Origin of the sequence: Klebsiella sp. WP4-W18-ESBL-05 (genome assembly GCF_014169075.1) — a bacterium.
GTDB lineage: Bacteria > Pseudomonadota > Gammaproteobacteria > Enterobacterales > Enterobacteriaceae > Kluyvera > Kluyvera ascorbata_B.
Genome location: NZ_AP022057.1, coordinates 3657285 through 3714955 on the forward strand (window position 1 = coordinate 3657285; position 57671 = coordinate 3714955).

The 57671-nt window shown below is 56.2% G+C and carries 53 protein-coding genes, 5 tRNA genes and 1 pseudogene (2 of these 59 cut by a window edge); 22 read left to right on the forward strand and 37 right to left on the reverse strand.

Annotated features, from left to right (window positions below):
• Both H7R58_RS17410 and H7R58_RS17415 read left to right on the forward strand, forming a co-directional pair.
• On the forward strand, positions 1-1755 hold the 3' portion of the coding sequence (locus H7R58_RS17410) for a TonB-dependent receptor (protein ID WP_182930154.1). 378 nt of this gene lie to the left of the window's left edge; 1755 of the gene's 2133 nt are visible here — the last part of the coding sequence; its start codon lies off the left edge, out of view; its stop codon occupies positions 1753-1755.
• An 11-nt stretch (positions 1756-1766) separates the two neighbouring features.
• Complete coding sequence (locus tag H7R58_RS17415; protein WP_182930153.1) at positions 1767-2780, forward strand: ABC transporter substrate-binding protein; 1014 nt, start codon at positions 1767-1769, stop codon at positions 2778-2780.
• 35 nt (positions 2781-2815) lie between these two features.
• Here H7R58_RS17415 and H7R58_RS17420 read toward each other — a convergent pair whose 3' ends face one another.
• The 4 genes from H7R58_RS17420 to H7R58_RS17435 all read right to left on the reverse strand — a co-directional run bounded on the left by H7R58_RS17420 (position 2816) and on the right by H7R58_RS17435 (position 7765).
• Positions 2816-3922, reverse strand: coding sequence for a fimbrial protein (locus tag H7R58_RS17420; protein ID WP_182930152.1), 1107 nt, complete (start codon positions 3920-3922; stop codon positions 2816-2818).
• Between the two features lie 12 nt (positions 3923-3934).
• Complete coding sequence (locus tag H7R58_RS17425; protein WP_182930151.1) at positions 3935-6448, reverse strand: fimbria/pilus outer membrane usher protein; 2514 nt, start codon at positions 6446-6448, stop codon at positions 3935-3937.
• Positions 6449-6465: 17 nt separating this feature from the next.
• Entirely contained in the window at positions 6466-7131 is a 666-nt protein-coding gene (locus H7R58_RS17430; RefSeq protein WP_182930150.1) for a fimbrial biogenesis chaperone, read from the reverse strand.
• A 67-nt stretch (positions 7132-7198) separates the two neighbouring features.
• On the reverse strand, positions 7199-7765 hold the full coding sequence (locus tag H7R58_RS17435; RefSeq protein ID WP_106928354.1) for a fimbrial protein: 567 nt from the start codon (positions 7763-7765) through the stop codon (positions 7199-7201).
• Positions 7766-8329: 564 nt separating this feature from the next.
• Here H7R58_RS17435 and H7R58_RS17440 point away from each other — a divergent pair.
• From H7R58_RS17440 to H7R58_RS17460, 5 genes are all read left to right on the forward strand, one after another.
• Positions 8330-9361 (forward strand): IS630-like element ISEc33 family transposase, encoded by a 1032-nt coding sequence (locus tag H7R58_RS17440; RefSeq protein ID WP_001395480.1) that lies wholly within the window; start codon positions 8330-8332, stop codon positions 9359-9361.
• 170 nt (positions 9362-9531) lie between these two features.
• Positions 9532-9831, forward strand: a complete 300-nt coding sequence (locus tag H7R58_RS17445) for an ArsR/SmtB family transcription factor (protein WP_182930149.1) — start codon at positions 9532-9534, stop codon at positions 9829-9831.
• Between the two features lie 10 nt (positions 9832-9841).
• Positions 9842-10363: a rhodanese family protein gene (locus H7R58_RS17450; protein ID WP_182930148.1), complete on the forward strand. Its 522-nt coding sequence runs from the start codon at positions 9842-9844 to the stop codon at positions 10361-10363.
• Between the two features lie 53 nt (positions 10364-10416).
• A complete protein-coding gene (locus tag H7R58_RS17455; protein ID WP_106928348.1) occupies positions 10417-10596 on the forward strand; it encodes a hypothetical protein in 180 nt (59 codons plus the stop codon).
• A gap of 467 nt (positions 10597-11063) precedes the next feature.
• Positions 11064-11513, forward strand: a complete 450-nt coding sequence (locus H7R58_RS17460) for an L-alanine exporter AlaE (RefSeq protein ID WP_106928346.1) — start codon at positions 11064-11066, stop codon at positions 11511-11513.
• A 39-nt stretch (positions 11514-11552) separates the two neighbouring features.
• Here the strand turns inward: H7R58_RS17460 and H7R58_RS17465 are convergent, their stop codons facing one another.
• Positions 11553-11834, reverse strand: coding sequence for a YgaC family protein (locus tag H7R58_RS17465; RefSeq protein ID WP_227674984.1), 282 nt, complete (start codon positions 11832-11834; stop codon positions 11553-11555).
• Positions 11835-11836: 2 nt separating this feature from the next.
• Here H7R58_RS17465 and H7R58_RS17470 point away from each other — a divergent pair.
• A protein-coding gene (locus tag H7R58_RS17470; protein ID WP_182929052.1) for an IS1 family transposase occupies positions 11837-12534 on the forward strand; the annotation gives its coding sequence in 2 pieces (ribosomal slippage) (positions 11837-12086 and positions 12086-12534; 699 coding nt in all).
• 27 nt (positions 12535-12561) lie between these two features.
• Here the strand turns inward: H7R58_RS17470 and H7R58_RS17475 are convergent.
• A pseudogene (locus tag H7R58_RS17475) lies at positions 12562-12690 on the reverse strand (DUF2002 family protein); the annotation flags it as partial.
• 150 nt (positions 12691-12840) lie between these two features.
• Here H7R58_RS17475 and H7R58_RS17480 point away from each other — a divergent pair.
• On the forward strand, positions 12841-13167 hold the full coding sequence (locus H7R58_RS17480) for a DUF883 family protein (RefSeq protein ID WP_106928342.1): 327 nt from the start codon (positions 12841-12843) through the stop codon (positions 13165-13167).
• A 67-nt stretch (positions 13168-13234) separates the two neighbouring features.
• On the opposite strand, the gene H7R58_RS17485 is transcribed toward H7R58_RS17480, so the two are convergent.
• Positions 13235-14584 carry a MocR-like pyridoxine biosynthesis transcription factor PdxR gene (locus H7R58_RS17485; RefSeq protein ID WP_182934440.1) on the reverse strand — a complete coding sequence of 450 codons (1350 nt, stop codon included), beginning with the start codon at positions 14582-14584 and terminating at the stop codon, positions 13235-13237.
• An 86-nt stretch (positions 14585-14670) separates the two neighbouring features.
• On the opposite strand from H7R58_RS17485, the gene H7R58_RS17490 reads away from it, so the two are divergent.
• From H7R58_RS17490 to emrB, 8 genes are all read left to right on the forward strand, one after another.
• Complete coding sequence (locus H7R58_RS17490) at positions 14671-15102, forward strand: carboxymuconolactone decarboxylase family protein (RefSeq protein WP_182934441.1); 432 nt, start codon at positions 14671-14673, stop codon at positions 15100-15102.
• A gap of 411 nt (positions 15103-15513) precedes the next feature.
• On the forward strand, positions 15514-16719 hold the full coding sequence (gene proV / locus H7R58_RS17495) for a glycine betaine/L-proline ABC transporter ATP-binding protein ProV (RefSeq protein WP_106928336.1): 1206 nt from the start codon (positions 15514-15516) through the stop codon (positions 16717-16719).
• A complete protein-coding gene (gene proW / locus H7R58_RS17500; RefSeq protein ID WP_182930147.1) occupies positions 16712-17773 on the forward strand; it encodes a glycine betaine/L-proline ABC transporter permease ProW in 1062 nt (353 codons plus the stop codon). The genes proV and proW overlap by 8 nt, the downstream gene beginning before the upstream one ends.
• Positions 17774-17835: 62 nt before the next feature.
• Complete coding sequence (gene proX / locus H7R58_RS17505; RefSeq protein WP_106928332.1) at positions 17836-18831, forward strand: glycine betaine/L-proline ABC transporter substrate-binding protein ProX; 996 nt, start codon at positions 17836-17838, stop codon at positions 18829-18831.
• A gap of 266 nt (positions 18832-19097) precedes the next feature.
• A complete protein-coding gene (locus tag H7R58_RS17510) occupies positions 19098-20279 on the forward strand; it encodes an MFS transporter (protein WP_106928329.1) in 1182 nt (393 codons plus the stop codon).
• Positions 20280-20414: 135 nt separating this feature from the next.
• Positions 20415-20945, forward strand: a complete 531-nt coding sequence (gene mprA, locus H7R58_RS17515) for a transcriptional repressor MprA (RefSeq protein ID WP_106928327.1) — start codon at positions 20415-20417, stop codon at positions 20943-20945.
• 110 nt (positions 20946-21055) lie between these two features.
• A complete protein-coding gene (emrA, locus tag H7R58_RS17520) occupies positions 21056-22228 on the forward strand; it encodes a multidrug efflux MFS transporter periplasmic adaptor subunit EmrA (protein WP_106928325.1) in 1173 nt (390 codons plus the stop codon).
• A gap of 16 nt (positions 22229-22244) precedes the next feature.
• Entirely contained in the window at positions 22245-23783 is a 1539-nt protein-coding gene (gene emrB, locus H7R58_RS17525) for a multidrug efflux MFS transporter permease subunit EmrB (RefSeq protein WP_106928323.1), read from the forward strand.
• Positions 23784-23844: 61 nt separating this feature from the next.
• On the opposite strand, the gene H7R58_RS17530 is transcribed toward emrB, so the two are convergent.
• From H7R58_RS17530 to mltB, 20 genes are all read right to left on the reverse strand, one after another.
• Positions 23845-25209, reverse strand: coding sequence for a glycoside-pentoside-hexuronide (GPH):cation symporter (locus tag H7R58_RS17530; RefSeq protein ID WP_182930145.1), 1365 nt, complete (start codon positions 25207-25209; stop codon positions 23845-23847).
• A gap of 303 nt (positions 25210-25512) precedes the next feature.
• Complete coding sequence (gene luxS / locus H7R58_RS17535) at positions 25513-26028, reverse strand: S-ribosylhomocysteine lyase (protein WP_106928319.1); 516 nt, start codon at positions 26026-26028, stop codon at positions 25513-25515.
• Positions 26029-26286: 258 nt separating this feature from the next.
• The gene (gene gshA / locus H7R58_RS17540; RefSeq protein ID WP_106928317.1) at positions 26287-27831 is read right to left on the reverse strand and encodes a glutamate--cysteine ligase; all 1545 of its coding nucleotides are present in this window, start codon (positions 27829-27831) and stop codon (positions 26287-26289) included.
• 81 nt (positions 27832-27912) lie between these two features.
• Positions 27913-28341, reverse strand: coding sequence for a YqaA family protein (locus H7R58_RS17545; protein WP_106928315.1), 429 nt, complete (start codon positions 28339-28341; stop codon positions 27913-27915).
• A complete protein-coding gene (yqaB, locus tag H7R58_RS17550) occupies positions 28338-28904 on the reverse strand; it encodes a fructose-1-phosphate/6-phosphogluconate phosphatase (protein ID WP_106928313.1) in 567 nt (188 codons plus the stop codon). Before yqaB ends, H7R58_RS17545 begins: the two co-directional genes overlap by 4 nt.
• 121 nt (positions 28905-29025) lie before the next feature.
• A complete protein-coding gene (locus tag H7R58_RS17555) occupies positions 29026-29340 on the reverse strand; it encodes a BON domain-containing protein (protein ID WP_106928311.1) in 315 nt (104 codons plus the stop codon).
• Positions 29341-29481: 141 nt separating this feature from the next.
• Positions 29482-29558, reverse strand: a tRNA-Arg gene (locus H7R58_RS17560).
• Positions 29559-29590: 32 nt separating this feature from the next.
• Positions 29591-29667, reverse strand: a tRNA-Arg gene (locus H7R58_RS17565).
• Between the two features lie 194 nt (positions 29668-29861).
• Positions 29862-29938: transfer RNA gene (locus H7R58_RS17570), tRNA-Arg, on the reverse strand.
• A 91-nt stretch (positions 29939-30029) separates the two neighbouring features.
• Positions 30030-30106 (reverse strand) — tRNA-Arg (locus tag H7R58_RS17575).
• Between the two features lie 3 nt (positions 30107-30109).
• Positions 30110-30202, reverse strand: a tRNA-Ser gene (locus tag H7R58_RS17580).
• A 318-nt stretch (positions 30203-30520) separates the two neighbouring features.
• Positions 30521-30706, reverse strand: a complete 186-nt coding sequence (gene csrA, locus H7R58_RS17585) for a carbon storage regulator CsrA (protein ID WP_000906486.1) — start codon at positions 30704-30706, stop codon at positions 30521-30523.
• Between the two features lie 240 nt (positions 30707-30946).
• Positions 30947-33574, reverse strand: a complete 2628-nt coding sequence (alaS, locus tag H7R58_RS17590) for an alanine--tRNA ligase (protein WP_106928309.1) — start codon at positions 33572-33574, stop codon at positions 30947-30949.
• 255 nt (positions 33575-33829) lie between these two features.
• The gene (recX, locus tag H7R58_RS17595; protein ID WP_106928307.1) at positions 33830-34330 is read right to left on the reverse strand and encodes a recombination regulator RecX; all 501 of its coding nucleotides are present in this window, start codon (positions 34328-34330) and stop codon (positions 33830-33832) included.
• A 70-nt stretch (positions 34331-34400) separates the two neighbouring features.
• Entirely contained in the window at positions 34401-35459 is a 1059-nt protein-coding gene (gene recA, locus H7R58_RS17600; protein ID WP_182930144.1) for a recombinase RecA, read from the reverse strand.
• 80 nt (positions 35460-35539) lie between these two features.
• A complete protein-coding gene (pncC, locus tag H7R58_RS17605; protein ID WP_106928303.1) occupies positions 35540-36037 on the reverse strand; it encodes a nicotinamide-nucleotide amidase in 498 nt (165 codons plus the stop codon).
• Positions 36038-36176: 139 nt separating this feature from the next.
• Complete coding sequence (locus H7R58_RS17610) at positions 36177-37055, reverse strand: metal ABC transporter substrate-binding protein (protein WP_182930143.1); 879 nt, start codon at positions 37053-37055, stop codon at positions 36177-36179.
• 18 nt (positions 37056-37073) lie between these two features.
• On the reverse strand, positions 37074-37928 hold the full coding sequence (locus H7R58_RS17615; RefSeq protein WP_182930142.1) for a metal ABC transporter permease: 855 nt from the start codon (positions 37926-37928) through the stop codon (positions 37074-37076).
• Complete coding sequence (locus H7R58_RS17620) at positions 37925-38623, reverse strand: metal ABC transporter ATP-binding protein (RefSeq protein ID WP_413774301.1); 699 nt, start codon at positions 38621-38623, stop codon at positions 37925-37927. The genes H7R58_RS17615 and H7R58_RS17620 overlap by 4 nt, the downstream gene beginning before the upstream one ends.
• A gap of 207 nt (positions 38624-38830) precedes the next feature.
• Positions 38831-39901, reverse strand: a complete 1071-nt coding sequence (mltB, locus tag H7R58_RS17625; RefSeq protein ID WP_106928295.1) for a lytic murein transglycosylase B — start codon at positions 39899-39901, stop codon at positions 38831-38833.
• Positions 39902-40102: 201 nt separating this feature from the next.
• Between mltB and gutQ the strand changes: the two genes are divergently transcribed.
• Positions 40103-41068 (forward strand): arabinose-5-phosphate isomerase GutQ, encoded by a 966-nt coding sequence (gene gutQ / locus H7R58_RS17630; protein ID WP_106928293.1) that lies wholly within the window; start codon positions 40103-40105, stop codon positions 41066-41068.
• Here gutQ and norR read toward each other — a convergent pair.
• Positions 41065-42582, reverse strand: coding sequence for a nitric oxide reductase transcriptional regulator NorR (norR, locus tag H7R58_RS17635; protein WP_182930140.1), 1518 nt, complete (start codon positions 42580-42582; stop codon positions 41065-41067). The genes gutQ and norR overlap by 4 nt on opposite strands.
• Before the next feature lie 187 nt (positions 42583-42769).
• Here norR and norV point away from each other — a divergent pair, with 187 nt between their 5' ends.
• Both norV and norW read left to right on the forward strand, forming a co-directional pair.
• A complete protein-coding gene (gene norV / locus H7R58_RS17640; RefSeq protein ID WP_106928289.1) occupies positions 42770-44218 on the forward strand; it encodes an anaerobic nitric oxide reductase flavorubredoxin in 1449 nt (482 codons plus the stop codon).
• Complete coding sequence (gene norW / locus H7R58_RS17645) at positions 44215-45348, forward strand: NADH:flavorubredoxin reductase NorW (RefSeq protein WP_182930139.1); 1134 nt, start codon at positions 44215-44217, stop codon at positions 45346-45348. Before norV ends, norW begins: the two co-directional genes overlap by 4 nt.
• 44 nt (positions 45349-45392) lie before the next feature.
• Here norW and H7R58_RS17650 read toward each other — a convergent pair whose 3' ends face one another.
• The 5 genes from H7R58_RS17650 to H7R58_RS17670 form a co-directional block, all read right to left on the reverse strand.
• A complete protein-coding gene (locus H7R58_RS17650; protein ID WP_182930138.1) occupies positions 45393-46409 on the reverse strand; it encodes a HoxN/HupN/NixA family nickel/cobalt transporter in 1017 nt (338 codons plus the stop codon).
• A gap of 11 nt (positions 46410-46420) precedes the next feature.
• A complete protein-coding gene (gene hypF / locus H7R58_RS17655; protein WP_182930137.1) occupies positions 46421-48646 on the reverse strand; it encodes a carbamoyltransferase HypF in 2226 nt (741 codons plus the stop codon).
• Positions 48647-48652: 6 nt separating this feature from the next.
• On the reverse strand, positions 48653-50803 hold the full coding sequence (fdhF, locus tag H7R58_RS17660; protein WP_106928281.1) for a formate dehydrogenase subunit alpha: 2151 nt from the start codon (positions 50801-50803) through the stop codon (positions 48653-48655).
• Between the two features lie 37 nt (positions 50804-50840).
• Positions 50841-51386: an electron transport protein HydN gene (gene hydN / locus H7R58_RS17665; protein WP_106928279.1), complete on the reverse strand. Its 546-nt coding sequence runs from the start codon at positions 51384-51386 to the stop codon at positions 50841-50843.
• A 144-nt stretch (positions 51387-51530) separates the two neighbouring features.
• A complete protein-coding gene (locus H7R58_RS17670; protein WP_106928277.1) occupies positions 51531-52544 on the reverse strand; it encodes a LacI family DNA-binding transcriptional regulator in 1014 nt (337 codons plus the stop codon).
• A 262-nt stretch (positions 52545-52806) separates the two neighbouring features.
• On the opposite strand from H7R58_RS17670, the gene ascF reads away from it, so the two are divergent.
• Positions 52807-54258 (forward strand): PTS cellobiose/arbutin/salicin transporter subunit IIBC, encoded by a 1452-nt coding sequence (gene ascF / locus H7R58_RS17675; protein ID WP_106928276.1) that lies wholly within the window; start codon positions 52807-52809, stop codon positions 54256-54258.
• A gap of 21 nt (positions 54259-54279) precedes the next feature.
• Positions 54280-55704, forward strand: a complete 1425-nt coding sequence (locus tag H7R58_RS17680; protein ID WP_182930136.1) for a 6-phospho-beta-glucosidase — start codon at positions 54280-54282, stop codon at positions 55702-55704.
• A gap of 99 nt (positions 55705-55803) precedes the next feature.
• Here the strand turns inward: H7R58_RS17680 and hycI are convergent, their stop codons facing one another.
• The 4 genes in view from hycI to H7R58_RS17700 are tightly spaced (each overlapping or abutting the next) and all read right to left on the reverse strand, a layout consistent with a single transcriptional unit that may run on beyond the window.
• Positions 55804-56283: a hydrogenase maturation peptidase HycI gene (gene hycI, locus H7R58_RS17685; protein WP_182930135.1), complete on the reverse strand. Its 480-nt coding sequence runs from the start codon at positions 56281-56283 to the stop codon at positions 55804-55806.
• The gene (locus tag H7R58_RS17690; RefSeq protein ID WP_106928271.1) at positions 56276-56686 is read right to left on the reverse strand and encodes a formate hydrogenlyase maturation HycH family protein; all 411 of its coding nucleotides are present in this window, start codon (positions 56684-56686) and stop codon (positions 56276-56278) included. Before H7R58_RS17690 ends, hycI begins: the two co-directional genes overlap by 8 nt.
• Positions 56683-57450, reverse strand: coding sequence for an NADH-quinone oxidoreductase subunit B family protein (locus tag H7R58_RS17695; protein ID WP_106928269.1), 768 nt, complete (start codon positions 57448-57450; stop codon positions 56683-56685). The genes H7R58_RS17690 and H7R58_RS17695 overlap by 4 nt, the downstream gene beginning before the upstream one ends.
• Positions 57450-57671, reverse strand: partial view of a formate hydrogenlyase complex iron-sulfur subunit gene (locus H7R58_RS17700; RefSeq protein ID WP_106928267.1) — the 3' portion only. Its footprint extends 321 nt past the window's final position; the window shows 222 of its 543 coding nt (coding positions 322-543); its start codon lies off the right edge, out of view — the gene reads right to left on this strand; it ends in the stop codon at positions 57450-57452. Before H7R58_RS17700 ends, H7R58_RS17695 begins: the two co-directional genes overlap by 1 nt.

The following is a 57671-nucleotide window of genomic DNA, read 5'->3' on the forward strand; positions in this document are numbered from 1 at the left end:
TCCACCACAGAATACGCCGCTGAACAGTTCCAGAGCGTGGAGGTCCTGAGCGGTCTTGCGGGATCGCTTTATGGCCCAGCCAACCCTGCCGGGATGTTTAATCTGGTCTCCAAACGCCCCACCGACACTCCGCTGCACCGCGTCACTGTAGGTGCTAGCACCGGCAACGGCGCGTTAACCGCGCTGGATTTCAGCGGACCGATTGACGACGGTGACCGCGTCAAATATCGCCTCAACCTGCTCAATGACGAGGGCCATGGCTATACCAGCGGCAGCCATAAACGCCGCCAGCTGGCGAGCCTGGGCCTGGACTTCCAGCTGACCGATAAAACGGTACTGGAGAGCAACTTCAGCTACTACCACTATTATGAAAAAGGCATGGCCGGGTCGTTTGCATTGGCCAAAGGCGTACACTTCCCTTCCCCGCTTGACGCAACCAAAGCGAAATACGGTCAGCGCTACGCAGGTAATGACGATGAAACCAGCACCGCCAGCCTGCATCTGAAGCATGATTTCGACGGAAACTGGCTGCTGGACGTCGGCGTGCTGCGCCAGATAGCGGATCGGGAATCAACCACCGTGACCAACACGCTGACCGACAATCGCGGCAGTTACACCACCACCACCGCCAACTCGGCCGCCAGCCGCTTTACGATCAATAGCTATATGGCTAACCTGACCGGCAGCGTCGACACCGGCTGGTTAACGCACGATATCAGTACCGGCGTACGCGGCTTCGTGTGGAAAAACTATAATCCGGTAAACGGAGGGACCTTCACGCTCGGTCACTCCTCGCTGGATCAGCACCCAACCTATCCACGACCGCCGTACCCGGACTTTAACCGTCGCTATCAATCCGCCACCACGACTCAGCACGCTTTTCTGCTGAGCGACACGCTGCACTTTAGCCCGCAGTGGAGCCTGCTGCTTTCCGGCAGTGAAAATCTGTTCACGGTCAGTAACTACAATAAGTCCCGTCAGCAGACCAGCGATAAAAAGGATCGCGGGGCCAGCGGTTCAGCCAGCCTGATGTATAAGCCACTGGACAATATCACCCTGTACACCACCTGGGCTGATAGCATGCAGCAGGGTGATACCGCACCGGCAGGCGCCAGCAATGCCGGACAGATCCTCGACCCGTACCGTAGCCATCAAATTGAAGTGGGGGCCAAATATGCTCCGATTGACGATCTGATGCTCTCTGCCGCGTTATTCCAGGCGAAACGTCCGTTCGCCTACACCAATGAGAGCGGCGATTTTGCCGAAGACGGCACGCAGAAAAACCGAGGTCTGGAGCTGATGGCTGACGGGCACGTCACGCGTAACCTGCGCCTGTTCGGCGGTGCCACCTGGCTCGATCCGCGTCTGCACGACACGGCAAGCGCAAGCGCTAACGGCAAACAGGTCGTCGGCCTGCCGCGATTCACCGCTAGCATGCTGGCGGTATATAGCCTCGAGCAGTTGCCGGGCGTCGATGTTGACACCAATGTACGCTACGTCGGTCGCCGCGCGACCGATAATGCCAACGATAGCTGGGTCGGAAGCTATACGACCGTCGACGTAGGCGGGAGCTACGCGACCCGCATGTTCAATACGCCGGTCACCTTCCGTCTGGACGTCACCAACCTGACCAATCGCCGCTACTGGACCAACGTGGTCCCGGGCGCGCTGACCGGTTATACCGGTGCGGGCTACGCCAGCGCACAGTTGGGCGCACCGCGTCAGGCTGAGCTCTCCATGCAGATTGATTTTTAAGGAGCACGCATATGAAACGTCGCCATGCGTGGTTACTCTGCGCGTGGCTAGCCTTCCCCGCCCTGGCCTCGCGTCAGGTCGTGGATGATGCTGGTCATACCGTAACGGTACCCGATCGGGTTAGCGCAATTGCCGACGGCTGGTTTGCGCACCATTCGGTGCTGATGACCCTGGGTGCAGGCAGCCTGATTGTCGCCACCGTTAACCATCCCGAAAGCCAGCCGTGGATGTTTAAAATCACCCCGACGCTCCATCACGCCCTCCAGGTTCGCGGCACGGCCTTTAACCCGGAAAGCCTATTGGCAAAACGGGTGGATCTGGTCTTTACCGCCAGGGGTAACGATCGCGCAGAAAGCTACCGTCAGGCTGGCTTACCGACGCTCGAGATGGCATTTACCGATTATCCCTCATTGATGAAATCCGTCACTACCACCGCTGAAGCGCTGGGAACACAAACGGCACGTCAGCGTGCGGCGGATTACAACCAGTATCTACAATCGGTCCTCCAGAACGTGCAGCATAAAACGCAGGGGCTTACCGACGCGCAGCGTCCAACGGTGCTGCATATTCAATCGCTCAAGCCGTTGAAAGTAGACGGAAGCAAAACGCTGATCGACACCTGGATAACGCTGGCCGGCGGCAAAAATGCGGCGGCGGGTATAGAGGGAAATATGAGAGAAGTCTCGCCGGAACAGGTACTGGCCTGGCAACCCGATGTGATCATTCTGGGCGCGAACTGCGGTTCTCTGGCGAATTCTGCCTACGCCGGGCTGTTCGCCGGGCTGAAGGCGGTGAAAAACAATCGAGTGCAACAGAACCCTGCGGGCGTTTTCCCGTGGGATCGCTATGGCACCGAAAGCGCGCTACAAATTCAATGGGCGGCAGCCATGCTGCATCCAGACTTATTTCCGGACGTTAACATGGCAAGCGTGACGCAGGCGTTTTACCGCCGTTTCTTTGACTACCCGCTGAACGACGCAGAAGCGCTGCGCATTTTACAGGCGCTGCCGCCATCCGACGTTTAGCCGCGCCGGATGGCGCGGCATGGCAACGGCAAGCGTCAGTTATAAATCAGCGTAAATGTCGCCATGCTGTTGGCCGTGCCGGCACTCACGGTACTGCCCGTCTGTACGTACTGCGCAGTAAAGTTGATACGCTCGGCGCTGGAGACGCTGCTGGCCTTCACGTTCTTCAGCACCGGCAGATTCGCCGATTCGTTAAGCTTCACCGCGGTGCCAGCGGTCGGTGCCGGCGCGTCGTTACTGCCATAGCTGAGCTTAATACCCACGCCTTTAGCCGTACCCTCACCCTGGGTTAATGCCAGCGTATCCGGCAGGCTGGCATCGGCCTCCAGGCCGAAAAAGCCGATGCGTACGTCCGTTGGCTGCGAGCAGTACACCGGGATGGCAAAGTTTTGCGCGCTGCCGCCGGTGGTATTGACGCCTTTGAACGCGGATTTATTGACTGATCCCAGGCCAACATTGATGGTCGTTGTCGCGACCTCGCAGCTGCCGCTGGAGCCAATATCCACGTTCAGGGCCGACAAACTCAGGAACGTCGGCGACGAGGTGGCCGTGCCGTTTCCTGAAGCATCCTGCTGTTCCATATACAGCTTCCCGACCTGCGGCTGCGACTCCACGTTAGCGTGGTTACCGCTGACCAACTGCACATCGCCAATTTTATAGAAGGTGACATACGCCTTCACAATAATCTCACGCTCGGAAAGCAGTGAAGACAGATCGGCACTGTCGCACACGGTGACCGACTCTTTCCCTGCCGGAGAAGACGTGCCATCGATGTAGTGCACCGCCCCGCCGTTGCACTGAAAGCCCAGCGAATAGCCCAGCCCGCTGAGCTTACTGGCAAAAATGTGCACCCCGTTCACCGCGATAGCGGCACCGGAAGTATCTACCTGCTGGTAAATCAGCCTTTTCCAGGCGGAAGCCGGTGCCTGCAGGTCACAGGTAAAGTGAATACCGCTGCCGTTATCCGCCAGCGAATGCGACATATGCGAATTGACCGGCAGCGTCGGCAGGTACTGCACGTTCTGGGTGTTAATGGTCATGTCGCCAACGGTGGTGTTGCAGCTTTCCGCCCACACCCGTGGGCTGCTGATCCCCGCGACCAGCAATATCAGCCAGCCAAAAAGAGCATATCTTCGATTCATATTCGCGACCTTTTATAAACAGGTGACGCTGGCGGTTTTGACCGGCCGACGTTGCTGATTGTCAGGAAGATGGAAGTGGGCCACGCAGGTTTGCGTAGCGTTATGGTCATCCCAGCGCACCTCAAGGGTGCCTTCATCCGGCACGCCGCTCAGGTACACCTGCCCCTGCTCGGCGACGATACCGGTCGCCGCATCGTCATCGCCTTTAACCCTCGCGCTGGCGCCAAACGGCAGCGGCCCGCCGCGTCCGCGCAGGGTGAACAGCACCCGATTCCCCAAGTGCGTGGCATAATCCGCCTCGACGATAGCGCCGCCGCCAGGGATGACCGTTTGTCCCAGCAGCTCCACGTCGGCATCATCTGGAATGGTTTCGGTATTCAGGCTGATGTCGTTTTTACGGTAGGCGGTCAGCGTGGGCACAATCGCATAGCCGCGCCAGTCGGTGTGCACGTCCGTGCCATTCTCGATATCCACGTTGTCGGCGCCTGGCGCGCGAACCACGGCAAAGCTGTCGCCGGTGTACTGGCCGAAAGTGACGCCGTGAGGATGGGCTACGATGGAACCGGAAGCGCCCCAGGTTATCTGATTGCTGATTTTGTCATGCTGGTAACCCACCTGCGCTTCACCGTAGCCGCCGCGATAGTCCAGAGACACGCCGCTGTTGCTGCCCTGGCCGTTGTTACCGTACCCCTGCTGCACGCTGTAGAAGAGATTGTTTTTCTCCAGCGCCGAGCCGTAGAGTGAAGCCTGCTGCGAGGCGTGGCCTGCGTTATCGGTGGTGCTGCTGTAGCTGACAGAGCTGCCCGGCAGCATTTTGCCCAGCGGTACGTTCAGATTAAATGACCACGAGCGATCGGCTTTTTTATATTCTGACGATGCGGTGTAGTAGTAGCCCACGCCCCAGGAGACGCCTTTCCAGGCGCTATAAAAACCGACGTGCACTGTCTCATCATGGCCGCGAGCGTGCCAATAAGTCTGCATCCAGGCCGATGCGGACAGGCTGCCAAGGCTGCCCAGCATTTGTGAAAGCGAGAACTCTTCGCGCGTGCGTTTATTATCCGTGACGCCGTAGCGGCCTTCCAGCGCATTCGCCTCGCTGAAGTCATAGTAACCACTGGAGGAATAGCGATAGCTTGCCAGGCTGAGCGATGTGCCGCTGCTGGCAAACTCTTTCTGGTACTGCAGGCGCGCTGAGTTGCCGCTGTAGCGCCGATTTGACGGCGTGCGGGTCGTCGCGCGGGTGTAATCAAAGCCTAACGATCCCAGTTCGCCAAAACCGTGTCCCAGCCCGGCGGACCAGGCCTGATAATCGTCCGCCACCTGCGCGCCGCCGTAGAACGTGATATCGGCAGGCAGCCCGTAGAACAGCGTCGACTGCACAAACTGCGGCTCACGGGTCTGTGGCTGCGTGGAATAAAAGCGTCCGGCGCTGACGCTGTACTTCACCCGTCCCTGTCGCAGCATAAACGGCACGGCGGAAAACGGCTGGGTAAACTTTCGCTCAGAGCCGTCGCTTTCTTTAACCGTCACCTCCAGATCGCCGCTCTGCGAGGTCGGATAAAGATCGTTAATCGCGAACGCGCCGGGGGCGACGAAGGTTTCATAAATCACATAACCATGCTGGGAGACGGTTACTTTGGCATTGCTGTGGGCCATACCGCGAATAACCGGGGCGAATCCGCGCTGGCTGTCCGGCAGCATCTCTTCTTCCGACATCAGCTGCGCGCCGCGGAACTGCACGCTATCAAACACGTCGCCGCTGGTATAGGTATCACCAATGCGCAGCTGGCTCTTCAGCGCCCGCACATCGTGCTGCAGGTAGGTACTCTGTGAACGCCAGCGGTGGGTTTTGTCATACTGCATGGAGGCAATATTACGTAGCCGCCAGCCGCCGAGGTTAACGCCGCTGCGCAAATTGAGGTAGTTCGTTTGCGTTGTGCGTTCGTCTTCATGGGACTGGGCGCCGCTGAGGTTATAGTCAACAAACGCCGCCGGAATGCCGTCGTCCCAGCGTGACGGATCGACGTACCCGCGGCTTTTAAGGTTCAGCGCCGCCTGCGGAATGCTCAGATTCAGCCGCTGGCTGGCGAAATCAAAATGGCTGCTGGCATCGGGGATAAAGCGTTCAATATGGGTTAACGTTTCGCCATCATGTAACTGCTCGAACGCGGGGAAGGCGCTGATGTTGACGCCATAATCCGCCAGCTTCTCTGGCGTAAGCACCGGCAGCAGACCATCGCCGCCGTCGATAAATTCCACCGTCTCCTGTGCAACCTGCTGGTTGTTCACCCACACCGTTACGGGGTAGCTCCCCGGCTGCTGGCCGCCCGACCTGGCGAAGTAATGTAAATCGGCGGTTTTTTGCTGCGGGTCAGACAATTCAACGGCCGCCGGGTCAAAGTAATCGTCAGCCCAGACAGCAGGGTTGTAACACAAGACGAACAGTGCCGTCGGCACGCAGGCCAGCAGCACGGCGGTACCGAGTGTAGTATCGTCGTTCCGGGAGTCTGAGGTTGTCGTCTTCACGCTGGGGCCCGTAATAATTACCGTTGAGTAAAATCAGTCACACCGCCAAAATCATTTATCGCCCGCCATTTCACGGTACCTAAGCGGCTAATCGGCCACGTTTTGTCGCTGAACGGCGCAATCATGCCCGGAGACTCCAGCTCCTGACCGCCGACCGAAAGGGAGAAAAATGAAACAAAATAAGGGGTAGGATTATGAGCGGTCAGTTCTGAACCCACGGAATGGAACGTTAGCTGTTTCCAGGCTTCCGTCACATCACCGGCAAGATGATTTGGCCGATAGAAGATCTTAAATTTTGACTTAATATTGACCTGTAATTTATTGTCCTCCCCCTGTTTCGAGGGGGCGATACTTTTAACGTTTAACCAAAATACGGACTCACGGTCGTTGGGTAAATTTGCGCCAGTGTAGTTAATACGCAGTATATTTTTTTGTTCAGGGTCAAGGCGAAACAATGGCGGGGTCACAATAAAAGGCGGCTGACTTTTATCTGTGGCGGAAAAATTCTCCACCCACGACTGTACTAAATAGGGTGTAGACGTATCGGCATTACTTACCGAAATAGAGGCTTCTCGTTTTCCTTCTTGGTAAATTACGCGAGTTCCTCCCATGACAATACCGGCCTGAGCCGTCGTCGATAAAACAAATGCAGAAAGAGCTATGCTCGCGATAAATCGATTCATAGGAATGACCAGCGTTATTAGATAAAGCAAAAAATTGAGCAGAAGTTGCCTTCTGCTCACGGCTTAATTAGTTATAAACCATATTAAAATCGGCCACGCCATTCGCGGTACCGGTCGTTACCGTTGCGCCTGTAGAGGCGTAGTCAGCGTAGAAGGTCAGATCGGCAGAGCCGGCATCATCGCCTTCAACAACCGCGTGTTTTGCCGACACGACGCCAGGGATAACCTGTTTAGTCTGGTCATCTTCATACAGTTTGATGCCCACGCCGGTTGCGCCAGATTCAACGGCCAGCAGGGAAGAATTGATTTTATCTTTGTTACCGTCAAACAGTACGGAGACCTGCTCTACGGAATCCGGGCAGTCTTTGACCTTGATGTGGAAAGCGGTTTTGGTGGTTTCAGTGCCTACGCCGGTGAAATAGGATTTTGCCCATTTACCAAGGTCGACGGTCTGGTTAGCGGTGCTGCTATCAACGTTACAAGATGAATCGGTGATTGAACCGGTGAATTTTACCTGGCCGCCGGTGCCCTGTGTACCCGCATCGGAACCTGGGTTCGTCGATACGGACGCGATAGCTGCGCCAGATACGAGTGCGGCTACGACACATGCCATAATGCGGAGTTGTGATTTCATTCTTGGTCTCTTCTTAACTTAATATTTATGCAGGAATATCTGAGAATAAATATTATTCTCCAGCGTCCCGCCGTCATATCCTCCCTGTTTATATGGTTTTGTTCCGTCTGTAGAGTATAACGTATTCATTCGACTCAAATAATAACCAGTAAAGGCCGAATAATTATTATTCAGCAAGATCGGTTAATCATTAATGTATTAGGAATACGTAGCTAATAATATTCTTATTTAGATATGATGCAACCCGTGATTAAGTAAAATACCCGTGACAGTATTTAATTCAGATACAAAAGTTTCAACAAGCGTGACCACATGTTGTATTTGAAATTACATCACACAAAACTCCCAGCGAATCAGAGCTATTGAATTTAACACTTAATGAAATAATTTAACCGAGTTAACGTTGTTATGCATATTCTCGCCTGTCTTTTATGACAAAAAATGCGGTACTCAAATAAAACTAAATAGCTGCGCGGAATAGTAGATCACTGAAAGGGAACTCAGCCCGGATTGTGCGATCTGATCAATCGCCAAACCAACCAAAATCACCAACCGGACTGAGCGATGCCGATCATAGTACCAATACCCCGTGGCGAACGACGCCTGATGCAGAAAGCTATTCATAAAACGCGTGATAAAAATCATGCCCGCAGACTCACGGCCATGCTGATGCTTCATCGGGGTGAACGGGTCAGCGATGTTGCCAGAACTCTCTGTTGTGCCCGTTCATCCGTTGGTCGCTGGATTAACTGGTTTACGCACTCAGGTATTGAAGGCCTGAAATCCTTACCCGCAGGGCGCTCCCGACGCTGGCCTTTTGAACATATCTGCACCCTGTTACGTGAGCTGATAAAGCATTCTCCCGGCGATTTTGGTTATCAACGTTCACGCTGGAGCACCGAATTACTGGCAATAAAAATCAATGAGATAACCGGTTGCCAGTTACATGCAGGAACCGTTCGCCGCTGGTTGCCATCTGCGGGGCTTGTATGGCGCAGGGCCGCGCCAACTCTGCGTATCCGTGACCCACATAAAGATGAAAAGATGGCGGTAATCCACAAAGCGCTGGATGAATGCAGCGCAGAGCATCCGGTATTTTATGAAGATGAAGTGGATATCCACCTTAATCCTAAAATCGGTGCGGACTGGCAGTTGCGCGGACAGCAGAAACGGGTAGTGACGCCGGGGCAGAACGAAAAATACTATCTGGCCGGCGCACTGCACAGTGGCACGGGTAAAGTCAGCTACGTGGGCGGCAACAGCAAAAGTTCAGCGCTGTTTATCGCTCTGCTGAAGCACCTGAAAGCCACTTACCGGCGGGCGAAAACAATCACGCTGATCGTTGATAACTACATTATCCATAAAAGCCGCGAAACACAGCGCTGGTTGAAAGCAAATCCCAAGTTCAGGGTAATTTACCAGCCGGTTTACTCGCCGTGGGTGAATCATGTGGAACGGCTATGGCAGGCACTTCATGACACGATAACCCGTAATCATCAGTGCCGCTCAATGTGGCAGTTACTGAAAAAGGTCCGCCATTTTATGGAAACCGCCAGCCCATTCCCCGGAGGAAAACATGGTCAGGCAAAAGTGTAGCGGTATTAGGCGCAGCTATTTAGGAATATTCCCATTATTATTCCGTTTATTTATTTTCAACCCACTTAACCATTAGCATACTAATGAGTTTGCCGACTGCGCAAATATCTCTCGCAATGTATTCCCGATTAGTTTAGCATTTACTAAATTAAGTAAAATCTAAACTAACTATGACCCCAAATGAACTGCTTCAGTCCCGTGCCGGCGAGGCCGCCGCGCTACTCAAAGCGATGAGCAACCCTCGCCGGCTGCTGATCCTTTGTATGCTCTGCGACGCTCCGGGCACCAGCGCAGGCGATTTAGCCAAAGCCTGCGGGTTAAGCCCGTCCGCGACTTCACAGCACCTTGCGCGCATGCGGGAAGAGCGGCTGGTTGACTGTCGGCGCGAGGCACAGCGTCTTCACTATTTCATCAAAAACGAGGCGGTGCAGCAGATAGTCGCCACCTTAAAAACGCTCTACTGCCCCTGAGGAGCCCTGCATGACGACCGAAACGATTTCCCCGAAAGAAGCCTTCGCCCTGACCGAACAGGGTGCCCTGCTGATTGATATTCGCGACGCCGATGAATATGCCCGCGAACATATACCTGCCGCTCGCCTGCTTCCGCTCGGCGCCATTGAGCAAGGTGCAACCGTGCAGGCGTCCGCAGCGGACGTGGTGATTTTTCACTGCCAGTCCGGTAACCGTACCCGTAACAATCTCGCCCGCCTTGTCGCAGCGGCCGCGCCTGCACAGGTGAACATTGTTGAAGGTGGGATTGATGGCTGGCGTCAGGCCGGTCTGCTCACCGTTGAAGATAAATCACAGCCGCTACCCCTAATGCGCCAGGTACAGATTGCGGCTGGCGTGCTAATTTTACTGGGCGTTATCCTCGGCTATAGCGTTTCCAGCGCCTTCTTCCTGCTCAGCGCATTCGTTGGCGCGGGCTTAACCTTTGCCGGGGTGACGGGTTTTTGCGGCATGGCGCGGCTGTTAGTCGCGATGCCGTGGAACCGTCGTTGACGGCTGCCGCCGCGGCGACAAGATATCACCCTCTATAACAAAGGAGTTCGTGGATGTTTGCACCTGGCGATCTGGTTCAGTCCAAAATGGGCGGACCAAAACTCAAAGTCATTGAAGCGCATGAAGATAGCATCGTCGCCGTACAGGCAAGCGATGAGCACGGTAAACAATACACCCTGAAAAACGACGACGTTGCCCCGTACCATGAAGAGGGAGACTTTGGCGTCTGCTGAGTGCTTTCTGCGGTGAGCATCGCTCGCCGCTTCCTTCCCCCCTTCAGTTGCATGATTACCCAAATTTCACGCATATCTCAAAAATCTAACATCCAACATTTAATGCTAATAAAAAGCCCAAAATCTGGATAAAAAAACCAATAGCGATAGCGATCACAATAAAATCAGCATCGCACGCCGACGCGTGAATCATGCCGGCATTTACGCCCATCACACTCCGGCGAACTCATCACATAACACAATGATTTTAATCATTAAAATAACCTTCAAAAACAAAAATAGCGTAGCGCTCAAAAAACAATCGACGGCAGAGTATTTTATTGACAAAAACGCATTAAATAAAAATATTTCACTAGTTGTTTGTTTTATTGCAGATGGATAACCTATACGCGTCGCATAAACCAATCCAAAACGCCTAAAAAAACGTTTTCACTCCGTTATAACGTCCATTTTCGAGGAGCATACCGATGTTCTCTGCGCAGTCACGCCTGCGTCATGCGGCAGCAGACACTTTCGCCATGGTGGTCTACTGTTCCGTCGTGAACATGATGATTGAAATATTTCTCTCGGGAATGACCTTCGAGCAGTCACTTTCATCACGTCTGGTTGCTATTCCGGTCAACATTATTATTGCCTGGCCATACGGTCTGTATCGTGACTTTATTATGCGCCAGGCGGCGCGTATCAGCCCGGCAGGTTGGGTGAGAAGAGCGGCGGACCCGCTGGCGTACGTGACCTTCCAGTCGCCGGTGTACGTTATGATTCTGCTGAGCGTTGGCGCTGACTGGCACCAGATTGCCGCGGCGGTCAGCTCTAACGCGGCGATCTCGCTGGTGATGGGGGCGGCTTACGGCTACTTCCTCGATTTCTGCCGTCGCCTGTTCCGTGTGGAACAATATACCCAGGCAAAAGCCTGATAGACGCGCAATAAACGACTGGCGATGCCAGTCGTTTATTCATACGTTCTCGCCAAATAACCCATCTAAAAAGCGTTCTAACGCCATTCGTGAACTAAAACCGTGCGGAATGCCGTAGTGCTGTTCCACATCGCCGCCGAGATACAGCGGGAACTGTTCATAGTGATCGCAAGCTTTAATATCAGACGCCGGTTCGGCAAATTTATAGCTTCGGTCTTTAAGCCCCGGATGAATAATCAACGCAGTGCGCCCCATCCGCGCTTCGGTCATGTATTCAATCCGTTGATCACCCTGTAGAATGACTGATTTACGGGTGAGAATTTATGGCTCAGGTTGACGTGAAATGTCCCTTCTGTGGACGCATTGATGCGGTTAAAAAGCATGGTCTGGGCACTGCCGGGCACCAGCGCTATCGTTGTCAGTCATGTAGCCGAACTTTCCAGCTTGATTACGCTTATCGTGCCTGCCAGCACGGCATGAAAGAGCAAATTGTTGACCTTGCGATGAACAACTCGGGGATCCGCGATACTGCAAGAGCGCTACATATCAGCATTAATGCTGTTGTGCGCACCTTAAAAAACTCTCGCCGCGACGGGTAACTACGCTTCCACTGGACAACCTGCAAATCCAGCTGATTTGTGAAATTGATGAAATGTGGTCATTTGTGGGCAACAAGAAGCAGCAGCGTTGGTTGTGGTATGCATGGGAGCCTCGCCTCAAACGTATTATTGCCCATGCTTTTGGCCGTCGAAGCAAAAAGACTTTGCGTAAGTTATTGAAGCTGTTAGTGGGCTTTAATGTTGTCTTCTGGTGCACAGATAACTTCAGCGTTTACGACATGTTACCGAATGAAAAGCACATCACAGGCAAGCTTTATACACAACGGATAGAGCGTGAAAACCTGAACCTTCGCAACCGGCTAAAGCGGCTTAATCGTAAGACCCTCGGATACTCGAAATCAGTAGAAATGCATGACAAAATTATCGGTACATTCATTGAGCGTGAGCACTACTTGCAATGAGCCGATCTACACATTGAATACGTGACCCCGCGCTTCGCGGTTAACGTAGACGTAATTCTCACCGCGGCGATAGCCGTAGGCTTTGGGGGTTACCGCATCCATGGTAAAGCCCGCTTTTTCAAGCACGCGCGCTACCTCGTCAGGTCGTAAATACATATTTTTTCCTCGTTATCTTTTACTGCATCGCCACCTTACATGAATCAGTATTCGTCTCGCTTTCAGATAATTCCAGAAACTCATTAATTCCCGGCAATTTATAGCGTATGGCCTACACTTAACGCTCAATACAAATTCGAGGAGGCCGAGATGCCAAAGTTGTTTAATCGCAATGAAGCTGACGACGAAGTACAAGATATTCATAACGATGTCAGCCAATTAGCCGACAGTCTGGAAGATATTCTGAAGAGCTGGGCCAGTGAAAATAAAGATGAGGTAGATACCGCTCGTCGTAAGGCTAAAGCGTTACTCAGCGAAACCCGCGCACGTATTCACGGCCGTAGCCGCATACAGCAAAGCGCATGCGACGTTGCCGAAACGGCAGACAGCTATATTCGCGATAAACCGTGGCAAAGTGTGAGCGCGGCCGCGGCGGTAGGTATTTTTATTGGCGTATTATTGGGATCGCGCCGATAATATAACCACAATGATGTTGATAATAAAAACGCGTCTCCCCCGGAGTGTCTCTGATGCTCCGGGGTTTTTATTTTAGCGCCCGCCGTAGCGCCGCCACCTGCTCGTCAGCCATCGCCTGCGAAATAAGATTCGTAAAGCTCATTATCAGCCCGCCTCGTCCACCTGTCGCTATCCGCCAGTCGCTGATAGCCTGTACCGCCAGGCCAGCCTCACGGGCCCTGCGCGCCATCGCGCGATCGTCCCCCTCGACCGTCACCACCAGTTGAATGCCGCCGGATTGCGCCACAACCTGAAAACCCTGAGCCACGAGCGCGGTTTCCAGCCAGCGGCGACGCTGGGCATAGTGAATGCGCATTTTCTTCAGATGGCGCCAGAAGTGACCTTCGCGTAGAAAGTCTGCCAGCGTGTGCTGCCAGAGCAGCGGCACCGGGCAGGCCGCACGCTGAGCCTGACGACGAAACGCCGCCACCAGCGGCAGCGGAACCACCAGCCAGGCGGTCCGCAGCGCTGGAAACAACGATTTGCTGAACGTCCCTACATAAATCACCCGCTGTGGCGCATCCAGACTCTTCAACGGCGGCAGCGGCTTGCCGTGATAGCGAAACTCGCTGTCATAATCGTCTTCAATGACCCACGCCCGCTGGTGTGCCGCCCAGTCGAGCAGCTGTCGCCGACGCGGCAGCGACAGCGCCACGCCGGTCGGGCTCTGGTGAGCCGGAGTTAATAGCGCAAATCGCGCGTCGCCGGCATGCTGTAATGCCCAGTCAATATTCATCCCCTCGTCGTCAACCGGCACCGGGTGCAGGCTTACGCCCTCCTCTGCCAGCGTCGGGCGGATCAGCGGGAAGCCGGGATCTTCTACCCACATGCTCTCACCGCGCCCATCCAGCGCTTTAAGCGCCAAGCTCATAGCCGCCGCATAGCCCGAAGTGATAAACACCTGACCGGCATCGCACTCAATGCTCCGCGACAGCCGCAGGTACTCGACTATCGCCTGACGCAGCGCCAGTTCACCACACACATCGCCCAACGCGAGGTCAAAGCGGGTTTGCGTACGCAGCCTGCGCCCCATTACCCGAGCCCATAGCCCGCGCGGAAAGAGATCCAGCGCGGGCAAGCCAAGCTGGAACGGCAGCGGCTGAAACTGCTCGCCGCCAAAACCAAGCGGCTCCGCTGGCGTGGCTTCCAGCGTTAAGTGATGACTGACATACGTCCCTGCCTGCCCGCGTCGTTCAAGCCACCCCTGCGCCACCAGCTCCGCATAGGCGTTCTCCACCGTCACTCTGGAGACACCAAGCTCCTGAGCGTAGAGGCGACTGGACGGCAGACGCCTGCCCGCACTCAGTTCACCTTGTTCAATCGCCGCCTTCAGCTGACGAGCGATTTGCTGGTATCGCGGTACATGGCGCGTTTTCATGGTCTTATTTTTTACCCAGAATATGGCTATCTTTTTAGGGCCATTATAGTGCTATTTTTGTCTCATCTTGAACGAGGAGAAAGACAATGACTGCACTACGCCAACCCTATAGTGAACTGAGCCCAGCGGTCTATGCCGGGCTGGTACAGGCGAGCATCGCGCTGGAAAAGAGCACGCTGGAACGCCCGCTGCTTGAGCTGCTGTACCTGCGGGTATCACAAATTAACGGCTGCGCGTTTTGCCTGGAGATGCACAGCAACGCGCTGCGCAAAGCCGGTGTGGAACAGGTCAGGCTGGACGCGCTAGCTGGCTGGAGAGTGAGCGATCGCTTCAGCGATGCAGAACGCGCCGCGCTGGCCTGGGCGGAAGATCTGACGCACATCGCCGAAACACACGCCGAAGATGACGTCTACCAGCCGCTGCTGGCGCATTTTAGCGCGGAACAAATTAGCGATATGACCTTTGCTATCAGCCTGATGAACGCCTTTAACCGTCTGGCTGTCGGTATGCGGATGTAAGCCAGAATCGCCCGTGACTATTCATCATTCACGGGCGATTTGATGTTGTAAATAATGCCTCAATCCTCGCCAATATACGCCCACATTTTTCGCCGGGATATTTCTTATCAAACGGCCATGATCATACAAATAACTCACGCTAATTCACGGTGATTTTTCCGACAATATTCATGCCATTTTTCCGATCGCTTGCAAATTTTCCAGCTTAATTTACAAAAAAATCAACAGGCGCTAATTTGCGGCTCATCCCTTATATCATGGGAAATGAGCGCACGATCGCCCTGCCTGATATTTCTGATCAGAACAGGTTGAGGGTTGTCACATCATCTGAATGTGCTAGGGTATAAAAAGGTAATTATTCTCATCAGGTACCATATCGACATAAACTAAAAACAGGAAAACGCATATTGCATGGCAGTTAAATTAGAAGTTAAGAATCTTTATAAAATATTCGGCGAGCATCCACAGCGAGCATTTAAATATATCGAGAAGGGTTTCAGCAAAGAGCAAATTCTGGAAAAAACAGGGTTATCGCTTGGCGTCAAAGACGCCAGTCTGGCCATTGAAGAAGGCGAGATATTTGTCATCATGGGGTTATCCGGCTCCGGCAAATCCACCATGGTACGCCTTCTCAATCGTCTGATTGAACCCACCCGCGGTCAGGTGCTGATTGACGGTGTGGATATTGCCAAAATATCCGACGCCGAGCTCCGCGACGTGCGCCGCAAAAAAATCGCCATGGTATTCCAGTCGTTTGCGCTGATGCCGCACATGAGCGTGCTGGATAACACCGCATTCGGCATGGACCTTGCGGGTGTGCCGGTACAGGAGCGCCAGGAAAAAGCACTGGACGCCCTGCGTCAGGTGGGCCTCGAAAACTACGCGCACGCTTATCCGGATGAACTGTCCGGCGGGATGCGACAGCGCGTCGGTCTGGCGCGTGCTCTGGCCATCAACCCTGATATTCTATTAATGGATGAAGCCTTCTCGGCGCTCGATCCTTTAATTCGTACTGAGATGCAGGATGAGCTGGTAAAATTACAGGCGAAACATCAGCGTACCGTGGTATTTATTTCCCACGATCTCGATGAAGCAATGCGAATTGGCGATCGCATTGCCATTATGCAAAATGGCGAAGTCGTTCAGGTGGGTACTCCGGATGAAATTCTGAATAATCCGGCCAATGATTATGTCCGCACCTTCTTCCGCGGTGTGGATATTAGCCAGGTGTTTAGCGCCAAAGATATTGCACGTCGTAATCCCGATGGCTTAATCCGTAAAACGCCGGGCTTTGGCCCACGCTCCGCGCTGAAATTATTGCAGGATGATGACCGCGAATTTGGCTACGTCATTGAACGCGGAAATAAGTTTGTCGGTATTGTCTCCATCGACTCCCTGAAAGAGGCGTTAAAAGCTAACCAGGGAATCGACGCGGCGCTGATTGACGAGCCTCTGGCCGTTGATGCGCAGACGCCGCTCAGCGAATTGCTCTCTCATGTGGGCCACGCGCCCTGCGCCGTTCCGGTGGTGGGAGAAGAACAGCAGTACGTCGGCGTGATTTCAAAACGCATGCTGCTACAGGCATTAGATCGCGAGGGGGCAAACAACAATGGCTGATCAATCTAACCCGTGGGATACCACACCGGCCGCAGACAGCGCGGCAAATTCTGCCGACGCCTGGGGCTCTCCGGCATCGACGCCGTCCGGCGGTAGCGCAGACTGGCTGCACAGCGCGCCCGCTCCGCAGGCTGAGCATTTTAATATTATGGATCCGTTCCATAAGACGCTGATTCCACTCGATAGCTGGGTAACTCACGGCATTGACTGGGTGGTCACGCACTTCCGCCCGCTGTTCCAGGGGATTCGCGTTCCCGTCGACTATATTCTGAGCGCCTTCCAGCAGCTGCTGCTGGGAATGCCCGCACCGGTGGCGATTGTGATTTTCGCCCTCATCGCCTGGCAGATCTCCAGCCTCGGCATGGGCGTAGCGACCTTTATCTCGCTGATTGCCATCGGTGCGATTGGCGCATGGTCACAGGCCATGGTGACGCTGGCACTGGTACTCACTGCGCTGCTGTTCTGTGTGTTAATCGGCCTGCCGCTCGGTATCTGGCTGGCGCGAAGCCTGCGGGCGGCGAAGATTATTCGTCCGCTGCTTGATGCCATGCAGACGACTCCCGCGTTCGTGTACCTGGTGCCGATTGTCATGCTGTTCGGTATTGGTAACGTCCCGGGCGTCGTCGTGACGATTATCTTCGCCCTGCCGCCCATTGTGCGCCTGACCATTCTTGGGATTAACCAGGTGCCAGCAGATCTTATCGAGGCATCGCGATCCTTCGGCGCTAGCCCACGTCAGATGCTGTTTAAAGTGCAGCTGCCGCTGGCAATGCCGACCATTATGGCGGGCGTCAACCAGACGCTGATGCTGGCCCTGTCAATGGTCGTGATCGCCTCCATGATCGCCGTCGGCGGTCTCGGCCAGATGGTCCTGCGCGGTATTGGCCGTCTGGATATGGGGCTGGCAACGGTTGGCGGCGTGGGGATCGTTATCCTCGCCATCATTCTCGACCGCCTGACCCAGGCCGTTGGCCGCGACTCCCGCAGCCGTGGCAATCGCCGCTGGTACAGCACCGGCCCGCTGGGTCTGCTGCTCCGCCCTTTCACTAAGTAACCATCGTGTTGGCCTGCGCTGCGGGCCAACGCTCCACGACTATCACTATTAAAGGAACAACGATGCGACACTCATTTGTTTTTGCGACAGCGTTTGCCACGCTGGTTTCCACCAGCGCCTTTGCCGCCGACCTGCCGGGGAAAGGCATGACCGTACAGCCGGTACAGAGCACCCTGTCCGAAGAAACGTTCCAGACGCTGCTGGTCAGCCGCGCGCTGGAAAAGCTCGGTTACACCGTCAGTAAACCCAACGAAGTCGATTACAACGTCGGCTACACCTCTATCGCCGCCGGCGACGCGACCTTTACCGCCGTCAACTGGATACCGCTGCATGACGATATGTATGCAGCGGCTGGCGGTGACAAGAAATTTTACCGCGAAGGGACGCTGGTTGGCGGCGCGGCGCAGGGGTATCTGATCGATAAGAAAACCGCCGACCAGTACCACATTACCAATATTGAGCAGCTTAAAGATCCGAAAATCGCCAAACTGTTCGATACCAACGGCAACGGTAAGGCCGATCTGACCGGCTGTAACCCAGGCTGGGGCTGTGAGGCGGTGATTAATCATCAGCTGGATGCCTACGATCTGACCAAAACGGTCGAGCATAATCAGGGCAACTATGCGGCAATGATGGCCGATACCATCACCCGCTTTAAAGAAGGCAAGCCGATTATCTACTATACCTGGACACCGTATTGGGTGAGCGACGTGCTGAAACCGGGGAAAGACGTGGTCTGGCTGCAGGTGCCGTTCTCCTCCCTGCCGGGCGTACAGAAAAATATCGACACCAAGCTGGCTAACGGCGCGAACTACGGCTTCCCGGTAAGCACTATGCATATCGTCGCCAATAAGGCCTGGGCCGAGAAAAACCCGGCGGCGGCGAAGCTGTTTGCCATTATGAAGCTGCCGCTGTCCGACATTAACGCACAGAACGCGATGATGCATGACGGCAAGGCTTCAGAAGCCGACGTTCAGGGCCAGGTTGATGGCTGGATTCAGGCTCACCAGCAGGTATTTGACGGCTGGGTAAAAGAGGCGCTGGCCGCGCAGAAGTAGGCCTGAACAGCCTCGTGCCATCAGGCATGCCCACTCGGGGCGGCATAAAGCAGCATCCGAGTGTGGCGATGCCGAGAATGTACCTGAGCCGCCTCCGACTGCCGGATGGCGGCTTTGCCTTATCTGGCCTACAGACACTTTGCTTACCCGGCCTACGGAAAGATAGGGCCCCGTAGCCAAAAAGCACATTCCGCTACGCGACATTTTCCCTGCCCTTCCCGCCTTTGGTTATTATCACTCTCTCTTTCTTAATCATTTCAGCCATTATGACTAAACCTGCCCACGGGCTTAGCCCAGCCTTAATTGCCTTAATGTCCGTCGCCACCGGCCTGGCCGTTGCCAGCAACTACTACGCGCAGCCGCTGCTGGAGACCATTGCCCGCCACTTTTCGCTTAGCGCGGGACAGGCCGGGTTCATCGTTACCGCCGCACAGCTTGGCTATGCCGCCGGGCTGCTGTTCCTGGTGCCGCTGGGCGATATGTTTGAACGCCGCTCGCTTATCGTGACCATGACGCTGCTTGCGGCGGGTGGAATGCTCATTACCGCAAGCAGCAGCACTCCGGCCATGATGATCCTTGGCACCGCACTTACCGGGCTATTCTCCGTCGTTGCCCAGCTGCTGGTGCCTATGGCGGCAACCCTTGCTTCGCCGGAAAAGCGCGGTAAGGTCGTCGGCACGGTGATGAGCGGGCTGCTGCTCGGCATTTTGCTGGCGCGAACCGTTGCTGGCCTGCTGGCGAATCTGGGCGGCTGGCGTACCGTCTACTGGGTTGCCGCCGTGCTGATGGTGCTGCTGGCCTTTGCCCTGTGGCGCGGCCTGCCGAAACTCAAGCAGGAGACGCATCTCAACTACCCGCAGCTGTTGGGCTCTATCTTCAGCCTTTTTGCCCGCGATAAGCTGCTGCGCACCCGTGCTATCCTCGGCTGTCTGACCTTTGCCAACTTCAGCATTCTCTGGACCTCGATGGCGTTCCTGCTCTCCGGCGCGCCGTTCAACTACTCGGAAGGGGCTATCGGGCTGTTCGGGCTGGCGGGCGCGGCTGGCGCGCTGGGCGCACGTCCGGTCGGCGGGCTGGCGGATAAGGGCAAAGCGCACCTGACCACCACCTGGGGCCTGTTGCTACTGCTGCTTTCCTGGGTGGCTATCTGGTACGGTCACACCTCCGCTATCGCGCTGATCGTCGGTATTCTGGTGCTCGACCTGATGGTACAAGGCGTGCATATCACTAACCAGACGGTCATCTATCGCGTGCAGCCCGATGCCCGTAACCGTCTGACCGCGGGCTACATGACCAGCTACTTTATCGGCGGCGCGGCCGGGTCGCTGCTTTCCGCTGCGGCCTGGCAGCACGCAGGCTGGGCCGGCGTATGTGCGGCGGGTGCAGCAATCTCTCTCGCTAACCTGCTGGTCTGGTGGTGGGGCTATCACCGTCAGGAAGCCGAATAACACAAATGCGATGAGCGTTACGTATACAGCATCTCTATGTCATAGGTAAATCACATAAATTACGGGCATTAATTCATTTACTTTATTTGTCACCATCGTTACTATATCGACTGTAACTAATGAGGTAATGCCCAGATGGATAGTTCGTTTACGCCCATTGAACAAATGCTGAAATTTCGCGCCAGCCGCTGCGAAGAGTTTCCTTTCCAGGAAATTCTTCTGACTCGCCTTTGCATGCACATGCAGGGTAAGCTGCTGGATAACCGCAATAAAATGCTGAAAGCTCAAGGGATTAACGAGACGTTGTTTATGGCGCTAATCACGCTGGAGTCTCAAGAAAACCACAGTATTCAGCCTTCCGAGCTCAGCTGTGCGCTGGGGTCATCGCGTACTAACGCGACCCGCATCGCCGATGAGCTGGAAAAGCGCGGCTGGATTGAACGTCGTGAAAGTGACAACGATCGTCGCTGCCTGCATCTGCAGCTGACCGACAAAGGTCGTGAGTTCCTGAACGAAGTTCTGCCACCGCAGCATCACTGCCTGCATCAGCTCTGGTCGTCGCTTAGCCCGGCCGAGAAAGATCAGCTCGAACATATCACCCGCAAACTTCTTACTCGTCTGGATCAGATGGAAGAGGACGGCTCAGTACTTGACGCCCTGCGCTGATACTACCGCGATAACAATGAAAACAAACAGGCCAGCAGATAACCCCTGCTGGCCTTTCTGGTAAACAGGTCGGCGTCGCCGATATTAATAATAAGAATGTGGAGAATCACATGAGCGCAAATGCGGAGACTCAAACCCCGCAGCAACCCGCCAACAAGAAAGGCAAACGCAAACGCGCCCTCGTCTTGTTGACCTTGCTCTTTGTTATTATTGCCGTGGCCTACGGGGCCTACTGGTTTTTGGTACTGCGTCACTTCGAAGAAACCGATGACGCATACGTGGCAGGGAACCAGGTTCAAATCATGTCGCAGGTGTCCGGCAGCGTGACGAAAGTCTGGGCCGACAACACCGACTATATCCAGCAGGGTGATGTTCTGGTCACGCTCGATCAGACCGATGCTCAGCAGGCGTTTGAAAAAGCGCAGACGGCGCTGGCTTCCAGCGTGCGTCAGATGCGCCAGTTGATGATCAACAACAAACAGCTGCAGGCCAATATCGATATCCGTAAAACGACGCTGGCGCAGGCGCAGACCGACCTCAACCGTCGTATCCCACTGGGTAACGCCAACCTGATCGGCCGCGAAGAGCTGCAGCACGCGAAAGATGCGGTCACCAGCGCGCAGGCGGCTCTCGACGTCGCTATCCAGCAGTACAACGCTAACCAGGCGATGATCCTGGGAACGAAACTGGAAGAGCAGCCGACCGTGCGTCAGGCGGCGACGGAAGTCCGTAATGCATGGCTTGCCCTGCAGCGTACCAAAATCGTCAGCCCGATGAGCGGCTACGTCTCTCGTCGCTCCGTTCAGCCTGGCGCACAGATTAGCCCAACCACGCCGCTGATGGCGGTGGTGCCGGCCAATAACCTGTGGGTCGACGCGAACTTTAAAGAGACCCAGCTGGCCCATATGCGTATTGGTCAGCCGGTCACCGTGATCAGCGACATCTACGGCGATGACGTGAAGTACACCGGGAAAGTTGTCGGCCTCGATATGGGTACCGGTAGCGCCTTCTCCCTGCTGCCGGCGCAGAACGCCACCGGTAACTGGATCAAGGTCGTGCAGCGTCTGCCGGTACGTATCGAACTGGATGCCGACCAGCTGGCGAAACACCCGCTGCGTATCGGCCTGTCTACGCTGGTGAAAGTAGACACGTCCAACCGCGACGGACAAATTCTGGCCAACCAGATTCGTAACAGCCCGGCATACGAGAGCAACGCGCGTGAAATCAGCCTCGATCCGGTTAACAAGCTGATTAACGATATCGTTCAGGCCAACGCCAACTAATGCTGGGGTGCGCGTAATGCAACAGCAAAAACCGCTGGAAGGCGCGCAGCTGGTCATTATGACCATTGCGCTGTCGCTGGCTACCTTCATGCAGGTGCTGGACTCCACCATCGCTAACGTGGCCATCCCCACCATTGCCGGGAACCTTGGCTCATCGCTGAGCCAGGGGACGTGGGTCATCACCTCGTTTGGGGTCGCTAACGCCATTTCCATTCCGATTACCGGCTGGCTGGCAAAGCGCGTCGGTGAGGTGAAGCTGTTCCTGTGGTCAACCGTCGCCTTTGTCATTGCGTCATGGGCGTGCGGGATGTCCAACAGCCTTAGCATGCTGATCTTCTTCCGCGTTATTCAGGGGATTGTTGCCGGGCCGTTGATCCCACTGTCGCAGAGTCTGCTGCTGAGTAACTATCCGCCAGCCAAGCGCTCTATTGCGCTGGCGCTGTGGTCGATGACGGTCATCGTTGCGCCTATCTGCGGGCCAATTCTCGGCGGCTACATCAGCGATAACTATCACTGGGGCTGGATCTTCTTTATCAACGTGCCCATCGGCGCGGTGGTCGTGCTATTAAGCCTCCAGACCCTACGCGGGCGGGAAACGCGAACCGAACAGCGCCGTATCGACGGCGTGGGCCTGGCGCTGCTGGTGCTCGGGATCGGTAGTCTGCAGGTGATGCTTGACCAGGGTAAAGAACTCGACTGGTTTAACTCGACCGAGATCATCGTTCTGACCATCGTCGCGGTGATATCGCTGAGCTTCCTGATTGTCTGGGAGCTGACCGACGATAACCCGATTGTCGATTTGTCGTTGTTTAAGTCGCGAAACTTCACCATCGGCTGCTTGTGTATCAGCCTGGCCTATATGCTCTACTTCGGCGCGATCGTTTTACTGCCGCAGCTATTGCAGGAGGTCTACGGCTATACCGCGACCTGGGCCGGTCTGGCATCGGCGCCGGTCGGGGTGATCCCCGTGATTCTGTCGCCGATTATCGGCCGCTTTGCCCATAAGCTGGATATGCGCCGTCTGGTGACCTTCAGTTTTATTATGTACGCCGTGTGCTTCTACTGGCGCGCCTACACCTTCGAACCGGGAATGGACTTTGGTGCGTCGGCGTGGCCGCAGTTTATTCAGGGCTTTGCCGTGGCATGCTTCTTCATGCCGCTGACCACCATCACGCTTTCCGGGCTACCGCCCGAGCGTCTGGCGGCCGCCTCGAGCCTGTCGAACTTCACGCGTACGCTGGCGGGCTCCATCGGGACGTCAATTACCACAACGCTTTGGACCAACCGCGAAGCCATGCACCATGCGCAGCTAACGGAGTCGGTAACGCCGTTTAACCCTAACGCCCAGCAGATGTACGATCAGCTACAGGGTATGGGGATGACGCAGCAGCAGGCTTCCGGCTGGATAGCCCAGCAGATCACCAACCAGGGGCTGATTGTTTCGGCCAACGAAATCTTCTGGATTTCAGCGGGGATCTTCCTCGTGCTCCTGGGGCTGGTGTGGTTTGCCAGGCCGCCGTTTGGCGCCGGGGGCGGGGGCGGGGGCGCTCACTAGTTAAAAAGCCAGCTCGGTTGAGCTGGCTTTTTTTTGCCCTGTCGCGTCAGGCGACGGAAGATTAATGCGATGAGTTCGCGAATGCCCCTTGTTTAAGGTCGTCCACAATATGATTCATTCGGCTTTCATTGAGCCCATAGAATTTAATGGAAAATGCCGTGAGGACATAAAAGAGAGCCGGTACCAGCGTAAATAGCAGCATCACACCTTGCGCCGCCGACGCCGACTGTACGGCAACGTTAGATTCATAATGGAAATAAGCCAGTACCCAACCTAATACCGCTCCGCCAACGGCGACGCCCAGCTTAATCACAAATATATTGGCTGCCACATTCATACCTGTAATTCGTCGCTGCGTTTTCCATTCACCATAATTATTTGCATCAGTAATCATTGACCACTGCAGCGCGCCGTTTCCGCCCTGAATCAGCATAATAATCAAATGAATTAACAGCACGACAATCCATAACTCCGGCGGCATAAAGAAGCATAGTACGCCGAATACCGCAATCAGCAGGTTGATCCAGAAAGACAGTTTTACCTTGCAGAAGCGGGTGCCAAAGGGTTTAGCAAGAACGGAGCCAGCCATTGATGCGAACATACCGCCCAGCATAAACAGCGTGATGATATCCGAGCCTTTATTCAGCACCGTATTAATGTAGTACACCACCGCGCCGCCGCGCAGCACCACGGCCACCAGCATCATGAAGTTGTAGACCGACAGAATCAGCCACTGATCGTTTTTGAACAGAATCTTCACGTCGCGCACGATGTTCAGGTTCTCCTCTTTCACCGGCTGCACGCGCTCTTTGGTTGTAAAGAAACAGACGATGAACATCAGGCAGCCTATCACCCCGAACAGCGCCATCGACACCTGAATACCGGTAGCGCGGTCACCCGGATAGAGGAAATCCGCCAGCGGTAGAATCAGCGCAGTCCCTAGCGCGCCGCCGATAGGCGTTATCGCAAAGCGCCACGACTGCAGCGACAGGTTTTCACGCGGATCGGCAGTAATCGCTGCGCCCAACGAGCAGTAAGGGATATTAATGGCGGTGTACATCAGCGTCATAAAGATATACGCCGCCACCGCATAAACCACCTTCCCGGTGTCGGAGAATGACGGAATGGAGTAAACCAGTACGCAGCTAACCGCAAACGGGATGCAGATAGCCAGCAGCCACGGGCGGAAGCGGCCCCAGCGCGTCGAAGTGGCATCGGCAATCGCCCCCATGATGGGATCGGTTATCGCATCCAGCAGGCGCACCAGCAAGAACATGGTGCCCATCACCGCCGGCGGCAGGCCATAAATATCGGTGTAGAAATAAGCCAGAATAGCAACCGATGAGTCAAACACGATATGACTGGCGGCATCTCCCAGGCTATAGCCAATTTTTTCCTTGATAGAGATCCTATCCCCTGAAGACATATAAACTCCTGTATTTTTAGCGAATGCAACCGGTTTCAATAGGCGCTATTTTTTACGCATTCAGGGACAGGATCTATTATGTTTTTCGGCTAACTGATTATGTTTTTCATTTTATGTGATCGATAATTATCTTAACTCCCCTATTAAAGAGAGATTTTATTTTTCTGCGTGCGTCTTTCTCCTCAGATAAATACATAAAATAAATATATTCTATTTTTATTATTTTATTTATGAATATACTTTCGCGCATAAAAAAGCCCCTGCGCTCGCGCAGGGGCTCGATATTATCGATACCAACAGAAACTAGATGTGCAGTTCCTGCAGTTTTTCTTTCGGCAGCGCCAGTTCATCATTGCTGTTGATACGAACGTCGCGTTCGATAATATGACGAGCAATGTCCTGCGCTTCGCTCAGGGAGTGCATTTCGTAGGTACCGCACTGATACACGTTCAGCTCTGGGATCTGGTTTTGATCCTTCACCTTCAGCACGTCAGCCATCGCCGCTTTCCAGGCATCCGCAACGCGCTGCTCGTCCGGCGTACCGATCAGGCTCATGTAGAAACCGGTACGGCAGCCCATCGGAGAAATGTCGATAATCTCAACGCCGTTACCGTTCAGATGATCGCGCATAAAGCCCGCAAACAGGTGCTCCAGGGTATGGATCCCTCTTTCCGGCATCACTTCTTTGTTCGGCACACAAAAACGCAGATCAAAAACGGTGATCGCATCGCCGTGCGGCGTGTTCATTTTCTTCGCAACGCGAACGGCTGGGGCTTCCATACGGGTATGATCGACTGTGAAGCTATCTAACAACGGCATTTCGTAACCTCCGATATCACCTTCATGCTCCCGGGCGTGCAATTTTTTCTATCCGATTATCAACATAACCATTTGAATAGAATCAATTTTCTGTAATACGCCGCGTTCTGCTTCAGGTTAATGTGATTTTTTTTAAAATAAACTGAACTCTTTGTTCCCATGCCAGTCTTAGTATATGAAAGACGCGCATTTGTTATCATCATCCCTGATTCAGAGATGTATATTTTGGCCACAGTGATGTGGCCTTTTTCTTTTGTATCAGGCGTGTCTTGCCAGCAGCGCTTCAAACGATTCGTTATCCGCAGCTTCAATCTGACGCTGACGCGCTCTTGAAGCATCCCGCTCGTTGGCAAAATCCTCTTCGCTGAGAATCTCCAGCGGCTCTTCACGCAGCATCGTGCGGTACTGTTCCGCCAGAGCCTTACCGGTCCCCCCAATGCCCTGATCAAGCATAGAACGCAGAATGCGCGCCGAGAAGGTTAAATCCGGATTATCAAAGCAGGCCACCAGTTCATCGCATACTTTCTGATACGCCGTCCCGCCATTCATACCGTCCATAGTCTGGGCTACGCGTTTCAGATCGTGGAACAAATCTTTACCCACTTTGGTCAGCGGGAACTGCGCCGTTTCACAGCCAATCCCCAGCGTCAGCCCCGGCTTACGCCCTTCCAGAATCACGCGATTCCAGTTAGTGCGAGTGCACAGCAGCTCATCGCTGCTCATCTCCGGCGCATCGGCCAGCACGCACCAGACCATAAACAGGTCGAGGAAGCGAATCTGCTGCTCGTCCACGCCAATCGGTGAGAACGGGTTGATGTCCAGCGAGCGTACTTCGATATATTCGATACCGCCGCGCAGCAGCGCATCGGATGGGGTTTCGCCATCGCGGGTCACGCGTTTTGGGCGAATCGGTGCATACAGTTCGTTTTCAATCTGCAAAATGTTGCTGTTGATTTGCAGATGCTTGCCGTCTTTCTCCAGACCAATACGCGCATATTCTTCAGACGGTGTTTTAATCGCGCGCTTCAATCCTGCCACATACTCGTGCAATTCGTTAAACGTAATTCCGAGATTGCTTTGCGATTTATTGGTATAGCCAAGATCGCTCAGACGCAGCGAGGTTGCATACGGCAGGTAGTACATGCCGCAGTCGGTTTTCTCAAACGGCAGCGTCGTCGGCTTGCCCTGCAGGAAAGAGGAACAGATTGCCGGAGACGCCCCGAACAGGTACGGAATCACCCAGCCAAAACGGTAGTAGTTACGAATCAGACGGAAATAGCCGGCGGAAATGGCCTCTTTATCGTGTACGCCGCATTTCGCCTGCCAGAATGCCATCGGTAGCGAGAAATTGTAGTGTACCCCGGAGATGGTCTGCATCAGCGCGCCGTAGCGGTTTTTCAGCCCTTCACGGTACAGCGTTTTCAGACGGCCGATGTTAGACGTACCGTACTGTGCCAGCTCAATATCCTGACCCGGTGCGATGTAGCACGGCATGCTCAACGGCCACATGCGCTCGTCGCCCAGCTGGCGTGCAGTATGACGATGCACGTCGCGCAGGAACGTCAGCATGTGATTGATATCGCCGTCGACCGGAGTAATAAACTCCAGCAGCGCTTCAGCGAAGTCGGTAGTGATCCATTTGTGGGTCAGCGTGGCGCCCAGCGCCTCCGGATGACCGGTTGTTGCCAGAGAACCGTCTGCATTAACGCGTAGGGTTTCGCGCTCAAGACCGCGCTGGATCCCTTCAAGAGCCTGAGGGTGTTTTTCCAGCCAGGTCAGCGCCTGTGATACGTCCGGGATCAAATTGACCTCCCGCCTGTCGAATTCATGTTATTAAGCATAATTGTCATCGTGGAGATGAGGACTGCTCCACAAGCCATCCAATTAGTGCCACCACGTCATGCCTTGCAGCGTCAGCGCCGCCACTGCGATATAGCGCAGCGCCTTACCCAGGCATAAAAAAAAGAGTACCGGTCCCCAGGATATGCGCATCCAGCCTGCGAGCAGGCACAGCAAATCACCGATAACGGGCATCCAGCTCAGCAGCAACGTAGCCGCGCCGTAGCGGCGCAGCCATCCCACTGCTTTTTCCTGCCAACGCGATGTTTTGCGTAATGGAAAAAAACGACCAAGAATAACGTTAGTAGCCCCGCCAAGGCTATTACCCATTGTTGCTATTACTACCAGAAGCCATGGCTTACTCGCGCCCGCAAGCAGCAGCCCGACCAGCACGGCTTCAGAGTTCCCCGGCAGCAGCGTCGCGCTGAGGAAGCTGCTTGCCAGCAGCGATCCCAGCGCCAGAAGTTCATTCACAGCAGGCGTACGTCGACGGCGTCCATCCCCGCAGCGGCAGCAGCCTGAAGGCCAAAATCGGCGTCTTCAAACACGATGCAGCGTTCCGGCGCCACGCCCATCCGCTCCGCGCACAGTAAGAACGTGTCCGGTGCGGGCTTATGCAGCTTAACGTGATCGGCGGCGACAACGGCATCGAAATAGTGACGCAGCCCGAGGTGCGCGAGCAGCGCCTCGGCCACCGCGCTTTCGCTGCCGGTACCAACGGCCATAGGCCGACGGCCGTGCCACGCTTTCACGACTTCAATAAGCGGCAGCGGCGTCACAGAATCGAGCAGCATGGATTTCACCGCATCGGTTTTTTCGCGAGCGAGAAGATGGGGATCCAGATCGGCCTGATGACTGTCAATAATCGCCTGCGCAATCCGCCATGTCGGCGAACCGTTAAGCGCGACCATCGCCTGTTCGTCAAAACGCATTCCATAACGACCCAAAACCTCACGCCAGGCCTTACGATGCGTGGGCTCTGTATCCAGAATGGTGCCGTCCATATCAAAAATCAATCCAGCATAGCGTTCGTACATCGTCTTCTCACCCGTCGGATAATGTGACGTTACTTTATCGTAAATAGGGATGGTTGTCGCTGTTAGCCGCAGGAACAACAAAGGCGCTCTCCGGCGCCTTATCGCTACCGCTCGCTGCGGATTATTTAATTTGCATATCGTTTTCAACTACTCGTACGCCCTGAACCCGTCGGGTAACTTCGACCGCACGTTTGGCATCCGCAGAGGATGACACAAAGCCGCTTAGCTGTACGCGACCTTTAAAGGTCTGCACGTTGATCTCACTCGATTTGATGTTTTTATCGCTGAACAGCGCCGTTTTAACCTTTGTGGTGATCACCGTATCGTCAATATAGCCACCGGTGCTTTCTTTCGTTGACGAGCCAGCACAGCCGGACAACGAGATAGCCACCAAAAGCGCAGCGCAAAACGCTGACGTTGCCTTGAACCATTTCATGGATTTCTCTCCTTGCAGTCATGTCACCAGGATAAAGGCGTATACAAGGATAAATTATAGAGGAAAGAATGGGTTGCCAATGGGAAAAGCGTGAAGAAGATTTTACGATGAAAAAAAACAGAGAGGGAACTACGGAGAAGATGGTGCATCCGGGAGGATTCGAACCTCCGACCGCTCGGTTCGTAGCCGAGTACTCTATCCAGCTGAGCTACGGATGCATCAGTAAAACCAGATTGGAGAAAACAAGAGATGGTGCATCCGGGAGGATTCGAACCTCCGACCGCTCGGTTCGTAGCCGAGTACTCTATCCAGCTGAGCTACGGATGCATCGGGAAACTTGCTTTACTGCCGATATTGATACCGCTAAGAAAGCGACATCAAGTAAGAGATGGTGCATCCGGGAGGATTACTCGGCTGCGCCTCGCCCTACGGGTCGTTGCTAAAGCAACGCTATTCTCCCTGGTGCTAGCGATCATCTCGCAGACCTTGAAACAACAGCGTTGCTGCTATTCCGGAGAATATGGTGCATCCGGGAGGATTCGAACCTCCGACCGCTCGGTTCGTAGCCGAGTACTCTATCCAGCTGAGCTACGGATGCATCGGGAAACTTACTTTACTGCAGATTCGATACCGCTGCTAAAGCGCTATCTGTTTTCTGTTACAACGCTAATGCGTTATCTCAGAGAAGATGGTGCATCCGGGAGGATTCGAACCTCCGACCGCTCGGTTCGTAGCCGAGTACTCTATCCAGCTGAGCTACGGATGCAAATGGCGGTGAGGCGGGGATTCGAACCCCGGATGCAGCTTTTGACCGCATACTCCCTTAGCAGGGGAGCGCCTTCAGCCTCTCGGCCACCTCACCAACAACACCTCTTGCGAGTGCTTCGAAGAACTTGTTTCTGCTCATCGTCGCTGTGTGGCGCACATATTACTTTCTGGGACTTATAAGTCAAACAATTTTCCGCAGATTTTTTTCGTTTGCACATTTCACAGACAATCAGGCGTTAAAAAAAGCAGAACGGGCGTTTTATCAACAGATAAAACGCGATTACGGCCGCAAAACGGCAATACGAAAAAATGGCGCTAAGGGAGAGAACAGAAGAAAAAAGGGCTGACGCAGAAGATAAAACGGGAAAAACGGCGGGAGTTGCGTCTCACCCGCTGGGTGAGACGCGAGAACTTAGTAACTGGACTGCTGGGATTTTTCAGCCTGGATACGCTGGTAGATCTCTTCACGGTGGACAGAGACTTCTTTCGGGGCATTTACGCCGATGCGCACCTGGTTACCCTTCACTCCTAAAACTGTCACAGTGACCTCATCTCCGATCATGAGGGTCTCACCAACTCGACGAGTCAGAATCAGCATTCTTTGCTCCTTGAAAGATTAAATGAGTCGGGTCTCTCTGTATCCCGGCATTCTCCATCATATAACGCCAAAAGGTCAGCGATGACAAACACCTTATGTGTAAGCAGTCACGGCATCACATTCTGTTAAATGTAAGTCTAGCCGATTTACATGACTTCAACCTGACTTTATCGTTATCAGTACCGCATATGCAAGACGCCTGAACAGATAACGTTAGGCGTCTGCATGCGTTTATTGTTATTACAGTTTAGCGCTTACCCAGCCCTTCACGCTGGCCAGTGCAGCCGGGAGAGCCGCAGCGTCGGTACCGCCAGCTTGCGCCATATCCGGACGACCGCCCCCTTTGCCGCCCACCTGCTGAGCGACCATACCAATCAGTTCCCCTGCTTTCACACGGTCAGTCACGTCCTTAGACACGCCCGCAATCAGAGAAACCTTACCTTCTGCAACCGTCGCCAGCACGATAACCGCCGAACCCAGCTGGTTCTTCAGATCGTCGACCATGGTACGCAGCATTTTCGGCTCAACGCCGGCAAGTTCGCTCACCAGCAGATTAACGCCGTTAATCGTCTCAGCTTTGCTGGAAAGATTCGCACTTTCCTGGGCTGCGGCCTGCTCTTTCAGCTGCTGCAGCTCTTTTTCCAGCTGGCGGGTACGTTCGATAACGGTACGTACTTTCTCCGTCAGGTTGTGGCTATCACCTTTCAGCAGCTGAGCAATGTCGTTTAAGCGATCGCTTTCAGCATGCAGAGAGGCTATTGCACCCTCACCGGTAACGGCTTCAATACGACGCACGCCTGCCGCTGTGCCAGATTCCGACACAATGCGGAACAGACCGATATCACCGGTACGAGAAGCGTGGGTACCGCCACACAGTTCGGTAGAGAAGTCGCCCATGCTCAATACACGCACGTGGTCGTCATATTTCTCACCAAACAGCGCCATTGCGCCCTTCGCTTTCGCCGCATCCAGATCCATGATGTTGGTTTCGATCGGCAGGTTGCGACGAATCTGGGCATTGACCAGATCTTCAACCGCGCGGATCTCTTCCGGCTTCATGGCTTCAAAGTGGGAGAAGTCGAAACGCAGCACTTTATCGTTAACCAACGAGCCTTTCTGCGCCACATGCGTGCCCAGAACCTGACGCAGCGCCGCGTGCATCAGGTGCGTAGCGGAGTGGTTCAGACGGATGCGAGCACGACGTGCGTCATCCACGTCAGCCTGCACGGCATCGCCTACTTTCAGCGCGCCGGTCGCCAGCTTGCCAAGATGGCCAATAGCCTGACCGTATTTCTGGGTATCGCTAACGGCGAAGCTAAAGCCCGCGCCTTTCAGCTCACCCTTGTCGCCAACCTGGCCGCCGGATTCCGCATAGAACGGAGTCTGGTCCAGAACGACAACGGCTTCCTGGCCCGCAGCAATAGACTCTACCGCTTTACCGTCAACGAACAGGGCGGTGACTTTACCGTTCAATTCCAGATGGTCGTAGCCTTTAAACTCAGATGCGCCGTCAACGCGGATCATGGCGTTGTAATCCGCGCCAAAACCGCTGGATTCACGCGCACGACGGCGCTGTTCTTCCATTGCGGCTTCAAAGCCAGCTTCGTCAACCTTGATATTACGTTCACGGCAAACGTCTGCCGTCAGGTCAACCGGGAAACCGTAGGTGTCGTACAGGCGGAAAGCGGTTTCGCCATCCAGCGTATCGCCGGTCAGCTTCGCCAGCTCTTCGTCGAGCAGGGCCAGGCCGCGCTCCAGCGTACGAGCAAACTGCTCTTCTTCGGTTTTCAGAACCTGTTCAACCTGCGCCTGCTGGCGTTTCAGCTCTTCGCCTGCGGCACCCATCACGTCCACCAGCGGGCCAACCAGCTTGTAGAAGAAGGTGTCTTTCGCGCCCAGCATGTTGCCGTGGCGGATTGCGCGACGAATGATACGACGCAGCACATAACCACGGCTTTCGTTGGACGGCATCACGCCATCGGCAATCAGGAACGCACAGGAACGAATGTGGTCCGCGATGACGCGCAGCGACTTGTTGCTCAGGTCGGTTGCGCCAGTGACTTTAGCCACGGCATCAATCAAGGTGCGGAACAGGTCGATTTCGTAGTTGGAGTTCACGTGCTGCAGAACGGCAGTTATACGCTCCAGACCCATACCGGTGTCCACGGACGGCTTCGGCAGCGGTTCCATGGTGCCGTCAGCCTGACGGTTGAACTGCATGAAGACGATGTTCCAGATTTCGATATAGCGGTCGCCGTCTTCTTCTGCGGATCCCGGAGGCCCACCCCAGATGTGGTCACCGTGGTCGTAGAAAATCTCGGTGCACGGACCGCAAGGACCGGTGTCACCCATCTGCCAGAAGTTATCGGATGCATACGGCGCGCCTTTGTTGTCGCCGATGCGAATAATGCGCTCACGCGGAATACCGACTTCTTTTTCCCAGATTTCGTAAGCTTCGTCATCGCTCTCATACACGGTAACCCACAGGCGCTCTTTCGGCAGCGCAAACCAGTTTTCACCGGTCAGCAGCTCCCAGGCGTACTGGATAGCATCGTGTTTGAAGTAGTCGCCGAAGCTGAAGTTACCCAGCATTTCGAAGAAGGTGTGGTGACGTGCGGTGTAGCCGACGTTTTCCAGGTCATTATGTTTACCGCCCGCACGCACGCAACGCTGCGCGGTGGTCGCGCGCGAATAATTACGTTTGTCGAGACCGAGGAACACGTCCTTGAACTGGTTCATCCCGGCGTTGGTAAACAACAGAGTGGGGTCGTTATTCGGCACAAGGGAGCTGCTGGCAACTACCTGATGGCCTTTACTATGGAAAAAGTCGAGAAACGCCTGACGGATCTCAGCGGTGCTCTTGCTCATAATTATCCTGAAATCAAGCTACACTTCATCCTTCAAACCGCCTCTTCGTTGGCTGCGCTCGTTCACCCCAGTCACGTACTTATGTACGCTCCTGGGGATTCACTCACTTGCCGCCTTGATGCGGCTTGAATGATTTCGTGTATTTAAGGAATATTCGTCGCAGACGCGGGCCACCGTAAAAGCAACCCGCATCCAAACGGAAAAAGTGGGAATAAGATAAGTTTTCTTTAAAGGGAAGTAAAATCCCGAGTGCGGTCAATCAGCAAAATTTCGCCATATTTCCTGGATATCTTCCATAAGGTAGCCGCGGTAGAGCAAAAAACGCTGGATTTTAACCTTCTCGGCAAACAGCGTCGGCAACGGATCGCCGTATTTTCGCTGCGCCTGTTCGCGCGCAAGCATCCCCCAGTCGATCTCGCATTCCCGCATCGCCTGTTCGATATCGTGACGGTTTATCCCTTTTTGCCCCAGCTCCTGGCGAATGCGCGCCGGGCCATAGCCTTTACGGCTACGGCTGGCGAGAAACTGCCGCACAAACCGGAGATCGTCCAGATAGCGGTTTTCAAAGCACCAGGCAATCACCTTTTCAACATCTTCCGGCGGCGCGTCAACGGCTTCCGGGCCATTTTTGGTCATCACCGGAGCGGTCAGCTTGCGCCGCAGCTCCTGCTCACTGTGGTCACGCATCGCCAGAATGCGGATTGCGCGGTCCAGCAGACGGGCATAGGCGGAGCGGCGCGGTGAGTTTTCGGTCATCGTTTTTCTGCCATTGTGATAAATGCAAAAAGGGCTGCATCAGCAGCCCTTCGTCTTCGTTCTGAGGTTATCAGAAGTCTTCGTTGGTTTCTTCAACGTTGTTGTTATCAACAACGAAGTCAGGTTTATCGTCCTGGTTATTGAGCAGCAGTTCGCGTACCTTCTTCTCAATTTCTTTCGCCGCAGCCGGGTTTTCTTTCAGCCAGGAGATCGCGTTCGCTTTGCCCTGACCGATTTTATCGCCGTTGTAGCTATACCAGGCACCTGCTTTTTCAATCAGCTTCTCTTTCACGCCGAGATCGACCAGTTCGCCGAAGAAGTTGATGCCTTCGCCATAGAGGATCTGGAATTCAGCCTGTTTGAACGGCGCCGCAATTTTGTTCTTCACAACCTTCACGCGGGTTTCGCTGCCGACAACGTTGTCGCCCTCTTTCACCGCGCCGATACGACGGATGTCCAGACGAACGGAAGCGTAGAACTTCAGCGCGTTACCACCGGTGGTGGTTTCCGGGTTACCGAACATCACGCCGATTTTCATACGGATCTGGTTGATGAAGATCAGCAGGGTGTTGGACTGTTTCAGGTTACCCGCCAGCTTACGCATCGCCTGGCTCATCATACGTGCCGCAAGGCCCATGTGAGAGTCGCCGATTTCGCCTTCGATTTCCGCTTTCGGCGTCAGCGCCGCGACGGAGTCGACCACGATAACGTCTACTGCACCGGAACGTGCCAGCGCGTCACAGATTTCCAGCGCCTGTTCGCCGGTATCCGGCTGGGAGCACAGCAGGTTGTCGATATCGACGCCCAGCTTGCGCGCATAAACCGGGTCCAGCGCGTGTTCAGCATCGATGAACGCACAGGTTTTACCTTCACGCTGCGCTGCGGCGATAACCTGCAGCGTCAGGGTCGTTTTACCGGAGGATTCAGGCCCGTAGATTTCGACGATACGGCCCATTGGCAGGCCGCCTGCGCCCAGCGCGATATCCAGTGACAGCGAACCGGTGGAGATGGTTTCCACATCCATGGTACGGTCTTCACCCAGACGCATGATGGAGCCTTTACCGAATTGCTTTTCGATCTGGCCCAGCGCTGCCGCCAACGCTTTCTGTTTGTTTTCGTCGATAGCCATTATTACTCCTGTCATACCGGATGAAACCGGATAGTGAATTCTGTTCTGTTGAGGCAATTATACTGTATGGTCATACAGTATCAAGTATTTTGTAGAAATTGTTGCCAGAGGAGTTTTAGCGCGAAAGCCGTCGCCTGTCGGCGCACTGATTCACGGTCGCCGGAGAAACATTCACACTGGGTCACCCCCTGCCCGCTGGCGCTGGCAACGCCAAACCACACGGTGCCTACCGGTTTTTCCGCGCTGCCGCCGTCCGGCCCGGCAATGCCGCTAACCGAGACCGCAAAGTCTGCTCGTGCCGCGCGCAGCGCGCCAATTGCCATTTCGACGACCACGGGCTCGCTAACCGCACCGTTCTGTTCCAGCGTCACTTCCCGCACGCCGATCATCTGCGATTTAGCCTCATTGCTGTAGGTGACAAAACCGCGTTCAAACCATGCGGAACTGCCCGCTACGTCGGTGATGGTTTTGGCAATCCAGCCGCCGGTGCAGGACTCGGCGGTGGTCATCGTCGCGCCGCGCGCTTTCAGCGCCAGGCCGACCTGCTCGCTCAGCTGCAGTAATTCTGAATCTGTCATTGTCGCTCCGCTTAAGCCGGATAAAGAGGCCATCAAAGATAGCACTTTCAGCACAGATATGGGGATGGGGTGGCGATTTTACGAGGGACATTCCGAAATTGCATCGCCCCGACGACGTCGGGGCGAAACGGCGAGAAATTTAGCGCATGCTGGCGGCAATCAACTGGACATTATGACGCAACATTTTCACGTAGCTGTCTGCAACGCCGCCGGGCTTTGACAGCGCTTCGGGATAAAGTTCGCCACCCGGCTGCGACCCCGTGGCCGTGGCAATCTGTTGTACCAGACGCGGATCGAGCTGGTTTTCCATAAACCAGGTGTGCACGCCGTCGGCCTGAATCTGCTTAATCAGCGCCGCAACCTGCGCCGCGCTGGCCTCGCTTTCCGACGACAGCCCCTGCGGAGCCAGGAAGGTCACGCCGTAGGCGCGGGAGAAATAACCGAAGGCATCGTGGCTGGTTAAGACTTTACGTTTCGCCTGCGGAATGCCGTCGAACTGTTTTTTCGCCCAATCATGCACTTCGTTCAGTTGCCCGATATAACGCTCGCCGGAGGCTTTTAACGCCGCGCTATCCTGGGGGTCGGCCTTGATCAACCCGTTCATGATGTTTTGCGCATACAGCGCGCCGTTAGCCGCGCTGTTCCAGGCATGCGGGTCGGTCACTATTTTTCCATCCTCATCCAGCGTGTGCGTCTTCACGCCGGTTGATGCAACCACCAGCTCCCCTTTAAAGCCAGAGGCTTTAATTAACCGGTCGATCCACCCCTCGAGCCCCAGCCCGTTCACCACCACCACATCCGCCTTGCTGAGCAGCGCGCTGTCTTTCGGCGACGGCTCAAAGGTATGCGGGTCGCCGTCCGGACCAACCAGCGTGTCGACATGTACGTGCTCGCCGCCAATTTGCTGCACCATATCACCCAGCACGGAAAAACTGCTGACCACGTTCAGCGTTTTCGCCATTACCCCCTGCGCCGTTATCCCGAGCGCCAGCGCCAGAATCACCCCAATACGCTTCATGTTTTCCCCTTATCGTCTTCAATTTCGCCAGCTGACGGTCAGCCGACTACGCTTGCCAAAAAATACCGAAACCAAAAAAACGCCGCTGGCGGTCAGCACAATCGACGGTCCAGCGGGGAGATTAGCCGCCCACGACAGGCTCAATCCCATCCACGCACAGACGCTGCCCATCAGCGCCGCCAGCAGTAAAATCCCCGGCAGCGTTTGCACCCAACAGCGTGCAGCCACGGCAGGCAGCATCATCACGCCCACGGCCATCAGCGTACCGAGCACCTGAAAACCGGCGACCAGGTTAAGCACCAGCAGCGCCAGGAACAGCCCATGAAGCACAATCGGCAGCCAGCGTGCATTGACCTGTAGCCAGGCGCTGTCAAAGGCTTCGCTCACCAGCCCACGATAAAACAGCGCGATACAGATAAGCGTCAGGCTGGCAACGCCCGCCACAAACAGGGCCGCGTTGCTGTCCACCGCCAGTATTGAGCCAAAAAGCAGGTGCAGCAGGTCGACGTTAGAACCGCGCAGCGAGACCAGCGTGACGCCCAGCGCCAGCGAGCCAAGATAGAACCCGGCAAAACTGGCGTCCTCCTTTAACGGCGTTCGGCGGCTCGCCCAGCCGGCAATCAGCGCCACCGCTATTCCGGCGATAAAACCGCCGACGGTCATCGCCAGCAGCGACATGCCGTTCACCAAATACCCCACCGCCACGCCCGGCAGAATGGCATGCGACAGCGCATCGCCCATTAAGCTCATGCGCCTTAGCAGCAGAAAAACGCCGAGCACGGTGGTACTCAACGACAGCGCCAGGCAGACCACCAGCGCACGGCGCATAAAGCCAAACTCAATAAAGGGTTGAAAAAAGGTATGCCAGATCATGCGCGCCTCACCGATTCAAACGCGGGCAATACATCATGGGTATGCCCCCAGCAGGCGTTGTTTTCCGCCAGCAGCAGCGTTTGCGGAAAGTAATCAGCCACCCGCTGGTTATCGTGCAGCACCGCCAGCACGGTCTGCCCCTGCTGATGCATTTCCTCAATCACCCCCATCAAATCAAACGTGGTCGCTTCATCAATGCCGGTAAATGGCTCGTCCAGCATGACCAGCGGCGCGCGTTGCACCAGTACGCGGGCGAACAGCATGCGCTGAAACTGACCGCCGGAGAGGGACTCAATCGGTGCGGTGGCCATGGCCGCCAGCCCAACCCGCGCCAGCGCGGCCTGGATGCGGCGCCGTACGTCGCGGCCAATTCCGCGCAGCAGCGAAATCCGCGGCCAGGTTCCCTGGCTGACGACATCAATCACCGTCAGCGGGAACTGCGACTCCAGCGCGTGACGCTGCGCCAGCCAGCCGATCGTTGGCCGCGACGGAGTCCAGCGCATAACGCCGCTGACCGGCGGAATAAATCCGGCCAGCGTTTTTAACAGGGTAGATTTGCCGCAGCCGTTCAGACCGACAATGGCCGTCATGCTGCCCTTGTGAATCATGCCGCTGAGAGCAGGCGTAATCGCCCGCCCTTCATAGCCGACAACGAGGTTATCGAGTTCAATCATGGCAGCGCGACCGCCCACCATACCGCCAGCCACAGCGCAGCCAGAAGCATCCCCGCCAGCCAAAGCCGCGCGCCAGCGGAAGCCATAAAAACAGGAGTCAAAATCTTCGCCTCATAATTTGATGTTATAACATAACAATATAGAATGAGCGCTACGATGTAAACGGCTGGAAATGATGCAAGATGTAACTGACACCTCTCCGGACGGAGAGGTGCAGGAGAGGAAAGATTACTGCGCGCGAGCCTGAGACACCGCCAGGCCTAGCTGCCACACCGCCATAGCGTAGTGGGTGCTGTGGTTATAGCGCGTGATGGTGTAGAAGTTCGGTAAGCCGTACCAGTACTGATAGCCAGTACCGATATCCAACCGCAGCAGGCTGGCCTGCTGGTGGTTACCTAAAGGCTGCATCGGCGTCAGGCCAGCCGCCGCCAGCTGCGATACGCTGTATTTGGTTTTAAAGCCGTTGTCCAGGCCCGGCGCCTGACCCATCGCCTGTACGGCCACCGCATCGCCGCTCACCCAGCCATGCTGCTTGAAGTAGTTTGCCACGCTACCGATGGCATCTTCAGGGTCCCACAGGTTGATATGGCCATCACCGTTGAAGTCGACGGCGAACTCCTTATAGGACGACGGCATAAACTGTCCGTAGCCCATCGCACCAGCGAACGAGCCTTTCAGATCCAGCGGATCGTCTTGTTCATCACGCGCCATCAGCAGGAAGGTTTCCAGCTCGCCGGAGAAGTACGCCGCGCGGCGCGGGTAGTTGAAGGAGAGCGTCGCCAGCGCATCAAGAATGCGGGTTTTACCCATTACACGGCCCCAGCGGGTTTCAACGCCAATGATACCGACGATGATCTCAGGCGGCACGCCGTACACCTGCTGCGCGCGCTGTAACGCGCCTTGATACTGGTTCCAGAACGCCACGCCGTTCTGCACGTTATCCGGGGTAATAAACTGTTTGCGATAGCGCAACCACGCACCGTTCGGCCCGGTCGGCGGCAGACCGGTCGGCGCCTGTCGGTCCATCAGGCGCAGAACATAGTCCAGACGTTTCGCCTGAGAGAGAATTTCGTGCAGCTGCTGTCGGTCAAAGCCGTGCTTGCTCACCATCTTGTCGATGAACTGCTCCGCCGCCGGATTATTGGCAAAGTCGCCGCTCGGCATCATGGCATTATGCTGGGGTTCAAGAAGGAAACCGCCGGAGGTTTGTGCCGGTGATTCAGCCGTTTTCGGTTTGCTGCTACAGGCAGCGAGCAGGACACACAGGGGGAGTAAAGCCAGAACGCGACGCTTCAACATGGGACTTCCATTTAACAATATCAGCAAGAGTTAAATATGGTAAAGCATCCGCCGCGCTGCAAGGAAGCGCCTTCGCATCCGGCGGGGAAAAAAATCGCCGCCGTCGAACAATCATGATGCAATCGATGATCTCAACGGCCGGAATGTTTTATCATCGCCGCGCAAAACGGACCGTGTACGCGCTAATTATCGGAGAAAGTCATGAGTGATTTTTTGTTAGACGCCGGGCGTAAGGCCCTGTTACTGGAACTACAGGAAGCCAGCCGCCTGCCCGATCGCCTCGACGATACCTTTGTTCAGGCGGCAAAAGCCATTCTCGGCTGCCAGGGCAAACTGATCGTTTCCGGAATGGGCAAATCCGGCCATATTGGCAAAAAGCTGGCCGCCACCTTTGCCAGCACCGGCACCCCGGCTTTCTTCGTCCATCCTGCAGAAGCACTGCACGGCGACCTGGGTATGGTTGAAAGTCGCGACGTCATGCTGTTTATCTCCTACTCCGGCAGCGCCAAAGAACTCGACTACATTATTCCGCGCCTCAAAGAGAAAGCCGTTACGCTGCTGGCGATGACCGGCAAAGCCAATTCACCACTGGCGCTAGCCGCCGACGCGGTGCTGGATATCTCCGTCGAACGCGAAGCCTGTCCAATGCACCTGGCGCCGACGTCCAGCACCGTCAACACCCTGATGATGGGCGATGCGCTGGCGATTGCCGTTATGCAGGCGCGCGGCTTTAGTGAAGAAGATTTTGCCCGCTCGCATCCGGCCGGCGCGCTCGGCGCGCGTCTGCTTAATCGCGTGCACCACCTGATGCGCAAAGAGGCTGATATTCCCCAGGTCAACGTGCATGCCAGCGTGATGGACGCCATGCTTGAACTGAGCCGCACCGGTATGGGGATGGTGGCGGTGTGCGATGATGTTTTGCAGGTTCACGGCGTGTTTACCGACGGCGACCTGCGCCGCTGGCTGGTGGGCGGCGGTTCACTGGCCGATAGCGTCAACGAGGCGATGACCAAAGGCGGCGTAACGATTCACGACCAGGCGCGCGCGATCGACGCCAAAGAAAAGCTGATGAAACTGAAAATCAGCGCCGCCCCGGTGGTGGACGAAGAACACCGTCTGGTCGGCGCGATTAACCTGCAAAACTTCTATCAGGCCGGGATCCTTTAATCCTTCAGGCCCAGACGCTTCGCCAGCCGATGCAGGTTGGCGACGTCTGTCTCCAGCGCTCTGGCGCTGGCCGCCCAGTTATTCTGATGCGCCGACAGCGCCTGGCGAATCATCTGCCGCTGAAAATGCTCGGTCGCATCGCGCAGGTTTTGCACCGTTGGCGCAACCGGCATTGTTTCAACAACCGACGTATGCGCGCCTTCCTGTAAGGCAAAATGCGGCGCCTCCAGCACCACTTCACCGCTGCTGCGGGTCGCCCGCGCCAGCACCACCGCGCGATGTACCGCATGTTCCAGCTCGCGTACGTTTCCTGGCCAACCATAGTTTTGCAGATGCGCACGCGCTCCGTCGCTCAACACTACGCGGGAAAGGCCCAGCCGCAATCGGCACTGTTCGCAAAAATAGCCCGCCAGCAGCAGCACATCGTCGCCACGCTCGCGCAGCGGCGGTACGGAAAGCGGAAACACGCTCAAACGATGGAACAGGTCGGCGCGGAAGTGACCGGCCAGCACCTCTTCACGCAGATCGCGGTTGGTCGCCGCCAGCACGCGCACGTCAACCCGCAGGCTTCGGTCATCGCCCACTCGCTGAATATCGCCATACTGCAACACGCGCAGCAGCTTGGCCTGTAGCGCCAGCGACAGCTCGCCAATTTCATCTAAAAACAGCGTGCCGTTATCGGCCATTTCAAACTTGCCGCTGCGGTTGCTGATGGCGCCGGTAAACGCGCCTTTAACATGACCAAACAGCTCGCTTTCGGCCACGCTCTCCGGCAGCGCGGCGCAGTTGAGGTACACCAGTGGGCTGACCGCGCGCGGTGAACCTTCATGAATCGCTTTCGCTACCAGCTCCTTCCCGGTGCCGGTCTCACCGCTGATCAGCACGTTAAGATCAGAGGCAGCAACAATCTCAATCTCTTTTTTGAGCTGCATCATGCCCGGCGACAGGCCAATCATCTGCGTCTCTTTTACCTGCTCAAAATCGCCCGGCGTACCCGGTAACATGTTCTGGCTTTCGAGCTGTTCAATCAGCAGCGCGTTACTCAGCGCACCGGCCGCCAGCGCAGCAATCAGCCTGAGCTCTTCATCGCTGAAGATGTCGAACTGATCCGGTGACATACCGTCGAGCGTCAGCGCACCAATCAGGTTCTGCCCGGCAAATAGCGGCAGACCAACGCAGGCGTGCACTTTGAGGCTCTCCTGGCCGGGGATCAGCCCGTCGTAGGGATCGGGCAGCGAGCTGTCCGCCGGGAAACGCACGACGTCCCCCGCACGAGCAATCGCCTCTAACCGCGGGTGGCCCTCCAGCGTAAAGCGCCTGCCCAGCACATCTTTGGCCAGGCCATCAATGGCCAGAGGAATAAACTGCCGCGCTTCATAGCGCAGCAGCGCCGATGCATCGCACTCCAGCACCTGGCGCAGCGTGGTAATCAGCCGCTGGAAGCGATCCTGATGGCCAACACCGCGCTGCAGTTCAATGGCAATACCGGCCAGTACGTCAACGGAAAAACTCATCGCTACCTCACTGTCATTTTGACAATGCATCATGTCATATTGACAATTTAATGCATAGTCATTTTGACTAACAAAAAAGAGGTATAAATAAATTAAACCATAAAAATCAATGAATTAAAAAGTTGGCACGCAACCTGCAATTAGCAATACATCTTTTTTGAAAAACGCTGAATTAATTGAGGTTGCTATGTCTATTCTGGTTAAAAATAACATTCATTGGGTTGGCCAACGTGACTGGGAAGTGCGCGATTTCCACGGGACGGAATACAAAACGCTGCGCGGCAGCAGCTACAACAGCTACCTGATTCGCGAAGGCAAAAACGTCCTGATCGATACCGTTGACCATAAATTCAGCCGTGAATTCGTCCAGAACCTGCGCAGCGAAATCGACCTTGCCGATATCGACTACATCATTATTAACCACGCGGAAGAGGACCACGCCGGTGCGCTGACCGAGCTGATGTCGCAAATCCCGGACACCCCCATTTACTGCACCGCCAACGCCATTGACTCCATCAACGGTCACCACCATCATCCGGAATGGAACTTCAACGTGGTCAAAACCGGTGACAGCCTGGACATCGGCAACGGTAAACAGCTGATCTTCGTCGAAACCCCGATGCTGCACTGGCCGGACAGCATGATGACCTACATGACCGGCGACGCCGTGCTGTTCAGTAACGACGCCTTCGGCCAGCACTACTGCGACGAACGCCTGTTCAACGACGAAGTTGACCAGACCGAGCTGTTCGAACAGTGCCAGCGCTACTACGCCAATATCCTGACGCCGTTCAGCCGTCTGGTGACGCCAAAAATCACCGAGATCCTCGGCTTCAACCTGCCGGTCGATATGATTGCCACCTCCCACGGCGTGGTATGGCGCGACAACCCGACGCAGATCGTTGAGCTGTACCTGAAATGGGCGGCGGATTATCAGGAAGACCGCATCACCATCTTCTATGACACCATGTCCAATAACACCCGCATGATGGCGGATGCGATTGCCCAAGGGATCAACGAAGTCGACCCGAACGTGGCGGTAAAAATCTTTAACGTCGCCCGCAGTGATAAAAATGAAATTCTGACCAACGTTTTCCGTTCTAAAGGGGTTCTGGTCGGCACCTCCACCATGAACAACGTGATGATGCCGAAAATTGCCGGCCTGGTGGAAGAGATGACCGGTCTGCGCTTCCGTAACAAACGCGCCAGCGCCTTTGGGTCTCACGGCTGGAGCGGTGGTGCGGTCGACCGTCTGTCCACCCGTTTGCAGGATGCCGGTTTCGAGATGTCGCTGAGCCTGAAGGCGAAATGGCGACCGGACCTGGATGCGCTGGAGCTGTGCCGCCAGCACGGTCGTGAAATCGCCCGTCAATGGGCGCTGGGTCCGCTGCCGGAAATGACCGCCGCTTCCACCAGCGCAAAAGAAGCGTGCGCCTGTGCCGCAGCAGCAGCTGCCGACCTCGGCCCAAGCATGCAGTGCAGCGTGTGTCAGTGGATCTACGACCCAGCCAAAGGCGAACCGAATCAGGACGTCCAGCCTGGCACCCCGTGGAGCGACGTTCCGGATAACTTCCTGTGCCCGGAATGTTCATTAGGCAAAGACGTCTTCGACGTACTGGCAACGGAGGCAAAATGACTCATGGCATTGTGATCGTTGGCTCGGGCTTCGCCGCCCGCCAACTGGTGAAAAACATCCGTAAACAGGATGCGAGCGTCAGACTGACGCTCATCGCCGCCGACAGCATCGACGAGTACAACAAACCGGATCTGAGCCACGTGGTCAGCCGGGGGCAAACGGCCGCCGACCTCACGCTGCAAACCGCCGGCGAGTTTGCCGAGCAGTACAACCTGAATCTGTTTCCGCAGACCTGGGTGAGCGGAATTGATGCCGAGGCCCATACGGTGAAGAGCCAGAATCAGGTCTGGCAGTACGATAAACTGGTCCTCGCCACCGGCGCCTCGGCGATGGTACCGCCGGTACCGGGCAAAGAGCTGATGCTGACCCTTAACAGCCAGCAGGAGTTCGGGGCCGCACAGAGCACCCTGCGCGATGCACAACGGGTGCTGATTATTGGCGGCGGTTTGATCGGCAGCGAGCTGGCGATGGATTTCTGCCGCGCCGGTAAAGCCGTTACCGTCGTCGACAGCTCGGCCAGCATTCTGGCGTCGCTGATGCCGCCGGAAGTCAGCAGCCGCCTGCAGCATCGCCTGACCGACATGGGGATCCATCTGCTGCTGAAAACCCAGCTACAGTCGCTGGAACAAACCGCCACCGGCATTCGTGCCCGCTTCGATCGCGATCGCCACATTGAAGTCGATGCCGTTGTGGCCGCCGCCGGCCTGCGCCCGGAAACGGCGCTGGCCCGCATGGCGGGTCTGGAGATTAACCGCGGCGTGAAGGTCGACGGTACGCTGCGCACCAGCAATCCGGATATCTACGCGCTGGGCGACTGCGCCGAGATTAACGGGGCGGTAATGCCATTCCTGCAGCCGATTTTAATGAGCGCCATGTGCCTGGCGAAAAACCTGCTCGGTCAGTCCGGGGAGCTGAAGCTGCCAAACATGTTGGTGAAGGTGAAAACGCCGGATCTGCCGCTGCATCTGGCCGGTGAAACCCGCCGTCAGGATTTGAACTGGCAGATCGAAACCCGCGCCGACGGTATGCTGGCGCAGGGCTACGATGCCGACCAAAAATTACGAGCGTTCGTGGTCAGTGAAGAGAGAATGAAGGAAGCGTTTGGGTTGTTGAAGCTGCTCGCCAGCTAAGCACGAGCAGCTTGCCGGATAGCGGCGTAAACGCCTTATCCGGCCTACCGCACCACCAGCGCGTCATAATTACGCCAGCGATAGTTCACCATCGACACCAGCCAGCACAGGGCGAACAGCCCAATCACCACAAACCCCGCATTACCGAGGTTATCGCTCAGCACGGCAACGTCATTCCACAGGCCGCCGGTCAGCCTGAACTTATCCATAATCAGCCCCAGCGCTTCCAGCCCGCCAATAAACAGCGCCACCACCACAGAAGCACCGGTAATGGTCATATTGTAGTAAAGCTTACGCTGCGGCTTATTGAAGGCCCAACCATAGGCGCCGACCATCAGAATATTATCCAGCGTATCCACCAGCGCCATACCGCTGGCAAACAGTGCCGGGAATACCATAATCGACCACATCGACATCCCGCTGGAGGCGCTGGCGGCAGAGATACCCAGTACGCCAATTTCGGTCGCTGTATCAAAGCCCAGGCCAAACAGGAAGCCGACCAGGTACATATGCCAGCTTTTGCCAATCAGCCGGAAGGTACGGCTGAATAGCGCGTTCATCAACCCACCGGAGATCGGTGCGTCAGCGGAAACCGATTCCCCTTTCTTCAGCGCCTGGAAGCTGCGCCACACGCCGCGCAAAATCACCAGGTTCACCAGCGCCATCGCCAGCAGGAACACGGCGGAGACGGCGGTACCAATAATGCTGCCGGTGTCGTGGAACCAGCCCATCTTATGCTGGAAGGCCGTCGCCGTCGCGGCAATCGCCACTGACGCTAACACCACAATCGAGGAGTGCCCCAGCGAGAACCAGGCGCCGACGCCAAACGGACGTTTGCCCTGCTGCATCATTTTGCGGGTGACGTTATCAATGGCCGCAATATGGTCCGCATCGACCGCATGGCGCAGACCGTAGCCCCACGCCAGCAGGCTGGCGGCCATCAGCGCGCCGTTATGACCAAATGCTTGCCATGCCCAACCCCAGGCCAGTAAGTTCGCCATCACCAAAGCCAGCACCAGCAGCGACGCACGCGGCTGTTGACGAAGAACATTCCACAACATGAATTACTCCTTTAAATCAGATGACGAGCCGCCGCAATCACGGCCTGTCCGTATGAAATTGCTCCGTCCCCGGCGGGTAACCGCTTCGGAAAAAGCAAAGTGAAATCGTGTAAATAGTGCATCAGCCGCGCACGCAGCAGCGCGTTGTGCAGCACGCCGCCGCCGAAGGCCAGGGTGGAGACGCCTGCCTGCCGCGCGTGATGGCGCATCAGCTCGGCGATGCCCTGCGCCAGCGTGTCGTGAAACGCCCACGCTTTTTGTGCAGGCGTCGCCTGCCAGCGCAGCCAGGTTTCCCAGAACGACGCAAGATCGAGATAGCGCTCGCGTACCGGCATCGTGACCGGGTGGCGAATGCCGTCACAGACCGCGGCCAGCGCTTCAAGCCGGCATGCTGCTTCGCCTTCATAGCTCAGCGTCTGCGGTGCACAGCCCAGCGCGCAGGCCACGGCGTCAAACAGTCGGCCACAGGAAGAGGCCTGCGGGCTATTGATCCCGCGCGCCATAGCCTGCTTCAGCAGCGGCCAGTTTTGTTGCTGTAAAGTCCGGGTTTCGCTGAAAGACAACCAGTCAGGCACAAACGCCAGGCATTGAGCCAGCAGGTTACGCCACGGCTGCTTCGCCGCCAGATCGCCCCCCGGCAGCGCTACCGGCGGCAGACCGCCGAGATGTTCGCATTCCCGGTAGCTCACGCACAGGCACTCGCCGCCCCACAGCGCGCCGTTTTCCCCCATGCCGATGCCATCGAGCGCCATCGCAATCACTTCTCCGCCGTCAAGCGGCCAGTCGTGCTCCGCCAGGCAGGCGGCAATATGCGCGTGATGATGCAACACGCGCTGTACCGGTAGCGGGCTGTGTTCGGCCCAGCGTGACGAGCGGTAGCCATCATGCGCGTCAGCCACGACCGCCTGCGGCGTAAAATCATAGATGGCCTGCATCAGGCCCAGCGCCTGCCGCCACTGGCTTTCTACGCCGTCGTCGGTCAGATCGCCAAAGTGCTGGCTCACCACCGCCTGGTCACCGCGCACCAGGCAGAAAGTATTTTTCATGTCTGCGCCAAGACACAGCATGGGCGGCACGTCGCGAAAGCCCGGCGGCAGCGGCAGCGCGTCCGGCACAAAGCCACGTGAACGGCGCAGCATTTCGCCGCTCTGGCGCACCACGGAGTCATCCATACGCTGCACGATATCGCGGTTGTGCAGCAGAAAACCGTCGGCAATGTCCGCCAGATCCGCCAGCGCCTGCACGTTACTCAGCGCCGGTGGTTTGCCGCTCAGATTGCCGGAGGTCATCACCAGCGGGCGATCCGCGCCCTGTATCAGCAGGTGCTGAAGTGGGTTGGCGGGCAGCATCACACCCACCTCGGCAAGCGCTGGCGCAATGGCCTCGCAAAGCTGCGCCACGCGGGCTTTATCGACCAGCACAATCGGCGCGGCGGGCGTTTGCAGCAGCGAGCGGGCATCCATCGGCAGCGCATCGGCGTTTGCTAGCATCACCGCCAGCGGTTTCGCCGGGCGACGTTTTCGTTCGCGCAGTCGGGCTACGGCCTCGCCGTTTGTGGCATCACAGGCCAGATGAAAACCGCCAATGCCCTTTACCGCCACGATGCCGCCGGCCTTCAGCAGCGCGATGGCGGCGGTCAGCGCGGCCTCTTTCTGCTCGCGCTGGTCGCCGCTGTGCCACGTCAGCCAAGGACCGCATTCCGCGCAGGCCACCGGCTGGGCGTGAAAGCGCCGATCGTAAGGGTTGCGATACTCCGCCGCGCACTGCGGGCAAAGCGGAAACGCCGCCATCACCGTGAAAGGTCGGTCATATGGCATGGCGTTGATAATGGTAAAGCGCGGCCCGCAGTGGGTGCAGTTAATAAACGGATAGCGGTAGCGCCGCTGCTGCGGGTCGTTCATTTCCGCCAGACAGGCTGGACAGGTTGCGGCATCCGGCACGATTTGCGTGCTCATCGCCCCCGCGCCGCTCTGACGGATAGTAAATTCGCTGGGTAAGGTCGGCCACGCAAAGGGCTCGACCTGGGTACTGTCGATGCGTGCAAGCGGCGGACAGTGCTGGTACAGCGCGGCGATAAAATCGACTTCATCGCCGTACAGGCGCAGCAGTACGCCCGCGCCGTCATTACAGACATCGCCCAGGCAGCCGCGCTGCTGCGCCAGCTGCCACACAAAGGGCCGGAAGCCCACGCCCTGTACTTTTCCGCAAATGCGGATCTGCACACCGTTTGCACGCATAGTGATTTACCCGTGTACCGCCGCTTTCAGACGCATTTTCATCGACTGATAGCTTTGTAACGCATGATTTTCGGCCCAGTGCTGATCCTCAATCGCTTCCACTTTTACCGCGCAGTACTTGGTTTCCGGCGTTTTGGAAATCGGGTCGAGATTGTCCTGGGTCAGTTCGTTGCAGGCGCCAATCCACCATTGGTAGGTCATGTATACGCTGCCTTGGTTGATACGTTCGCTGACGTTAGCGCGGGTGATAACTTTGCCACGGCGTGAAGAAACCCAGACCAGCTGTTTGTCCTGCACGTTCAGCAGTGCGGCATCCTGCGGGTTAATCTGCACGAAGCCAGGTTCATCGGCCAGCGACTGCAGCGCTGCGCAGTTACCGGTCATCGAGCGGCAAGAGTAGTGCCCCACCTCACGCACCGTACACAGCACCAGCGGGAATTCGGCGTCCGGGCTTTCCGCAGGCGCACGCCACGGCGCGGCAAACAGATGGCCCTTACCGTCCGGCGTGGCAAACGCGTTGCCTTCATAGAGGTATGGCGTACCGGGATGGTCCAGCGTCGGGCAAGGCCACTGCACGTGGCCCATGTCACCCATTTTTTCGTAGGTCACACCGTAGAACAGCGGGCACAGCTCGCGCATTTCGTCCCAAATCTGCTGGTTATTGTCATAGTGCATCGGATAGCCCATTTCGGTGGCGATCAGGCTGATAATGTCCCAGTCACGCTTCACGTTATAGGTCGGTTCGATGGCTTTTTCGAAACGCTGGAAGCCGCGGTCAGCACAGGTAAAGACGCCGCCGTGTTCGCCCCAGGAGGTCGCTGGCAGCAGCACGTCCGCCTGTTCGGCGGTTTTGGTCATAAAGATGTCCTGCACCACCACGAAATCGAGCGCCTCAAACCCTTTGCGCACCAGGCCCAGATCGGCCTCCGTTTGCAGCGGATCTTCGCCCATGATGTAGTAGGCTTTGACCTTCCCTTCGAGCGCCAGGTGCGGGACTTCGGTAATGCGTACGCCGACTTTGTCATCCATTACGCTGGCATCAATGCCCCACGCCTTGGCGAACTTCGCGCGTACCTGCGGGTCAACCACATCCTGATAGCCGGGGAACTGGTTTGGCAGCACGCCCATATCACAGGCGCCCTGTACGTTGTTCTGTCCACGCACCGGGCCCACGCCAACGGCTTCGCGCCCGAGGTTGCCGGTCAGCAGCGCCAGGCTTGCCAGCCCTTTCACCACGTCAACCGCCTGACCAAACTGGGTCACGCCCATCCCCCACATAATGGTCGCCGACGGTGCCGCCGCATAGGTGCGCATCGCCTGACGTACCTGTGCAGCAGGAATGCCGGTCAGCGATTCCACCGCTTCCGGCGCGTAGTCTTTCACCACTTCACGCATCTCTTCCAGCCCGGTGGTGTAGCGGGCGACGTATTCTTTGTCGTACAGCTCTTCTTCCAGCAGCACGTGGGCAAACGCGTTCACCAGCGCCATGTTGCTGCCGTTACGCATCTGTAAGTGCTGATCGGCAATGCGCGCGGTTTCAATTTTGCGCGGATCGCAGACGATAATTTTGGCCCCTTTCTCTTTGGCCTTAATAACCCGACGCGCCACGATCGGGTGCGAGTCAGCGCAGTTGTAGCCAAAGACCAGCAGGCAGCGGGAGTTTTCAATATCGCCGATGCTGTTACTCATCGCGCCGTTGCCCAGTACGTCCTGTAAACCTGCGACGGATGGGCCGTGGCACACGCGGGCGCAGCAGTCGACGTTATTGGTATGCAGCACGCCGCGGGCGAATTTTTGCATCACATAGTTGGTTTCATTGCCGGTACCGCGCGATGACCCGGTAGTCATAATGGCGCGCGGGCCGAATTCAGCTTTAATGTCGCCAAGGCGCTTCGCGGTGTAACGAATCGCTTCATCCCAGCTCACGGGGGTCAATTTGCCGCCCTTCTCATAGCGGATCATCGGCTGCGTTAAGCGAGGCGTCAGCAGCTGGGTGTCGTTAAGGAAGTCCCAGCCGTAGTAGCCTTTCAGGCACAGCTCGTTCTGGTTGGTTTGGCCGTTGGCGGCTTCGGCACGAATAATTTTACCGTTGTCGACAACCAGTTTCAGTTTGCAACCCGCGCCACAATAAGGGCATACGCTCGTGATTTTTTTCATCAGTAACAGACCTGTTAAAAGAGAAATCTAAGGATGATTAAAGAGAGATAGACGCGGCGCTTTCCAGCGCGGCGCGACGGCGTTTTTCCGCGCTCAGCTGTTCCAGCTTGTCGCGGTCAACGCAAAACAGCGCGTGTGTCGGGCACGCTTCCATACAGGCAGGGCCGGCTTCACGATGGAAACAGAGGTCGCATTTATTGGCTTCCGCTTTTTCCGCGCGTACCTTCAGGCCCGCGCCGCTGTCGCGAACGACCGGACGCACCACCACTTCCATGGCGCCGTACGGGCAGGCCACCACACAGGTTTTACAGCCGATGCAGCGCTCCTGCATGACGTGAATAAACCCTTTGTCGCGAATGATAGCGCCGTTCGGACAGACGTTGGCGCACGGCGCGTCTTCGCACTGACGGCAGGCGGTGGCGGTCGATACATCCACGCCTTTGATAACGTGAATACGGGGCAGGAAAGACTGTGGCGTCAGTGCGGCGCAGTCCTGGTCCTGCTGGTGAGAAACAACGCAGGCGACTTCGCACGTACGACAGCCAATACATTTACTCGCATCAGCGATGATGAAACGGTTCATCAACTTCTCCAGCTATGACAGTGATTGCGCGGGAGGATGCATTATTCGAGCCAACTTTTACAAAGTTGATTTTTAAGGATATTATTTAGATTAACCGTGAAGATTCGCTGTCATCGTCACTAATGACGATGACAGCTGACGACGCTAGCGGTGGGGACCCGCCGCGATGGAGTCACGGGCGATCAGTTCACCGGGGAAGGTTTGCTGGTATTTAAAATCGCCGCCGTCGAGCATAAAAATAAGCCGGTGGATGGTCTCTTTAATCATTTCCGTCACCGGAATACGTACGCTTGAAAGTGACGGAACCATATAGGGTGCCAATGTGATATCGTCGAAGCCAATCACCGACACCTGCTGTGGCACCGCGATATCGCGATCGTGGAGGCGCTTGATTGCCCCCACAGCCATATCATCGTTACTTGCCACCAGCGCACTAAACGGCACCTGCCGCGTCAGCAGCGTGTCAACGCCCGCGGCACCGGTGGCCGGCGTCCATTTACCTTCAACAATCAGCGCGTCACGCACCGCAATGCCGTGCTGAGCCAACGCGTCTTTGTAACCCGAGAGGCGCTCAATGCCGGTTGGCGAATCGAGCGAGCCGGTAATAAACGCAATATCGCGATGGCCCAGCGCGATTAAGCGCTCCACCGCCATCTGGCTGGCATTTTTTTGATCGCAATAGACACAGTGGCTGCTGTTGCGCCGCAGCCGACGGTTAATCACCAGCACCGGCTGGGGCTGCTGCTCAATCATGTCGTCAATTTCGTCGACGCTTAAAAAACGCGGATAAATAATAATGCCGTCGCAGCGCAGGTCGAGCAGATACTGAATGGCCTCCCGCTCTTCCTCCGCGCTGTGCTTGCCGTCCGCCAGCACCAGCCGTCGCCCCTGATCTTCCGTCATGCTTGCCGCGTGGTACAACAGTTCACTGAAGTACACGCCGTGATAAAGGGTATTGGTGACCACCAGCCCCAGCGTCTGCGTCTTTTTCGTCGCCAGGTTACGCGCCAGCAGATTCGGCCGATAGCCGCTCTCTTCAATGGCCAGAAACACCCGATCTTTTGTTTCCTGGCTGACGTAACCGTTGCCCGATAGCACCCGCGATACGGTGGCTTTCGATACGCCCGCCCGTCGTGCCACCTCTAGCATCGTCGTCATCGTTGTTCCTTTAAGAAATGATCTGTCAGCAGTGTACTTCACCGTCTGAGGATTTTCAGCAACGGCAAAACCGCGGCAAAAGGGGTCTTCACGCTTTCATGTGATCGGTTTCACGAATTAATTAAAAACAAAAATTAGATCTTGCCGCAACAAAATAAACACCAGATGATTATGTGGAACCGGTTTCCTATACAACGTTTCATCGCCGACCATCCTCGGCCGATGCGCGACAAGTACCCTACTGATAAAACAGGATTTTCCGATGGCTAAAAATTATGCGGCTCTGGCGCAATCCGTGGTGAACGCGCTGGGCGGCGTGGATAATATCGCCGCCGTCACGCACTGCATGACCCGTCTGCGCTTCGTGCTCAAAGACGATTCGCAGGTTGATAGCGCCACGCTTAAAGGCATCAGCGGCGTGATGGGCGTGGTACGTACCGACAGCCAGTGCCAGGTGATCATTGGCAACACCGTCTCGCAGGCCTACCGCGAAGTGGTCAGCCTGCTGCCCGGCGATCTTCAGCCAGCCGTTCCGGTCGGGAAGCCCAAACTCACCTTCAAGCGCGTCGGCGCGGGAATACTCGACGCGCTGATCGGCACCATGTCTCCGCTGATCCCGGCGATTATCGGTGGATCGATGGTCAAACTGCTGGCCATGATCCTCGAAATGACCGGCGTGCTGTCGAAAGGTGCGCCAACGCTGACCATTCTGACCGCGATCGGCGACGGCGCGTTCTTCTTCCTGCCGCTGATGGTCGCCGCCTCGGCGGCGGTAAAATTCAAAACCAATATGTCGCTGGCAATTGCTATCGCCGGGGTGCTGGTGCATCCCAGCTTTATTGAGTTGATGGCAAAGGCCGCTCAGGGCGAGCACGTTGAGTTCGCTTTTATTCCGGTGACGGCGGTGAAATACACCTACACCGTGATACCGGCGCTGGTGATGACCTGGTGCCTGTCTTATATCGAGCGCTGGGTCGATCGGATCACACCGGCAGTCACCAAAAACTTCCTGAAACCCATGCTGATCGTGCTGATTGCCGCCCCGCTGGCGATCGTCCTGATCGGCCCGATTGGCATCTGGATCGGTAGCGCTATCTCCGCGCTGGTGTACACCATTCACGGCTATCTGGGCTGGCTGTCTGTCGCCATTATGGGCGCCCTGTGGCCGCTGCTGGTGATGACCGGGATGCACCGCGTGTTTACCCCCACCATCATTCAGACCATCGCCGAAACCGGCAAAGAAGGGATGGTGATGCCGTCAGAAATCGGCGCTAACCTGTCGCTCGGCGGCTCGTCACTGGCGGTCGCATGGAAAACAAAAAACCCGGAGCTGCGCCAGACCGCGCTGGCGGCAGCGGCTTCGGCGATTCTTGCCGGTATCTCTGAACCGGCGCTGTACGGGGTGGCGGTTCGCCTGAAACGCCCGTTAATCGCCAGCCTGATTAGCGGCTTTATCTGCGGCGCCGTCGCCGGTATCGCCGGTCTGGCGAGCCACTCAATGGCCGCACCGGGTCTGTTCACCAGCGTACAGTTCTTCGATCCCGCCAATCCGATGACTATCGTATGGGTGTTTGGCGTCATGGCGCTGGCGGTGGTGCTGTCGTTCGTGCTGACGCTGATCCTCGGCTTTGAGGATATTCCGGTAGAGGATGCCGCCGCCGATGCGCGTCAACGCCAGGCAACCGCCCCGGCCGCCGCGGCCCGCGTGGCATAATTTTTAATAGCGAGGTAACGCATGTCGACATTTCCGCAAGGATTTCTCTGGGGCGGCGCCATTGCCGCCAACCAGGCCGAAGGGGCCTATCTGGAAGGCGGTAAAGGCCTGACAACCGTGGATATGATTCCGCACGGCGCCAACCGTCTGCCGGTCAAACTCGGCCTGGAAAAACGCTTTGCGTTGCGCGATGACGAGTTCTATCCAAGCCATCAAGCGATCGATTTCTATCATCGCTACAAAGAAGATATTGCCCTCATGGCAGAGATGGGCTTTGGCGTATTCCGTACCTCCATTGCCTGGAGCCGTCTGTACCCCAACGGCGATGAACTGACGCCAAATGAGGAAGGTATCGCCTTTTACCGCGACCTGTTCCGCGAGTGCAAAAAATACGGTATCGAGCCGCTGGTCACCCTGTGCCACTTTGATGTTCCGATGCATCTGGTGACCGAATACGGTTCGTGGCGTAATCGCAAAATGGTGGCGTTTTTCACCCGCTATGCGCGCACCTGCTTTGAGGCGTTCGACGGGCTGGTGAAATACTGGCTGACCTTCAATGAAATCAACATCATGCTCCACAGCCCGTTCTCCGGCGCCGGGCTGGTGTTTGAAGAGGGGGAAAACCAGGATCAGGTGAAATACCAGGCCGCGCATCACGAACTGGTGGCCAGCGCATTGGCCACCCAAATTGCCCACGAGGTCAACCCGCAAAACCAGGTCGGCTGTATGCTGGCGGGCGGTAACTTCTACCCGTACTCCTGTAAGCCTGAAGACGTGTGGGCAGCGCTGGAGAAAGATCGCGAGAACCTGTTCTTTATCGATGTACAGGCGCGCGGCGCGTACCCGGCCTATTCCGCCCGCGTTTTCCGCGAGAAAGGCGTCACCATCGCGAAAGAAGCGGGAGACGACGAGGCGCTGAAGCACACCGTCGATTTCGTGTCGTTTAGCTACTACGCCTCGCGCTGCGCCTCGGCGGAGATGAACGCCAACAACACCAACGCGGCAAACATAGTCAAGTCACTGAAAAACCCGTACATCGAGGCCAGTGAATGGGGCTGGGGCATCGACCCGCTCGGCCTGCGAATTACCATGAACATGATGTATGACCGCTACCAGAAGCCGCTGTTCCTGGTGGAAAACGGCCTGGGCGCCAAGGACGTGGTCAACGCCGACGGGCAGATCGACGACGATTACCGCATCAGCTATCTGCGCGAACATATCCGCGCAATGGGTGACGCCATTGAAGACGGCGTACCGCTGATGGGCTACACCACCTGGGGCTGTATTGACCTGGTGGCGGCCTCTACGGGGGAGATGAGCAAGCGCTATGGGTTTGTCTACGTTGACCGCGACGATGCGGGGAACGGCACGCTGGCGCGGACGCGTAAAAAGTCGTTCTGGTGGTATAAGAAGGTGATTGCCAGCAACGGGGAAGATTTGGCGTAAAAATAGGGTGCCGGATGGCGGCGTTGCCTTATCCGGCCTACCAGAAACGTGCCGTACGTAGGCCGGATAAGCGAAGCGCCACCCGGCATCACAAACGGATCAACACGACTCGTCGTCCTCAGCCTCTAACTGCGCAAACCCGCCGTTCTCCTGCCAGTTTTCCAGCCGCTGATACACCACCTCAACCGCGTCTTTAATGGCCTGAGTCATTGGGTAATAAAAGCCCACGATATCCGGCTGAATGCCGAGGAAAATCACCTCGCCCACGTCGTCTTTCAGCTGATCGATCAGATAGTTCAGCGGCATATTGTGGGTGGTCATCATAAACATCTCGGCGATGTCGTCCGGATCGATAATACGTATTTCGCCCGGATTCAGCCCCATATCGGTAGCGTCAACAATCAGCAGACGTGCAGGGTTCAGCTCGCGAATCGCCACGATGTCATTTTCCGGCGCACTGCCGCCGTCAATCACGACCCACGCCCCTTTCGGCTGGGCGGCGCACATTTCAGCGAGCAGCGGACCGGCGCCGTCATCGCCCATCATGCTATTGCCAACACAGAGTAAAACGTCAGTCACGGAGCCTCCTGACCATCAGGTAGATGGCGCTTTCTTGATAAATGGCATGCAGCATATTGAGCATCGCTTCGCTCCACGCCTGCTGTTCCGGCGTCTGGCGTGCGCGCGCTTTGTCAAACGCGTTGGCCAGCATCGACACGTGGTTACTGTCGATAACAATTTCGCCGTATTTCGGCACCCCTTCCATTTTCCGCCGCGCCGTACTGCCCTCTTCCAGCGTAGCTATCCACGCCCGATAGTCATCCCACGGGCAGGTCAGCGCGGCTTCCAGGCAATCGATGACCCCAAGGTGGTGGCCAATCGCCAGGCTGTAATAGACAACCTGCTGCGCCTCGGAAGGCGTTGCATCGTTCTCATCAATGAATTTACGGCTCAGTTGACTGAACACCACCTGTTCGCTCATCGAATTCGCGCTCCTTCTACCACATGACCCAGTTGCGTGACGATTTCCGTCAGACGCGGATCGTTTTCTGCCTCCAGCCACTGCTGAACCCGCTCGTCACCCTGCCCCAAATGCAGCATATAGTCGTCCGCAATCTGACGACCGTAGCGGTAGCCCGCCAGGCGACGCGCGGCGCGGTCAACCTGAACGCGCAGCGGCTGCACCATATCCGGATGGAGGATTTCGGCAGGCTGTGCATCCAGCTCGCCCGGCGCGCGGGCATGGATTTTCTGCTCCAGCAGACCCAGCGCCATGGCAAAGCCGTACAGCGTAGCGGCAGGCGTTGGCGGGCAGCCGGGGATGTACACGTCGACCGGCACGATTTTGTCGGTGCCGCCCCAGACGCAGTACAAGTCGTGGAAGATACCGCCGCTGTTACCGCAGGCTCCGTAAGAGATACAGATTTTCGGGTCCGGCGCAGACTGCCAGGCGCGCAGCGCCGGTGAACGCATAGCGCGCGTCACCGCACCGGTAAACAGCAGAATGTCGGCGTGGCGCGGCGATGGCACCACTTTAATGCCAAAACGTTCAGCATCAAACAGCGGTGACAGCGTGGCGAAAATTTCGATTTCGCAGCCGTTGCAGCCGCCGCAGTCGACGCGGTAAACGTAGGCGGAACGCTTAATGTTTTTTAGCAGCGACGCTTTCATGCTGGCGATAGATTCGTCTACCGTCATCGGCACTGGCATGCCGTTATCGTCGCGTGGCCCGATTAAGTTGCTCATCAGATGGCCTCTTTCATGTGGCGAGTCAGGTCAATACGGTCGGAGGGCACCAGACATTTCTGACGCTTACATTCCGGGCAGGTCTCAAAGCTTTCACGGTGGTGTTCCGCGCGGCTGTCACCGTTGTGCTTGAGAATTTCAATCGCGTAATCAATCTCTTTTTGCACCGCAAACGGACGCTGACACACGCGGCAGTTGCAGATATCGAAGCGAGACTGCTG

What these genes read in the sequence shown, in the direction of transcription:
- ascF (WP_106928276.1), top strand. Translation starts at nt 52,807, where the DNA reads ATGGCTAAAAATTATGCGGCTCTGGCGCAATCCGTGGTGAACGCGCTG.
- H7R58_RS17480 (WP_106928342.1), top strand. Translation starts at nt 12,841, where the DNA reads ATGCCAAAGTTGTTTAATCGCAATGAAGCTGACGACGAAGTACAAGAT.
- proV (WP_106928336.1), top strand. Translation starts at nt 15,514, where the DNA reads ATGGCAGTTAAATTAGAAGTTAAGAATCTTTATAAAATATTCGGCGAG.
- emrA (WP_106928325.1), top strand. Translation starts at nt 21,056, where the DNA reads ATGAGCGCAAATGCGGAGACTCAAACCCCGCAGCAACCCGCCAACAAG.
- csrA (WP_000906486.1), bottom strand. Translation starts at nt 30,706, where the DNA reads ATGCTGATTCTGACTCGTCGAGTTGGTGAGACCCTCATGATCGGAGAT.
- proW (WP_182930147.1), top strand. Translation starts at nt 16,712, where the DNA reads ATGGCTGATCAATCTAACCCGTGGGATACCACACCGGCCGCAGACAGC.
- H7R58_RS17650 (WP_182930138.1), bottom strand. Translation starts at nt 46,409, where the DNA reads ATGTTGTGGAATGTTCTTCGTCAACAGCCGCGTGCGTCGCTGCTGGTG.
- H7R58_RS17530 (WP_182930145.1), bottom strand. Translation starts at nt 25,209, where the DNA reads ATGTCTTCAGGGGATAGGATCTCTATCAAGGAAAAAATTGGCTATAGC.
- H7R58_RS17435 (WP_106928354.1), bottom strand. Translation starts at nt 7,765, where the DNA reads ATGAAATCACAACTCCGCATTATGGCATGTGTCGTAGCCGCACTCGTA.
- H7R58_RS17555 (WP_106928311.1), bottom strand. Translation starts at nt 29,340, where the DNA reads ATGAAATGGTTCAAGGCAACGTCAGCGTTTTGCGCTGCGCTTTTGGTG.
- H7R58_RS17610 (WP_182930143.1), bottom strand. Translation starts at nt 37,055, where the DNA reads ATGAAGCGTATTGGGGTGATTCTGGCGCTGGCGCTCGGGATAACGGCG.
- H7R58_RS17510 (WP_106928329.1), top strand. Translation starts at nt 19,098, where the DNA reads ATGACTAAACCTGCCCACGGGCTTAGCCCAGCCTTAATTGCCTTAATG.
- luxS (WP_106928319.1), bottom strand. Translation starts at nt 26,028, where the DNA reads ATGCCGTTGTTAGATAGCTTCACAGTCGATCATACCCGTATGGAAGCC.
- H7R58_RS17420 (WP_182930152.1), bottom strand. Translation starts at nt 3,922, where the DNA reads ATGAATCGAAGATATGCTCTTTTTGGCTGGCTGATATTGCTGGTCGCG.
- H7R58_RS17695 (WP_106928269.1), bottom strand. Translation starts at nt 57,450, where the DNA reads ATGAGCAACTTAATCGGGCCACGCGACGATAACGGCATGCCAGTGCCG.
- H7R58_RS17460 (WP_106928346.1), top strand. Translation starts at nt 11,064, where the DNA reads ATGTTCTCTGCGCAGTCACGCCTGCGTCATGCGGCAGCAGACACTTTC.
- H7R58_RS17440 (WP_001395480.1), top strand. Translation starts at nt 8,330, where the DNA reads ATGCCGATCATAGTACCAATACCCCGTGGCGAACGACGCCTGATGCAG.
- norV (WP_106928289.1), top strand. Translation starts at nt 42,770, where the DNA reads ATGTCTATTCTGGTTAAAAATAACATTCATTGGGTTGGCCAACGTGAC.
- mprA (WP_106928327.1), top strand. Translation starts at nt 20,415, where the DNA reads ATGGATAGTTCGTTTACGCCCATTGAACAAATGCTGAAATTTCGCGCC.
- recX (WP_106928307.1), bottom strand. Translation starts at nt 34,330, where the DNA reads ATGACCGAAAACTCACCGCGCCGCTCCGCCTATGCCCGTCTGCTGGAC.
- H7R58_RS17445 (WP_182930149.1), top strand. Translation starts at nt 9,532, where the DNA reads ATGACCCCAAATGAACTGCTTCAGTCCCGTGCCGGCGAGGCCGCCGCG.
- H7R58_RS17690 (WP_106928271.1), bottom strand. Translation starts at nt 56,686, where the DNA reads ATGAGCGAACAGGTGGTGTTCAGTCAACTGAGCCGTAAATTCATTGAT.
- H7R58_RS17615 (WP_182930142.1), bottom strand. Translation starts at nt 37,928, where the DNA reads ATGATCTGGCATACCTTTTTTCAACCCTTTATTGAGTTTGGCTTTATG.
- proX (WP_106928332.1), top strand. Translation starts at nt 17,836, where the DNA reads ATGCGACACTCATTTGTTTTTGCGACAGCGTTTGCCACGCTGGTTTCC.
- H7R58_RS17680 (WP_182930136.1), top strand. Translation starts at nt 54,280, where the DNA reads ATGTCGACATTTCCGCAAGGATTTCTCTGGGGCGGCGCCATTGCCGCC.
- norW (WP_182930139.1), top strand. Translation starts at nt 44,215, where the DNA reads ATGACTCATGGCATTGTGATCGTTGGCTCGGGCTTCGCCGCCCGCCAA.
- H7R58_RS17490 (WP_182934441.1), top strand. Translation starts at nt 14,671, where the DNA reads ATGACTGCACTACGCCAACCCTATAGTGAACTGAGCCCAGCGGTCTAT.
- mltB (WP_106928295.1), bottom strand. Translation starts at nt 39,901, where the DNA reads ATGTTGAAGCGTCGCGTTCTGGCTTTACTCCCCCTGTGTGTCCTGCTC.
- recA (WP_182930144.1), bottom strand. Translation starts at nt 35,459, where the DNA reads ATGGCTATCGACGAAAACAAACAGAAAGCGTTGGCGGCAGCGCTGGGC.
- emrB (WP_106928323.1), top strand. Translation starts at nt 22,245, where the DNA reads ATGCAACAGCAAAAACCGCTGGAAGGCGCGCAGCTGGTCATTATGACC.
- pncC (WP_106928303.1), bottom strand. Translation starts at nt 36,037, where the DNA reads ATGACAGATTCAGAATTACTGCAGCTGAGCGAGCAGGTCGGCCTGGCG.
- norR (WP_182930140.1), bottom strand. Translation starts at nt 42,582, where the DNA reads ATGAGTTTTTCCGTTGACGTACTGGCCGGTATTGCCATTGAACTGCAG.
- hypF (WP_182930137.1), bottom strand. Translation starts at nt 48,646, where the DNA reads ATGCGTGCAAACGGTGTGCAGATCCGCATTTGCGGAAAAGTACAGGGC.
- hydN (WP_106928279.1), bottom strand. Translation starts at nt 51,386, where the DNA reads ATGAACCGTTTCATCATCGCTGATGCGAGTAAATGTATTGGCTGTCGT.
- fdhF (WP_106928281.1), bottom strand. Translation starts at nt 50,803, where the DNA reads ATGAAAAAAATCACGAGCGTATGCCCTTATTGTGGCGCGGGTTGCAAA.
- H7R58_RS17670 (WP_106928277.1), bottom strand. Translation starts at nt 52,544, where the DNA reads ATGACGACGATGCTAGAGGTGGCACGACGGGCGGGCGTATCGAAAGCC.
- H7R58_RS17455 (WP_106928348.1), top strand. Translation starts at nt 10,417, where the DNA reads ATGTTTGCACCTGGCGATCTGGTTCAGTCCAAAATGGGCGGACCAAAA.
- H7R58_RS17430 (WP_182930150.1), bottom strand. Translation starts at nt 7,131, where the DNA reads ATGAATCGATTTATCGCGAGCATAGCTCTTTCTGCATTTGTTTTATCG.
- H7R58_RS17620 (WP_413774301.1), bottom strand. Translation starts at nt 38,623, where the DNA reads ATGGTGGGCGGTCGCGCTGCCATGATTGAACTCGATAACCTCGTTGTC.
- H7R58_RS17415 (WP_182930153.1), top strand. Translation starts at nt 1,767, where the DNA reads ATGAAACGTCGCCATGCGTGGTTACTCTGCGCGTGGCTAGCCTTCCCC.
- yqaB (WP_106928313.1), bottom strand. Translation starts at nt 28,904, where the DNA reads ATGTACGAACGCTATGCTGGATTGATTTTTGATATGGACGGCACCATT.
- H7R58_RS17450 (WP_182930148.1), top strand. Translation starts at nt 9,842, where the DNA reads ATGACGACCGAAACGATTTCCCCGAAAGAAGCCTTCGCCCTGACCGAA.
- gutQ (WP_106928293.1), top strand. Translation starts at nt 40,103, where the DNA reads ATGAGTGATTTTTTGTTAGACGCCGGGCGTAAGGCCCTGTTACTGGAA.
- H7R58_RS17485 (WP_182934440.1), bottom strand. Translation starts at nt 14,584, where the DNA reads ATGAAAACGCGCCATGTACCGCGATACCAGCAAATCGCTCGTCAGCTG.
- alaS (WP_106928309.1), bottom strand. Translation starts at nt 33,574, where the DNA reads ATGAGCAAGAGCACCGCTGAGATCCGTCAGGCGTTTCTCGACTTTTTC.